Annotated in this window: 54 protein-coding genes (1 of these 54 cut by a window edge); 16 read left to right on the plus strand and 38 right to left on the minus strand. The window is 39.4% G+C overall.

What is annotated here, in order from left to right:
- Positions 1 to 356 carry the end of a patatin-like phospholipase family protein gene (locus HC179_RS20600; RefSeq protein WP_168866062.1) on the plus strand. The gene continues 490 nt to the left of window position 1, outside the view, so the window shows 356 of its 846 coding nt (coding positions 491-846); the start codon falls outside the window, past its left edge; it ends in the stop codon at positions 354 to 356.
- 20 nt (positions 357 to 376) lie between these two features.
- Positions 377 to 1,738, plus strand: a complete 1,362-nt coding sequence (locus HC179_RS20605) for an MFS transporter (RefSeq protein WP_168866063.1) — start codon at positions 377 to 379, stop codon at positions 1,736 to 1,738.
- A 186-nt stretch (positions 1,739 to 1,924) separates the two neighbouring features.
- Here HC179_RS20605 and HC179_RS20610 read toward each other — a convergent pair whose 3' ends face one another.
- From HC179_RS20610 to HC179_RS20625, 4 genes are all read right to left on the minus strand, one after another.
- Positions 1,925 to 2,299: a TraR/DksA family transcriptional regulator gene (locus HC179_RS20610; protein WP_168866064.1), complete on the minus strand. Its 375-nt coding sequence runs from the start codon at positions 2,297 to 2,299 to the stop codon at positions 1,925 to 1,927.
- A gap of 67 nt (positions 2,300 to 2,366) precedes the next feature.
- Positions 2,367 to 3,254, minus strand: coding sequence for a TIGR01777 family oxidoreductase (locus tag HC179_RS20615; RefSeq protein ID WP_168866065.1), 888 nt, complete (start codon positions 3,252 to 3,254; stop codon positions 2,367 to 2,369).
- Positions 3,255 to 3,359: 105 nt separating this feature from the next.
- On the minus strand, positions 3,360 to 4,211 hold the full coding sequence (locus tag HC179_RS20620; protein WP_168866066.1) for an STAS domain-containing protein: 852 nt from the start codon (positions 4,209 to 4,211) through the stop codon (positions 3,360 to 3,362).
- 88 nt (positions 4,212 to 4,299) lie between these two features.
- Positions 4,300 to 5,178, minus strand: a complete 879-nt coding sequence (locus HC179_RS20625; RefSeq protein WP_168866067.1) for an alpha/beta hydrolase — start codon at positions 5,176 to 5,178, stop codon at positions 4,300 to 4,302.
- 164 nt (positions 5,179 to 5,342) lie between these two features.
- Here HC179_RS20625 and HC179_RS20630 point away from each other — a divergent pair, with 164 nt between their 5' ends.
- Positions 5,343 to 5,768 carry a VOC family protein gene (locus HC179_RS20630; protein WP_168866068.1) on the plus strand — a complete coding sequence of 142 codons (426 nt, stop codon included), beginning with the start codon at positions 5,343 to 5,345 and terminating at the stop codon, positions 5,766 to 5,768.
- Positions 5,769 to 5,865: 97 nt separating this feature from the next.
- On the opposite strand, the gene HC179_RS20635 is transcribed toward HC179_RS20630, so the two are convergent.
- The 12 genes from HC179_RS20635 to HC179_RS20690 form a co-directional block, all read right to left on the minus strand.
- Positions 5,866 to 6,171 (minus strand): hypothetical protein, encoded by a 306-nt coding sequence (locus tag HC179_RS20635; RefSeq protein ID WP_168866069.1) that lies wholly within the window; start codon positions 6,169 to 6,171, stop codon positions 5,866 to 5,868.
- A gap of 204 nt (positions 6,172 to 6,375) precedes the next feature.
- Positions 6,376 to 7,044: a DNA alkylation repair protein gene (locus HC179_RS20640; protein WP_168866070.1), complete on the minus strand. Its 669-nt coding sequence runs from the start codon at positions 7,042 to 7,044 to the stop codon at positions 6,376 to 6,378.
- A 278-nt stretch (positions 7,045 to 7,322) separates the two neighbouring features.
- Positions 7,323 to 8,945 carry a long-chain fatty acid--CoA ligase gene (locus HC179_RS20645; RefSeq protein WP_168866071.1) on the minus strand — a complete coding sequence of 541 codons (1,623 nt, stop codon included), beginning with the start codon at positions 8,943 to 8,945 and terminating at the stop codon, positions 7,323 to 7,325.
- 40 nt (positions 8,946 to 8,985) lie between these two features.
- Positions 8,986 to 10,083, minus strand: a complete 1,098-nt coding sequence (locus tag HC179_RS20650; RefSeq protein ID WP_168866072.1) for a CaiB/BaiF CoA transferase family protein — start codon at positions 10,081 to 10,083, stop codon at positions 8,986 to 8,988.
- Positions 10,080 to 11,654 (minus strand): fatty acid--CoA ligase, encoded by a 1,575-nt coding sequence (locus tag HC179_RS20655; protein WP_168866073.1) that lies wholly within the window; start codon positions 11,652 to 11,654, stop codon positions 10,080 to 10,082. The genes HC179_RS20650 and HC179_RS20655 overlap by 4 nt, the downstream gene beginning before the upstream one ends.
- A 161-nt stretch (positions 11,655 to 11,815) precedes the next feature.
- The gene (locus HC179_RS20660) at positions 11,816 to 12,964 is read right to left on the minus strand and encodes a thiolase family protein (RefSeq protein WP_168866074.1); all 1,149 of its coding nucleotides are present in this window, start codon (positions 12,962 to 12,964) and stop codon (positions 11,816 to 11,818) included.
- Positions 12,965 to 12,982: 18 nt separating this feature from the next.
- Positions 12,983 to 14,158 (minus strand): acyl-CoA dehydrogenase family protein, encoded by a 1,176-nt coding sequence (locus tag HC179_RS20665; RefSeq protein ID WP_168866075.1) that lies wholly within the window; start codon positions 14,156 to 14,158, stop codon positions 12,983 to 12,985.
- A gap of 12 nt (positions 14,159 to 14,170) precedes the next feature.
- Positions 14,171 to 15,694, minus strand: coding sequence for a class I adenylate-forming enzyme family protein (locus HC179_RS20670; RefSeq protein WP_168866076.1), 1,524 nt, complete (start codon positions 15,692 to 15,694; stop codon positions 14,171 to 14,173).
- Between the two features lie 244 nt (positions 15,695 to 15,938).
- Positions 15,939 to 17,687 (minus strand): sigma 54-interacting transcriptional regulator, encoded by a 1,749-nt coding sequence (locus tag HC179_RS20675; RefSeq protein ID WP_168866077.1) that lies wholly within the window; start codon positions 17,685 to 17,687, stop codon positions 15,939 to 15,941.
- A 256-nt stretch (positions 17,688 to 17,943) separates the two neighbouring features.
- Positions 17,944 to 18,711: a 3-hydroxyacyl-CoA dehydrogenase gene (locus HC179_RS20680; protein ID WP_168866078.1), complete on the minus strand. Its 768-nt coding sequence runs from the start codon at positions 18,709 to 18,711 to the stop codon at positions 17,944 to 17,946.
- Positions 18,712 to 18,884: 173 nt separating this feature from the next.
- The gene (locus tag HC179_RS20685; protein ID WP_168866079.1) at positions 18,885 to 20,216 is read right to left on the minus strand and encodes a DUF4179 domain-containing protein; all 1,332 of its coding nucleotides are present in this window, start codon (positions 20,214 to 20,216) and stop codon (positions 18,885 to 18,887) included.
- On the minus strand, positions 20,209 to 20,730 hold the full coding sequence (locus HC179_RS20690) for a sigma-70 family RNA polymerase sigma factor (protein ID WP_168866080.1): 522 nt from the start codon (positions 20,728 to 20,730) through the stop codon (positions 20,209 to 20,211). Before HC179_RS20690 ends, HC179_RS20685 begins: the two co-directional genes overlap by 8 nt.
- A gap of 296 nt (positions 20,731 to 21,026) precedes the next feature.
- Here HC179_RS20690 and HC179_RS20695 point away from each other — a divergent pair, with 296 nt between their 5' ends.
- The 3 genes from HC179_RS20695 to HC179_RS20705 all read left to right on the plus strand — a co-directional run bounded on the left by HC179_RS20695 (position 21,027) and on the right by HC179_RS20705 (position 23,312).
- Positions 21,027 to 21,989, plus strand: a complete 963-nt coding sequence (locus tag HC179_RS20695) for a D-2-hydroxyacid dehydrogenase (RefSeq protein WP_168866081.1) — start codon at positions 21,027 to 21,029, stop codon at positions 21,987 to 21,989.
- Positions 21,990 to 22,048: 59 nt separating this feature from the next.
- On the plus strand, positions 22,049 to 22,894 hold the full coding sequence (locus HC179_RS20700) for an STAS domain-containing protein (RefSeq protein WP_168866082.1): 846 nt from the start codon (positions 22,049 to 22,051) through the stop codon (positions 22,892 to 22,894).
- A 157-nt stretch (positions 22,895 to 23,051) separates the two neighbouring features.
- Positions 23,052 to 23,312, plus strand: a complete 261-nt coding sequence (locus HC179_RS20705) for a hypothetical protein (RefSeq protein WP_168866083.1) — start codon at positions 23,052 to 23,054, stop codon at positions 23,310 to 23,312.
- A gap of 49 nt (positions 23,313 to 23,361) precedes the next feature.
- Here the strand turns inward: HC179_RS20705 and HC179_RS20710 are convergent, their stop codons facing one another.
- The 5 genes from HC179_RS20710 to HC179_RS20730 all read right to left on the minus strand — a co-directional run bounded on the left by HC179_RS20710 (position 23,362) and on the right by HC179_RS20730 (position 27,198).
- Complete coding sequence (locus tag HC179_RS20710; protein ID WP_168866084.1) at positions 23,362 to 23,889, minus strand: mismatch-specific DNA-glycosylase; 528 nt, start codon at positions 23,887 to 23,889, stop codon at positions 23,362 to 23,364.
- A gap of 222 nt (positions 23,890 to 24,111) precedes the next feature.
- Positions 24,112 to 24,438: a cyclic-phosphate processing receiver domain-containing protein gene (locus tag HC179_RS20715; protein WP_197284291.1), complete on the minus strand. Its 327-nt coding sequence runs from the start codon at positions 24,436 to 24,438 to the stop codon at positions 24,112 to 24,114.
- Between the two features lie 145 nt (positions 24,439 to 24,583).
- Entirely contained in the window at positions 24,584 to 24,862 is a 279-nt protein-coding gene (locus HC179_RS20720; protein WP_168866085.1) for a hypothetical protein, read from the minus strand.
- Between the two features lie 575 nt (positions 24,863 to 25,437).
- Complete coding sequence (locus HC179_RS20725) at positions 25,438 to 26,175, minus strand: YwaF family protein (protein WP_168866086.1); 738 nt, start codon at positions 26,173 to 26,175, stop codon at positions 25,438 to 25,440.
- Positions 26,176 to 26,220: 45 nt separating this feature from the next.
- Positions 26,221 to 27,198, minus strand: a complete 978-nt coding sequence (locus HC179_RS20730; RefSeq protein WP_168866114.1) for a S66 family peptidase — start codon at positions 27,196 to 27,198, stop codon at positions 26,221 to 26,223.
- A gap of 299 nt (positions 27,199 to 27,497) precedes the next feature.
- Here HC179_RS20730 and HC179_RS20735 point away from each other — a divergent pair, with 299 nt between their 5' ends.
- Positions 27,498 to 28,286 (plus strand): alpha/beta fold hydrolase, encoded by a 789-nt coding sequence (locus HC179_RS20735; RefSeq protein ID WP_168866087.1) that lies wholly within the window; start codon positions 27,498 to 27,500, stop codon positions 28,284 to 28,286.
- Positions 28,287 to 28,368: 82 nt separating this feature from the next.
- On the opposite strand, the gene rsgA is transcribed toward HC179_RS20735, so the two are convergent.
- Positions 28,369 to 29,430, minus strand: coding sequence for a ribosome small subunit-dependent GTPase A (gene rsgA / locus HC179_RS20740; RefSeq protein WP_168866088.1), 1,062 nt, complete (start codon positions 29,428 to 29,430; stop codon positions 28,369 to 28,371).
- 317 nt (positions 29,431 to 29,747) lie between these two features.
- Positions 29,748 to 30,944: an MFS transporter gene (locus tag HC179_RS20745; protein ID WP_168866089.1), complete on the minus strand. Its 1,197-nt coding sequence runs from the start codon at positions 30,942 to 30,944 to the stop codon at positions 29,748 to 29,750.
- 345 nt (positions 30,945 to 31,289) lie between these two features.
- Here HC179_RS20745 and HC179_RS20750 point away from each other — a divergent pair, with 345 nt between their 5' ends.
- From HC179_RS20750 to HC179_RS20760, 3 genes are all read left to right on the plus strand, one after another.
- Positions 31,290 to 32,321: an SDR family oxidoreductase gene (locus HC179_RS20750; protein WP_168866090.1), complete on the plus strand. Its 1,032-nt coding sequence runs from the start codon at positions 31,290 to 31,292 to the stop codon at positions 32,319 to 32,321.
- A gap of 159 nt (positions 32,322 to 32,480) precedes the next feature.
- Positions 32,481 to 33,155: a LysM peptidoglycan-binding domain-containing protein gene (locus HC179_RS20755; RefSeq protein WP_168866091.1), complete on the plus strand. Its 675-nt coding sequence runs from the start codon at positions 32,481 to 32,483 to the stop codon at positions 33,153 to 33,155.
- Positions 33,156 to 33,219: 64 nt separating this feature from the next.
- On the plus strand, positions 33,220 to 33,729 hold the full coding sequence (locus tag HC179_RS20760) for an LURP-one-related family protein (protein WP_168866092.1): 510 nt from the start codon (positions 33,220 to 33,222) through the stop codon (positions 33,727 to 33,729).
- 56 nt (positions 33,730 to 33,785) lie between these two features.
- Here HC179_RS20760 and abc-f read toward each other — a convergent pair whose 3' ends face one another.
- Both abc-f and HC179_RS20770 read right to left on the minus strand, forming a co-directional pair.
- Positions 33,786 to 35,510: a ribosomal protection-like ABC-F family protein gene (abc-f, locus tag HC179_RS20765; RefSeq protein ID WP_168866093.1), complete on the minus strand. Its 1,725-nt coding sequence runs from the start codon at positions 35,508 to 35,510 to the stop codon at positions 33,786 to 33,788.
- 372 nt (positions 35,511 to 35,882) lie between these two features.
- On the minus strand, positions 35,883 to 36,329 hold the full coding sequence (locus tag HC179_RS20770) for an NUDIX domain-containing protein (protein ID WP_168866094.1): 447 nt from the start codon (positions 36,327 to 36,329) through the stop codon (positions 35,883 to 35,885).
- A 96-nt stretch (positions 36,330 to 36,425) separates the two neighbouring features.
- Here HC179_RS20770 and HC179_RS20775 point away from each other — a divergent pair, with 96 nt between their 5' ends.
- Positions 36,426 to 36,707, plus strand: a complete 282-nt coding sequence (locus HC179_RS20775; RefSeq protein ID WP_168866095.1) for a hypothetical protein — start codon at positions 36,426 to 36,428, stop codon at positions 36,705 to 36,707.
- Between the two features lie 148 nt (positions 36,708 to 36,855).
- Complete coding sequence (locus HC179_RS20780; protein ID WP_168866096.1) at positions 36,856 to 37,311, plus strand: VOC family protein; 456 nt, start codon at positions 36,856 to 36,858, stop codon at positions 37,309 to 37,311.
- Between the two features lie 453 nt (positions 37,312 to 37,764).
- Here the strand turns inward: HC179_RS20780 and HC179_RS20785 are convergent, their stop codons facing one another.
- From HC179_RS20785 to HC179_RS20810, 6 genes are all read right to left on the minus strand, one after another.
- Positions 37,765 to 38,754 (minus strand): acyltransferase family protein, encoded by a 990-nt coding sequence (locus tag HC179_RS20785; RefSeq protein ID WP_168866097.1) that lies wholly within the window; start codon positions 38,752 to 38,754, stop codon positions 37,765 to 37,767.
- Positions 38,755 to 38,931: 177 nt separating this feature from the next.
- Positions 38,932 to 39,198, minus strand: a complete 267-nt coding sequence (locus tag HC179_RS20790; RefSeq protein ID WP_168866098.1) for an HPr family phosphocarrier protein — start codon at positions 39,196 to 39,198, stop codon at positions 38,932 to 38,934.
- Between the two features lie 97 nt (positions 39,199 to 39,295).
- Complete coding sequence (locus HC179_RS20795; RefSeq protein ID WP_205825415.1) at positions 39,296 to 40,828, minus strand: AbgT family transporter; 1,533 nt, start codon at positions 40,826 to 40,828, stop codon at positions 39,296 to 39,298.
- Between the two features lie 146 nt (positions 40,829 to 40,974).
- Positions 40,975 to 42,303, minus strand: coding sequence for a helix-turn-helix domain-containing protein (locus HC179_RS20800; protein WP_168866099.1), 1,329 nt, complete (start codon positions 42,301 to 42,303; stop codon positions 40,975 to 40,977).
- 42 nt (positions 42,304 to 42,345) lie between these two features.
- Positions 42,346 to 43,650 carry an amidohydrolase gene (locus HC179_RS20805; RefSeq protein WP_168866100.1) on the minus strand — a complete coding sequence of 435 codons (1,305 nt, stop codon included), beginning with the start codon at positions 43,648 to 43,650 and terminating at the stop codon, positions 42,346 to 42,348.
- A 12-nt stretch (positions 43,651 to 43,662) separates the two neighbouring features.
- Complete coding sequence (locus tag HC179_RS20810) at positions 43,663 to 44,865, minus strand: M20 metallopeptidase family protein (RefSeq protein WP_346775170.1); 1,203 nt, start codon at positions 44,863 to 44,865, stop codon at positions 43,663 to 43,665.
- A 229-nt stretch (positions 44,866 to 45,094) separates the two neighbouring features.
- Between HC179_RS20810 and HC179_RS20815 the strand changes: the two genes are divergently transcribed.
- Positions 45,095 to 45,340, plus strand: coding sequence for a hypothetical protein (locus tag HC179_RS20815; protein WP_168866101.1), 246 nt, complete (start codon positions 45,095 to 45,097; stop codon positions 45,338 to 45,340).
- Positions 45,341 to 45,353: 13 nt separating this feature from the next.
- Complete coding sequence (locus tag HC179_RS20820; protein ID WP_168866102.1) at positions 45,354 to 45,596, plus strand: hypothetical protein; 243 nt, start codon at positions 45,354 to 45,356, stop codon at positions 45,594 to 45,596.
- On the opposite strand, the gene HC179_RS20825 is transcribed toward HC179_RS20820, so the two are convergent.
- The 6 genes from HC179_RS20825 to HC179_RS20850 form a co-directional block, all read right to left on the minus strand.
- Positions 45,593 to 45,892, minus strand: a complete 300-nt coding sequence (locus HC179_RS20825; protein ID WP_168866103.1) for a hypothetical protein — start codon at positions 45,890 to 45,892, stop codon at positions 45,593 to 45,595. The two genes, HC179_RS20820 and HC179_RS20825, sit on opposite strands and share 4 nt — an antisense overlap.
- Positions 45,892 to 46,311, minus strand: a complete 420-nt coding sequence (gerPC, locus tag HC179_RS20830; protein WP_168866104.1) for a spore germination protein GerPC — start codon at positions 46,309 to 46,311, stop codon at positions 45,892 to 45,894. The genes HC179_RS20825 and gerPC overlap by 1 nt, the downstream gene beginning before the upstream one ends.
- Positions 46,312 to 46,327: 16 nt before the next feature.
- Positions 46,328 to 46,534, minus strand: a complete 207-nt coding sequence (locus HC179_RS20835; protein WP_168866105.1) for a hypothetical protein — start codon at positions 46,532 to 46,534, stop codon at positions 46,328 to 46,330.
- A 14-nt stretch (positions 46,535 to 46,548) separates the two neighbouring features.
- Positions 46,549 to 46,977 carry an Hsp20/alpha crystallin family protein gene (locus HC179_RS20840; protein WP_168866106.1) on the minus strand — a complete coding sequence of 143 codons (429 nt, stop codon included), beginning with the start codon at positions 46,975 to 46,977 and terminating at the stop codon, positions 46,549 to 46,551.
- 129 nt (positions 46,978 to 47,106) lie between these two features.
- Positions 47,107 to 47,553, minus strand: coding sequence for a TlpA disulfide reductase family protein (locus HC179_RS20845; RefSeq protein WP_148978504.1), 447 nt, complete (start codon positions 47,551 to 47,553; stop codon positions 47,107 to 47,109).
- A gap of 160 nt (positions 47,554 to 47,713) precedes the next feature.
- Positions 47,714 to 49,045, minus strand: a complete 1,332-nt coding sequence (locus tag HC179_RS20850; protein ID WP_481747982.1) for an MFS transporter — start codon at positions 49,043 to 49,045, stop codon at positions 47,714 to 47,716.
- 218 nt (positions 49,046 to 49,263) lie between these two features.
- Here HC179_RS20850 and HC179_RS20855 point away from each other — a divergent pair, with 218 nt between their 5' ends.
- Positions 49,264 to 49,689: a hypothetical protein gene (locus tag HC179_RS20855; protein ID WP_168866107.1), complete on the plus strand. Its 426-nt coding sequence runs from the start codon at positions 49,264 to 49,266 to the stop codon at positions 49,687 to 49,689.
- A 50-nt stretch (positions 49,690 to 49,739) separates the two neighbouring features.
- Here HC179_RS20855 and HC179_RS20860 read toward each other — a convergent pair whose 3' ends face one another.
- The gene (locus HC179_RS20860; protein ID WP_168866108.1) at positions 49,740 to 50,999 is read right to left on the minus strand and encodes an ATP-binding protein; all 1,260 of its coding nucleotides are present in this window, start codon (positions 50,997 to 50,999) and stop codon (positions 49,740 to 49,742) included.
- A 281-nt stretch (positions 51,000 to 51,280) separates the two neighbouring features.
- Between HC179_RS20860 and HC179_RS20865 the strand changes: the two genes are divergently transcribed.
- The gene (locus HC179_RS20865) at positions 51,281 to 51,829 is read left to right on the plus strand and encodes a PadR family transcriptional regulator (RefSeq protein WP_168866109.1); all 549 of its coding nucleotides are present in this window, start codon (positions 51,281 to 51,283) and stop codon (positions 51,827 to 51,829) included.
- The last annotated feature ends 128 nt before the right edge of the window (positions 51,830 to 51,957 follow it).

A 51,957-nucleotide genomic window follows, 5' to 3' on the forward strand; every position in this document is an offset into this window, starting at 1 on the left:
TTGATCCTATCCCTTTAAAAAAAGCTCAAAAAGATGGATTTGAGAAAAATGTGGTCATTTTGACGAAACCTGTTGGCTACAAAAAGAAAGCAAGCAGATTTTCTTCCCTTTTTAAATACAAGCCGTATCCAATTATCTCAGAACGTCTTCAGACACGTTATAAGCTATATAATGACACATTGGACTATGTGGCATCGGAGAAGAATACTGGCTCTACCTTTGTTTTTCAGCCGAGCAAGCCTTTACCTGTAGGCAGAATGGAACGAAAAAAAGATCGTCTTCAAGCACTATATGAGCTAGGGTACGAAGATGCAGAAAAAAACTACAAGGCACTACAAGAATTTTTACAAAACTAAGATAGAAACTGGTGAGACAAATGGCATTACATGCTGCCGATCTTAAAGATCTAGAACAACCCGTAATACAAGAAAATAAAATCATCCTTATCTGGAGCGCCACCGTTTGGCTTGTTGTCATGAATACGACCATGTTCAACGTTGCCTTGCCAAGTGTATTGAGCGAGCTGAGCCTATCCTCCTCCACTGCTTCTTGGATTGTATCTGGCTATTCCATCGTTTTCGCCATTGCAACTTTGACATATAGCAGATTATCGGATTTTTTACCGATTAGAAAGTTGCTGAGCACAGGACTTGGCTTATTGGCCATTTCATCGATTATCGGTTTCTTTTCCCAAGATTTCATCTGGTTATTGGCCGCAAGACTATTGCAAGCGGCAGGTGCCGGTGCTGTCCCGGGGCTCGCGATGGTGTTGGCGGGAAGATACATCCCTATTTCCAGAAGAGGAAAAGCGATGGCGTTCATCTCTTCTGCCGCCTCCCTTGGATTTGGACTTGGCCCGGTAATCGGGGGACTGATCACTCAATACTTGGGCTGGCATTATCTTTTTGTCGTGACAGGATTCGTTTTACTGTTACTGCCACTGTTTCGAAAGCTATTACCTCATGAAGAAACGGAAAAAATCAAATTTGACTACCTTGGTGGTCTGTTAATTGGTATTTGCGTAACAGGACTTTTACTATACCTTTCCACTTTTAAGATACCAATTTTACTGGTGAGTATTGCAGCACTCTTGTGGCTATGGCGTCATATACACAAGGTTTCTACGCCCTTCATCCAACCTGCATTGTTAAAAAACGGGCAGTTTGTGAAACTGTTAGGTATTGGATTTGGTGCATTTGTCACGCATTTCTCCGCGTTGTTTTTAATGCCCATTATGTTGGCAGTGATATTCAACAAGGAACCGGCAACTATTGGCTTGCTTATCTTTCCCGGTGCAATTCTTTCTGCTATCGCCGCTCAATTTATCGGCAGATTCATCGACCGCTTTGGCAATATCCCACTGATTTTGTTCGGTCAGGTGTTATTAATCATCTCCACATTATCATTTGCGTTGCTCGGGAACTTTTCCCCTTATGTGATTTTGGTTACCTATATGTTCATGAGTACAGGATTTTCAGCACTCACATCAAGTATTTCCAATGAGATATCAAGGATTTTGGATAAGTCGGAGCTTGGTGCAGGCATGGGGATTGCCCAGCTTGTCCAGTTTTTCGGGGGTGCCTTTGGAGTTGCATTGACTGGATTGTTGATTGTGTGGCAAGGGGACTTACCAGTGGAAGAGATATACCGCAATATTTTCCTTGGGGTTACAGGAATATTGTTACTGACTTCAGTTGTGTTTTATCTGTATAAAAGAAGGAAAGGGAGACAGTCTTAATGGATACCTTTTGCTTAATGAAGTAGCGATATTTCTCATCTTCGGTGCCAAAACACTATAGAACTATTCGATTCTGGCATCGCTCAGCTACGAATGCTGAACAAGTAGGATTTATTGAAAAGAAAAGCCTGCGACCTTTCGCTGAAAAGCGTTGGCCGCAGGCTTTATTATTGGTTATAAGAAATATTAATCCCCTTTATCAAACTTCTCCTGCGCTTGTGCAGTTCGTTTCGCATATGGCAGCGCTTCAAGCCGCTCATAAGGGATCTCTTCCCCAGTATCGACACAAATACCATACGTTCCTTCTTCTATTCTAGCTAATGCTTCGTCAATCTCACCTATCAATTTTTCATCTATTTGTTCAAAGGTTTGTTCCTGTTCTCTTTCGACTCTCTCCGCGTTACCTTCTGCTAAGTGGTTACCGATCCCTGTAGTGATTTCTCCAGAAGATTCGCGCATGGACTCGTCCAATAAACTGTTTTCCTGCTTTTCTTCTATGCTCTCTTTCATCTTTTCCAGTTTAGTTTGTAGTGTTTTCTGCTCTTCTTTTGTTAATGTCATATCTATCTACTCCCTTCATCTAGTGAAGGTATACCCTTAGGAGCACCGAATAAAACAAACCGGTATTCTAGGATAAAATGTCTGCTAGGGCTTTTTCGATCTTAGGATACTTGAATTGATAGCCTTCTTTTTCTAACCTTTCCGGAATGACCCATCTGCTTTTTAAAATTAATTCTGGTTCGGTCCTGATGATAACAGCACCAATCTCGAGCATCCATCTTGGGGATGGCAACCCAATCTTTTTATTCATTATCCCTCTCATCTCAGCCATGAATTGCTTGTTAGAGATAGGATTCGGAGCAGAGCAATTGAACACTCCCTGCAAGTCTTTTCTATCTCTAATGAAAAGCATGATTCGATAAACATCCTCTATATGTATCCAGCTGAACTTTTGTGTACCAGGTCCCTGAATTCCACCCAGTCCAAATGTGACAAGGTTTTTAAATGGAGTCATCACACCACCATCTTTTCCTAGGACTATGGCAATCCGCAATGCCGCTTGTCTTGTTTGTGGCAAGTTAAAATCAAAAAAAGACTTCTCCCACGCTTTTGCAACCTCTACGGAAAAACCCTCTCCTATCTCACCGGTTGTTTCCGTCATCGGTCTGTCCTCAGCATGTCGGTAAATAGTCGCAGTACTAGAGTTAATCCATAATCCAGGAGGGTTAGAAACAGACTCAATAGCTTCCCCAAGAATTCTGGTTGTCTCTGTCCTTGAATCAAAAATCTCTTGTTTATTTTTCTCATTATAGCGGCAATCAACCGATTTTCCAGCCAGATTAATAATCAGCTCGGCATTATCGATCGCAGCTTTAATTCCTTTAATATCCGTCCAAGCAACGTGTTGAGGCTTCCTTGAAATAATGATAACTTCATAGTTTTGTTGTATAAACTGCTTTTCTAGATATTGACCGATGAATCCGGTTCCTCCTGCGAGGACAACTTTTTTCTTCAAGGGTGTTCCTCTTTTCTAATCATTTTTAAATGGCCAGCAATTATTCAAGCTCCCTCATCAGCTTTAGGGGTTTCCTTCTTTCACCATAGTCAGAACGTGTTATTATCAAACTCTTTTTTTACGAAACTCCCATTTCTCCAATGCTTTTTGAAGAGTAGAGTAAATAGTGATATGGGAGAAATCAAGTCCAAGATGGATGGCTGTTTGTGCTACTTCTGGGCGAACACCTGTTATAATGCTTTTTACTCCAATCAGCTCTAAAGCGGTGACAACGATAAATAACTGATTGGCTACCATGGTATCTACAATAGGAACACCTGATAAATCGATGACAAGGCAATTTACATTCTTTTCCTGACACTGTTTAAGGCTTGTTTCTGTAATAACTTTCGCTCTTTGTGTATCAATGCTTCCTATCAATGGAAGAACACTGATTTCATTCGTCAATTTTATAATTGGCGAACTTAACTCTGATATCATTTCTTGTTGAGCCAAGAGTGTCGCTCGGTGATAAGCTGTATAGGTTGCAACGAATTCTTCGATAACATTATCAAACGCATAATGGAAAAGGTTAGACCAGGTTAACAGCTTCTCAGGAGTAATCGAGTTGGTAGGTTCTGATGCAAATTCATTAATTTTTTTCCAGTAAATTTGACGGAACACTTTAAACTGAGGAATGATTTCATTTAATTCCGTATTGGTGGAAACTCTATCCTTCGCAACATCAGAAGCCCATTGTTTAATAGCATCATAGTTGGATTCCGTATCAGCATTGATGAAAATTTGAGCAATAGTTGTAATGAACTTCTTGTTTTGGGTACGTAACTTCTCACCAATGATAGGAGCAGTACTTGAATAGATACTACCTTCCTTTGCTTTTTTAGACTGGAACCAAGAGTTAGTCAAGGAATCCGTATTATTTACAATAAAATCATGTAATGCCACGTTCTTTTCCATAAAAAGCCCCTTATTTAATTTATTTTAGTATATTATAACGCTTTCAGACAGGAAGAGCACTACCCTGATACGATCTAGTATATTGTTGTTAAGATACAACAACTTCTTTCATCTTCCTAGCTATCAACGTCCAAGCCTCTTCCGCTTTTTCCTTTGGGCCTAAGTGGGTAAACGCATGGAAACAGTCTTTATATAGCTCATATTGTACGTCTACCCCCGCTGCTTTTAATTTCTCAGCATAACATTCGGCCTCTGGTTTAAATGCGTCATGCTCGGCATTCAGAATAAGTGCAGGAGCTAAGCGCTCACTAACATCAGCTAGGACAGGGGAGGCAAGTGGATGGCCAGCATGTTCTTTTTCAGGTAAATAACACATGTTAATAAAATTTGCTACTTGAGGATATCGAGAACGCCACCGATCTGGTTCTGGTTTATCTGCGTGCGAGGTAACAAAGTCCAGCATTGGACAAGAAAGCACTTGGAGAAGTGGCTGATTGTCCCCTTTCTCTTCAAGGTATAGACATAGCGCAGCTGCGATATTTGCACCTGAACTTTGGCCGCCAACCATGACTTTTTCTACATCAATATTTAACTCATCCGCTCTACTTTTCAACCATTGAATGATGTCATAGCCCTGTTCAATCGGTTTAGGAAAACGATACTCCGGTGCTTTCACATAATCAACATTAACAACAACACATTCTGCTTGATTACAAAGGAAGCGACAATAAGGGTCATCCATTTCACTATTGTTCATAATAAATGCCCCACCATGGAAGTTAAGGTAAACAGGGAGGTTCTTTTGGTTGGCTTTTAGGGGATAATATAACGATATTTTAGTACGGTTGACAGATGTTTCAATTAACACATCTTTTTTCATTTTTATCTTCTGCAGAGGTACCATTGGTGTTTTTAACGCTTTATTAGGTAAGAGGCGTAGTAATTTTGCGATAACAGACGTGAACATCAGCTAATCCTCACTTTCATTATCTTCTACCATATTATTCATTCTTAAGACGATGTCGTGTGGTTGTGAATAGAGTTGAATTAATTATGATCCATTTTTTAAAAAGTGTAACTTTTACATTATAAAAACGTACATAATAAGAGTTTCTATTGAGGAGGAAGATCATGTTTAGAGTAGGCAGTATTTTTATTCCAGTTACAAACATTAAAGAATCAACAGAATGGTATGAAAAGTTTCTTGGTGCAAAGATGATTGATAGTTGGGGAGATGGTGTTGGATTTTATTTATCAACAGGACCAACACAATTAGCCTTGGTAAAGGTGGAATCCCCACAGCCTACTGAGTTCAGAACCCATGGTGATCAGAAAAATGGCTATTTTAATTTTGTTGTTGATGATATTGAGAAAACCCATCAACATTTTAAAACTAATGGTATAGTTACCTCTGAGATAGATGATTTTGGAGGAATGAAGTTTTTTGATTTCTTTGACCTAGATGGTAACCCATTTAGTGTGGTAAATGAAGTCGTCGGCTCCCCCTACCATTCAGATAATGTCAGAAAAATGCAGGAACGCGACATAAAAAATTAATAAATAGTGAAAAAGAATTACCATTCTATTAAGATAGGTAATTCTTTTTAGAATTTAATTTGAAAGACAGAATAATATATCCAAATTGCTTTTGGGTTCAATGATGTGACACTAATTTATTATTTCTTACCTTTTTTTCGAGAAATACAGGTGCTAGATTTATTAATATAGAAACAATTGTCAAAAACCATAATGCCATCTCCATACCAGGTACTACATCCTCAATAGCTGCCCAATCTTTCACTTCTACCCAATCCGATACAAGACTGTATTCTGCACAAAGTGTTAATGCTGTAAATGACAAAGCTAGTGCCATGAAAAGCTTATAATCCTTTCCTAATGCGAACATATAAAGATTAATACAAGTTACTACTATTGCAACGACCCCTAATATTACCCACACAGCTATTCCCCCATATATATATCTGTTTATAGCGTTCATTAATGTTCTACCATAACCTGCTAGATTGCTTAATACCAATTATTTCAAAAATGAGTGATAAACTCAATCTTTTCTGTTCATTAAAATAAAAAATCACGCTCTTTTATAAACGTGATTTCTTAAAATAAATTTCTTACTGAGCTGACTCCTGACAGAACTTGGTGACTATTTATCAAGTCGTTTGTTAACTTCAATCGTAATGAACTCCGGCAAATAATTAGGAGTACACCCTTTTGATACCATTTCATTTTTGTAAAGACCCGTTTTCTCACCAAGATTTATACAACGTGCTCGATACTTTTCATCATAGACGCCTATCCAGCCTGCAGTAAAATTCATAGCCCACTGAACTTCTTGTTCTTCTTCGGTAATAGTAGTTTCAATTGCAGATAATAAGTCTGAGTTGTTTTCAGGCGGTGTTTGTCCTGTCCATCTTAATCGCGCTTGAAAATACCAGAAAGCTCGCCTTTGAAGAGCAGAAGGACTATTTTCCCATGATTCCATCAATGCAATGTTCTTCTTGTTTTTGGTGAGCTGATTAGCCATTAACCAATCCATTAAGTTATTTCTCTCATCAATTGAGTGAGTCTGCATGTCCTTATCAAGCTCATTTAAAACATCTTGTGAAAGAAGTGTTTTATCCATAATTAAGATTGACAATAGTCTGGGCAAAAACTCTCCAGTTGACCAAAGTTCCATAGCTAGTTCGTGATCTTTTTTAATGTCCTTCGCGATTTTTCGTAAGTCGCCTAGCTTAGTTTTACTATTGATCTGAAGTAGAATGTTTTCTGCCTTTGATGAGCGTTTTATTTCTGTGCTTTTATTTTGATTCATTTGAAACAACTCCTTATTAAAGCACTGTTTCATAGTAGGTCTTTAGCGGTTTATATCAATAACTAAATCTCGTTAAAAGTTTTATTTCATACAATTGTACCATAACAATGGAAAAGGAGTGATTCATTTCGCCGTTACTTATGGGACGGTTCTCCACTAATAGTGCCAAACTACATTTTCAGCAATGGTCCGTTTGTTGAAATTCTGTTACCATCCTCTCTAACAATAAAAACAGGCCTTCCAATAAAAGAAAGGCCCATTCTCCCCTTAGGAAACTCTTATTCCACCGTACTCTTCATCTCTTTCTCTACAATGTCCCGTAAAGCACGTTTCAGGAATTTCCCTACCGATGTCTTCGGTATTTCTTCCATGAAGATTACTTCATCCGGCAGCCACCATTTTGCGAACTGAGGGGAAATAAAATCAATGATCTCTTGTTTAGCAACTTTGCCGACGTATGCTTCTTTCAGCACAACGCAAGCGACTGGTCTTTCCTGCCATTCGTCATGTGGAATAGCGACGACGCTTGCTTCGAAAACTGCCTCATGTGCCATGATGGCGTTTTCCAAGTCAACAGAGGAGATCCATTCGCCACCGCTTTTTATTAAGTCTTTTGTACGGTCGACGATTTTAACTACTCCTTCTTCATCTACTGTAACGACATCACCTGTGTGCAGCCAGCCATCAATAAAGGCATCTGCCGAACGTTCGTCTTTATAGTACTCGTCTGCAATCCATGGACCTCGGAGGCATAGTTCTCCCATTTCCACGCCGTTCCATTCAACTTCCCCTTCTGCACCGACAATTTTCATCTCGAGGCCTGGTACCAACAATCCTTGCATGGAGCGGATATCTAGCATTTTTTCTTCATCTAGATCTGTTTGATGACTTTTCAACCTGGAAACTGTGGCAAGTGGCGTCGTTTCAGTCATTCCATATGCATGTAAGAAAGGTATTCCGTATTTCGTCTCAAATACTTTGATCATCCCTCGAGGTGCAGCGGAACCACCACATAATATTGCCCGTAGGCTTGATGTGTCATACGATCCCTTTTCCAATTCATTCAATAAACCAAGCCAGATGGTCGGAACGCCGGCAGTCAAAGTGATATTCTCACTTTCAATCAACTCTGCCAAAAGTTGCGGTGTGAACTGTGGTCCTGGAAGCACTTGTGTCGTTCCAAACCAAGTTGCCGCAAACGGTAATCCCCACGCATTTGCGTGGAACATCGGCACAACCGGCATGCATGTATCATACTCTGATAGCCCTGCCGTATCCGCTAATCCAAGTGCAAAGCTATGAAGGACCAAAGAACGGTGGGAGTACACAACACCTTTTGGATTACCGGTGGTGGCGGAAGTGTAACAAATTCCGGCCGCGTCGTTTTCATCGATATCTTTTATAAAGGAGTAGTTCGGGTCTCCTTCTTCTAATAAATCCTCATAAGAGAAAACAGGATGTAAGGAAGTTGATGGGAGTTCTTCTTTATCTGTCATAATGATGAATGCTTTCACTGTTCCCAATTGGTCCTTTACCCGTTCCACTAACGGAAGCAAATCTTCATCCACAAAAAGCACCACATCTTCTGCATGATTGACAATATAAGACACATGCTCGGGAGCCAGTCTGATATTGATCGTATGAAGTACTGCCCCCATTCCTGGAATTCCAAAATAGGTTTCCAAATGGCGATGATGATTCCAAGCAAAAGTTCCTACTCTATCGCCTTTTTGCACCCCAAGCTTTTCTAGCGCACTGGATAATCGGCGTGTCCGTTCCCCAATTTTCCTGTAGGACAAACGCTGCACGCCAGATAGAGTTCTTGACACAACCTCCTTATTCGGGAAAAATCTTTCTGCTCTTTCCAACATGGAACTGACGGTCATTGGTACATTCATCATCTAACATTACCCCTCTCAATTAAATGAATTTTAGCTTACATTAAAGCTTGTCCAGCCATTTTCCTGTATGTTCCCCCACAGTTGGTGCATGCAAGTATCCGTTTGAGCTTCCACCATGCATTGCAACCTTTACATTTCCTGCTTCATCCTGAAAAATACTTTTATTTTCTGTAAAATACGGATAACTTGAAAGTTCCCCTACTTCCAACACCGGTGTTAAGCAGCAATCGACCTGTTGGCTAAACGTTGTCCACTCTTCAAAAGTGCGACTAGCAAACAACTCTTCCATCCCTTGTGCAACAGGATTGGTGTTTCTTCTGATGGAAAAATGTGCTCCAAGCCATTCCTCCCGGTCCACCGCTTCGCAGAAATTCTGCCAGAATTTATATTCCAGTGCGCCGAGGGCCATAAATCGCCCGTTCTTCGTTTCATAAATTCCATAGCTGATGAGTTCCCCGTTCAGTAGCGTGATGCCTTGCTCCTCTCCTACCTCCTGATGAATGAACAAGTGCGTCCCCATCAAAGAAGTGGAAACATCTGTAAGACTGATAGAGTGGTAGCCTCCTAGACCTGACCGCTCCTTTTTCCATAATAGTGCTAGCACCATCTCACAAGCCGCCATACTGCCAAAATAGTCTGCTATGGTGATGGAAGGGTGTATGGGGCGTCCAGATCTATCCTTTAATTGAGCAAGCAATCCGCTTAGTGCCATATAGTTAATATCATGGCTTCCAAGCTGGCTCCAATCACCATTGTTCCCGTAACCTCTAATGGAACAATAGATAATGTCTAGCTTTCGCATTTTAACAGGTTCATAGTCTAGTCCAAATCGGGACATTACACCCGGCCTGAAACTTTCAATTATCACATCGCAGCCTTCTACCAAACCCAAGATTTTTTCCCTGTCTTCTTCTTTTTTCAAATCGACGGACACACTCATTTTCCCACGATTATTAGCGAGATAAACCACACCAGTTCCTTCACGCTTTATTCCAGTGTGACGGGCGGGATCACCTGCCAACGGTTCCACTTTGATGACCTCTGCTCCAAGATCCGCGAGCCGTTGCGTGGCATATGGACCTGGGAGATAGTTGGTGAAATCTAGTATTCTAACGCCTTCTAGCAATTTTTCTATCATCGGGATGGTGCTTCCCCTGTCATAAGCTCTTCCATCTGCTTTCTCAAGACAAACTTTTGAATTTTCCCGCTCGCATTTCGAGGCAGAGCATCCACAAACATGTATTTACGTGGGCGTTTATAACGAGCAAGCTCGGAACTATTCAAACAGAAATCATCCAGTTCTTCCTCTGTCACTGAATCATTCTTTTTCACCACAAACGCAGTTACCGTTTCTCCCCAACGGTCATCTGGCAGGCCGACAATGGCTACATCCAGAACTGCAGGGTGCTCATACAGTACATCCTCGACTTCTCGTGGATAGATGTTTTCCCCGCCGCTGATGATCATGTCATCCACCCTGTCTTTTACATATAAAAAACCTTCCTCATCTAAATAACCAATGTCACCTGAATGGTACCAACCTTTATACATGGCAGCTGCTGTTGCTTCTTCCCTGTTAAAATATGAGCTCATGATGCATGGGCCTTTCACAAGGATTTCTCCTGCCTCTCCTGCAGGCAACATATCTTCTGGGTCACTTGGTCCATCTTCGTTCTGGCGCACAATTCGAATTTCATGGTTCAAGCATGCCTTTCCAGCAGAACCAGCTTTCCTGAGCTGATCTTTTTCTGAAAGAAAAGTAATCGCGGGTCCCATTTCTGTCATGCCATATGCTTGGACAAGGGAAATTCCAAGTAAGTCGTGACATGCCTTGACAAGTGCCGGCGCCATTGGCGCTGCCCCGTATAATCCAAGATTAAGGCTGCTCAAGTTATACTCATTGAAATTTTCTTGTAGCAGCATATTCCACATAGTTGGGGCTGCAAAAAACTTTGTAACCTTTTCCTCTTGAATCAATTGAAGCACCTTTTTCGGTTCGAAATGATGCAGGATGACATTTTTTCCACCAACATGAATTCGAGGGATGACAGCACAGTGCAGTTCCGCGCAATGGAACATCGGGGCGGTCACCAATCCAACATCCTCCGCTTCAAGCTTAGTGGCGGAAATGACAATTAAGCTTTGTTCCGCCATATCTCTATGTCGATGAACGACTCCTTTTGGTCTTCCCGTTGTTCCGCTAGTGTACATGATGGCATATGTGTCGTTTTCTAGGACGCTGATAAAAACTTCATCAGTGGAAGAAGTCTTTAATTTTTCGTGATAAGCGGAGGAATAGTTGGTTTCTTCCCCATCGATAACCCAGAATCCTGTTTCCTCGAAGCGCGCCGCAATGGAAGCAACTACAGGCTCCAATGCTTTTTCATACATCACTACTTTGGGCTTTGCATCGTTTAGAATGAACGCCACTTCCTCCGGCTGCAAGCGGAAATTGATTGGATTGAAGACTGCTCCGATTTTTGCACAAGCAAGCATCGTGGTCGCCAATTCCTCTGTGTTAAAAAGTAGCGTGGAGACCCTGTCCCCTTTTTTCACTCCTTCTTCCAACAGGGAATTGGCTAATCTGTTTACTTCCACATTCCATTCTTTGTAGGTATAACGTACATTTTTCTTCACATCATAAAGCGCTTCTTTATCTGGAAACTTTTGTACTGTAAGATCAAAGATTTTCCCAATCGTTATTGACATCTTTCATCCTCCTACTTTTCATGAGTTGGTTTATCATTTCGTAGTAATCATCAATGGTGCCTGTGGTTAGTACTTTTATTAGACAGTTTCACTGTTTCAGTACCAGCTATGGATTTATAGAGAACTTCAATTTAGTTTTTTTATTAATGGGATTCGGGCGTTTAGAGCCTTTCTATGATGGTCGCGTTCGCCATTCCATGCCCCTCGCACATTGTTTGGAGGCCGTATCTACCACCAGTACGTTCGAGTTCATGCATCATACTTATCATTAATCTAGCTCCACTTGCCCCTAGAGGATGACCTAACGCAATTGCCCCACCGTTCGGATTAAGTTTTGCTGGATCAGCTCCTGTTTCCTTCAACCATGCCATCGGTACCGGAGCAAATGCTTCATTAACTTCGAACACATCAATGTCATCAATGGACAGGCCTGATTTTTGCAGTATTTTTTCGGTAGCGGGAATCGGCCCTGTCAGCATCAAGGTTGGATCAGACCCGACCACCACTCTTGTATGCACTTTGAATCGCGGCTTTAATCCAAGCTCCAAAGCCTTTTCCTTTGTCATTAACAGGAGGGCAGCTGCTCCGTCACTGATCTGACTTGCATTCCCCGCATGAATAACGCCGTCCTCTTTAAAAACAGTCTTTAATCCACCAAGCGCCTCCACGGATGTTTCCTTGCGAGGACCGGAATCATCCTTCATCATAAATGTTGAACCATCTTCCAATGTCACTTCAATCGGCATGATTTCTTTTGCAAAATAACCCTCTGCTTGCGCCTTTAATGCTTTTTGATGGCTTTCATAAGAGAAGGTATCTAACTCCTCGCGGGTAAATCCGTATTTCTCCGCAATTCTTTCTGCGGATAGCCCTTGATTGATGATTTCATATTTTTCCTGCAGTCTGTCACTAAATGGCGCCTTTTGATAGTTGGATCCCATCGGCACTCTTGTCATATTCTCAACTCCGCCTGCAATCACGACGTCCATGTCACCTGAAAGAATAGCCTGTGCCGCAAAGTGGACAGCCTGTTGACTGGAGCCGCACTGGCGATCAAGAGTAGTACCTGGCACTTCAATCGGAAAACCTGCAATCAAGGCGACAACCCTTGCGATGTCCCCGGCCTGTTCTCCAGACTGAGTCACACACCCCAGAATGACGTCTTCCACAAGTCCAGCGTCTATCCCGGTACGATTTACAAGTTCCTTCAGTACTTCCCCAGCCAGATCATCCGGCCTGAAATCCTTCAATAACCCTTTCCTTCTTCCAACAGGTGTTCTAACCCCTTCTACAATGACGACTTCTCTCATGGTGAATAATCTCCCTCCCTACAATCCTAAGTTTTTGGCAATAATCGTTTTCATAATGTCATTGGTGCCTGCATAAATACTTGCAACTGGAATGTCACGATATCTTCTTGCAATCTTGTATTCTTCCATATAACCGTAACCGCCATGAAGCTGCATACACTGGGTTGCAATGTTTCTTGCAATTTCTGTGAGCTTCCATTTCGCCATCGATACCTTTGTCACCACATCTTCCCCGGCAATATGATCGGCGATGAGCTGGTCAAGAAAAGCTCTTCCCATCTCTACTTCTGTTGCCATTTCCGCTATTTTAAACTGAGTATTCTGAAATTTACTGACAGGTCTACCGAACGCTTCCCTGCTTTTTACATAGTCAATCGTGGATTGCAGCATTTCTTCTGAAGCGATCTGGGCTCCAATGCCCACCAACAGCCTTTCCTGCTGCAGTTTATCCATTAAGTATAAGAACCCGCGACCTTCTTCACCAAGTAGATTCTCCTTAGGAACCTTACAATCCTCAAAAAATAACTCGGCTGTGTCTTGAGAATGTAACCCCACTTTGTCTAGCTTCCGGCCTCTAGAAAAGCCTGGATGTCCCCTTTCAATTACTAGCAGACTGACTCCTTTATGCTGCGGGCGAATTTCTGTGTCCGTCTTCACTGCCACAATCACTAAATCAGCATGAATGCCATTCGTGATGAACGTTTTTGCACCATTAACAATATAATGGTCGCCCTCTAGTCTTGCAGTTGTTTTGATATTTGCTAAATCAGATCCCGTCCCAGGTTCTGTCATTGCAATAGCCGTAATTGTTTGTCCAGTCACACAAGAAGGCAACCATCTCTGCTTCTGCTTATCTGTCCCAAAGCTTGTGATATAAGGGACCGCAATATCGTTGTGAAGTGCGACGCCAATTAGGCCAGTTCCGACACGCTCGAGCTCTTCGTTAATGACGACGGAATAACCCCAATCTGTTTCACTACCACCATACTTTTCATCAATATCAGGACAAAGATAGCCCTGTTCCCCCATCTTCGTCCAAAACGAACGAGGAATAATGCGATCATTTTCCCACTCATCATAAAAAGGAACTGCTTCTTTTTCCAAAAACTTACGCAATGATTTTCTGAAATGTTGATGATCGTCTGTTAAATATGGATGTTTTCTTGGTTCTCTCTTTGTTGAAAGCGATTTCAATATACTTCACCCCTATGCTTTTACTTGATTAAATTGCTGTCTCAGTTGATATTTCAGTATTTTTCCAGAAGCATTTCTAGGCAGCGTCTCTTCCACAAATATTTTACGTGGAACCTTGTAGCCAGCTAGCTTTTGACGGCAGAACTGCTTTAGTTCCTCTTTATTGACCACTTGATCCTTATGAGGAACCACAACTGCACATACCGCTTCTCCCCATACCTCATCCGGCAGTCCGATAATAGCCGCCTCGAGAACTTGAGGGTGTTCGTACAACACTTCCTCTACTTCAATGGAATAGACGTTTTCCCCTCCCGAGATAATCATGTCTTTTTTGCGGTCCACTAAGGTGATATTACCTTCTTCGTCAATGGTGGCCAAATCTCCTGTATATAACCATCCATCTTTTAACGCAGCTTTCGTTTCTTCTGGTTTTTTATAATATTCTTTCATGATGGATTCACCTTTAAGGACAAATTCCCCCACTCCACCAACTTCAATGTCCGCACCAGTTTCATCGACGACTCTTGCTTCCGTTAAAAATGAAGGTTTCCCATTTTTTCCGAGGTGTTTTTTGTGACCATTAGGATCCAATAATATACCGTTTGGACCAGCCTCAGTTAAACCACATAGATTGAAAAATTGATCATTTTTAAATAAATTCATGCTCTTTTTTACAAGCTCTGGAGCCATTGGTGCCGCTCCATAACCGCAACGCTTAATGGAGGATAAATCGTAGTTATCTGCATTAGGTACCTGTAAAAGGAAGTTGAACATAGCTGGCACTCCAAAGAAATGAGTGATCTTATGTTCCTGTATCGCTTGAAGTGTATGAACTGGATGAAAATCACGATGAATGAAGTGTGTCGCCCCAAGCACCGTTCCCGATACAAGGAATAAATTCAGTTGTGCAGAATGGAACAACGGTGCAATATGTAAAAAGCGCTCTTGCTGATTGATGCCCATACTGATCATCATAGAAAGGCCAACATTGAAGATTCTTCTGTGATCAAACAAAGCACCTTTTGGACGTCCGGTCGTTCCAGAAGTGTACAGAATTTCTAAATCATCTGTTTCAAGTACTTCCACTGTTGGGTCCTCTTCGTTTATTGATAGGACTTCCCTATAAGAATTGTTTTCAGAAATAGTTGGCGTCCCCACCACAATTACATTTTCCACAGCACTTCCTGGGATTGCCTTTGCAATAGTTCCTTCAAATTCTTCGTCACAGATTACTACTTTCGCTTCTGACTGCTCTATAATATATTGAATTTCAGAGGAGGTTAAACGGAAGTTCATCGGTACGATAACGGCACCGATTTTTGCACCTGCAAAATAAGAGAAAACAAAAGTATCCGAGTTTTTCATCATGAAGGCCACTTTGTCCCCTTTAGAGATACCCAGCTTTAACAGTCCGTGAGAGAGCTTATTCACTTCCCTGTTGAACTGATCGTAATTATACTGTCTCCCTTCACAATCAATGGCTAGCTTCTCTGGCACCTTTCTGGCGTTTTGCGACAAATACATTCCAATGTTCATACACTTTCCTCCCTTTTATTTGACTCAACTATGTATATGCAAGAATTGTGCCAAGACTCTTAGATATGCCTAGGTAGGAATCTTTACTCTCTGTTTTTTAAAAAGCGTCCAATATTTGGACACTTCAATGTATACACTGTATATAGTGAATAGAAATGTATCACTGGACCAATTTTTTAAAAAGTTTGTTCCAAAAATCAATCAAAAAAGACGATTTCCCTCAAGAATCCGTCTTTTCTAACATTCACTTCTCATTCAATTGGTATTTCTTCAATTTGTCATAAAGACTCGACCGGCTGATCCCCAGCATTTTTGCCGCCTTCGCTTTGTTTCCTTTTGTTTTCGTTAACGCTGTTTCAATTGCTTGACGCTCTGCACTCTCTACCATTGACTCTTCCTGTGTAACGGCAATTTCTTCTACCAGTACTTTAGGACTTGCAAGCATATAATCAGGTAAGTCCTCTATTTTAATTTTCCCATGCTCGGCAAAAGTCATCGCCCTCTCCATCACATTTCGAAGTTCACGGACATTTCCTGGCCAATGATAGGACATCAAGATATGTTTTGCCTGTGGCTCGAAACCTGTAATGCTCGTACCAATAATGCGGTTTAGGTCGCTCATCATTTTTTCGGAAAGAATATGTATATCCCTCATCCTTTCACGTAGAGGCGGAATGAATAAAGAAATGACATTTAAACGGTAGTAAAGATCTTCACGGAACGTCCCTTCCTTCACCATTTCTTCCAAGTTACGATTGGTAGCGGCAATTATTCTTACATCTACATGAATCCTTTTCGTACCGCCTACTCGATAGAATTCTCTCTCTTGGAGCACCCTTAATAGCTTGGCCTGGAGATTCAAGGACATGTCCCCTATTTCATCTAAAAATAAGGTGCCTCCATTTGCTAAGTCAAACTTTCCAATTTTCCCTTTAGATCTGGCCCCTGTAAAAGCACCATCTTCATATCCAAAAAACTCGGATTCTAACAGGTCTTCTGGTATCGCTGCACAGTTCACCACAACAAACTTTCCATCTTTTCTAGCAGAACTGTTATGAGCCGCATGTGCAAATAGCTCCTTACCTGTCCCGCTCTCCCCTCTGATTAATATGGTAGAACGACCTTTTGCTGCTTTTGCCGCACTCTTTTTTATTTTTTCCATTACTGGATTTTCGGTAATGATATGCTCCCAAGTAAATCTTGCACTCTCGGATTTTTTCAGTTCTGTATGATAGAAGCTTGCTTTGTTTTCTGCCTTTTGAAGCCTTTTGAAAAGTTCATTGACTTCATTCAGTTGCCTGTACATAATCTTCACAATTGCACCGACCATACGTCCTTCTTGTAAAACCGGGATGCGGTGAATAATATACTTGATTCCATTGATTTCATGAAAATCGCTAACTTCCGCTTCTTCCGTTTCAAAAATCTTTGATAGTTGAAAATGCGGAAATACCTCATCTGTTTTTTTATGTAAAACTTCCTGATACTCCATGTTGAATAATTCCAATAGTGAAGGGCTGACCATTTGAATTGTTTGTGTATCATCTGCCAACAATATTCCATCATAGGCATGATCCATTGCTGTCTGTAGCGATTGCTTCAAATTTAATGTTCTGGTAACATTCAGAAGTCCCATCACCATATCCGCTTTCGTAAAGAGACCAAGGACTCTATTTTCAGGATCAACAACGACACCAGTTCCAACTGAACTATTTCGAACAATTTCCTGTAATTCTCTAAAAGGAGTATCTTCCTTTAATGAATAGACATCTTTTTTGATGAAATCCTTTATTGGACTGGTGAGGGGCTTCCCCTGTTTCACCATTTGGAAAAGTCTGCTTCTTGTAAAGACACCAATTAATTTTTCATGTGAATCCACAACAGGCAAGATACCATATTTTTCTTGATTCATTATGTTTAATGCGTCTGCGAGTGTTGTGCTTTCTTTTATTTGATATGGTATTGGCGTTATCATTTCTTTTAAGGAGATCACGGACTTTCCACCCTCTTGTCACAATGTATCTCTATTGTAGCTTAGTTTCGTACTTTTTAGAATATTTTATCTTTTTAAGTATAATACCCCCTCCCTTATTGGAGAAAGGGGTTCGTGTTATGCTTTTCCTTATGCAAATCTTGGTAGGAAGATTGCTAGTAATAAAATCAAGGGAGTTTTTCAAAAAGTGCATTTACAGCAAAAAAACGGATCTCTTCAATGAAATCCGTTTAAGCTCTTCTTACTTTTACCTTCCTTATTTCGGCTGCATTCTAATAGCTCCATCCAGCCGAATGGTATCACCATTCAACATTGGATTTTCTATGATACTTTGAACCAGTTGGGCATATTCTTCAGGGTACCCCAGTCGTGATGGAAATGGCACCATTTTCCCTAGTGAGTCCCTTGCTTCTGCTGGTAAGGAATCAAACATTGGGGTGTGAAAGAGCCCAGGGGCAATGGTCATAACTCGGACTCCAAATGACGCGAATTCCCTGGCAATCGGCAAGGTCATTCCTACTATTCCACCTTTGGAAGCTGAATAGGCTGCCTGACCAATCTGACCGTCGAATGCTGCGACGGAAGCGGTATTTACAACAACACCTCTTTCCCCTTCTGCGTTCGGTTCGTTCTCCTTCATTCGTTCAGCCGCTAAGCGAATTACATTGAATGAACCTATCAGATTAATAGAGATAACTTTGGAAAAGTCATCAAGCGAATGGGGCCCTTTTCGGTTCAATACTTTTTGGGCCACTCCAATTCCAGCACAATTCACCACCGTATTTATGTACCCGAAAGTATCAATGCCATTATCTAAGGCGTTGCAAACATCTTCTTCCTTTGTAACATCTGTTTTTACAAATAGGATAGAATCACCTAACTCTGCCTTTAACCTTTCACCTTTTTCTTCTGATAAATCTGCAACAACTGCTTTTCCTCCTTTAGAAACAATATTCCTGACAGTTGCCTCCCCAAGTCCGGAAGCTCCCCCCGTCACGAGTGCTACACAGTTTTGAATATTCATAGAAAACTACCTCCTTTAATGTACTACTAAAGTTTATGCAAAAAGCATGCCAGTAAAGTTAGTAGTGTTTTCAAGATAAGTGTATGGAATCTGTACAACCTGTATGAATAACGGAACCATCTATATAAAAGAAAGGGACACATCGCTTTCCAAGATGTGTCCCCTACCTTCTCTTATTTTATTTTCACTTTGATTTGTTCTGTAATTCTTGCAGGGTATTCTACAATTTTCAACGTAATCGGACTGACCATTTTATCCGTATCCAAGATCATCCCTTGTTCAAACATATTTGTTCCATCGATATATGAATATGTTCTAGTGTTATATTCATGGATGGTCCCACTTGCATCCACGATGTTGTTATCAAAAAGTGAAAAGAAGTAATTATGGTCCTTTGGGTCGACCTCAATCTGAAAATAAATCCCTTTCACATCTTTTTTTCCATCTTCAAGCCAAACCTTTTTTAACCGCTCATCACTTGGTGCCTTGATGAAGCTTTCATTTTCTAAGTCTATAACAACTTCCAGTTCGTCTTTAGGGAGAGCGGTAAACGAGGAGAAGACCAGGTCAAGTTGCTGAGGTTCAGAAAAGTAATTGCTCTCAAAGTACTTTACTATTTTGTTATCTTCCATTGAAGAGCCACCGTCTGAAGTCCATCTATTACCTTTTTCATCTTCAAGCGCTATATCATCAAAACGGAATATCTCGTGTGTGTTAGACTCGTCATATTCTAAGAATAACGCAATCCGGGTTGGATGAATTTCCATCTTTTCAAAGTAGATGGACTGTCCGCCTGCTTCTACGGCCTTGTCAATTAAAATCTCTTTCGTAATTGCTGAAAATTTTCGTGTATCAACTTCAATAGGAAAATTCAGGCCATTTATAACCTCTACTTCATTTATATTAATGCCAGTTTCTAAGTTAAATTTTTCAGGAATTATCATTCCATCCGGATAGGTAACTTTTAATTCACCGGAAACCTTTTCACCTTTCCTTACTTCACTATGACTTCCATAAGTCATCCCATACTCACCGAGTTTTTCACCTGACTGTGATGTCAATTTGATATTACTCAGATTAATTGTGGAATGATTGTTATCACTTTCAATGGTATAAAACACCAGCATCTGCGTTTCATCCACTATGATGGCATCTATTGTCAATGACACGCCATCTTTCTCTTTTCTGATTCCCACTTCTTGAAGGTAGTCGTTTTCTACAGCGGACATAATTCCTTTATTATGACGAATCAGCTCCACTATCCTGTCCATTCCCGGAATCGTGCTGACGTAGTTTGCGAATGCCGGGGATACCCTAATGGTGGTAAGGAAAATAATCAGGAGGATGCTTGCAGCAACCATGCCAATTCTCCAGAAAGGAGGCCGTGCAGTTTTTTTCCCTTTTATAATTCCACTTCTAATGTAATCATCAATATCACAAGGGACTTCTACATTACCGTACTCCTTTTTTAGCGCTTGCAACTTTTTCTCTTCTTTTTCAAACATGCTTGCTTCCTCCCTTCTCATCCCAGTACAGACGTAATTTTTCCAAGCCTTTTCTTAACCACGTTTTCACGGTATTCTCTGAAGAATCCATTACTTTTGCTATGTCTTTTATCATAAAGTCCTCCATATATCGAAGTTGAATGACTGTCTGATATGGATCACCTAACAATGAAATAGCCTCTTGGACTTCCAATTGCAGTTCATTATCTTCTGTATATGGCTCTTGCATCTTCATTTGCATATTAGGCTCCCGTTTTTTCTTTTTCCATTCATCCCTGCAGTAATTAATCATGATCCTTACAAGCCAGGTGGAAATATAGTCTGCCTGTTTTAGTTTTTTCATCCCTTTATATGCTCGATAGGTTACCTCTTGAATGGCCTCAAGCGAATCCGCTTCATTTTTCAAGTAGGAATAGGCAATTCGATAGAGTTGTTCCTTATGTGTTGAAATCAGGATGAAAAATGCCTCTTCATCTCCCTTTTTTGCTTTCTCCACCAACCATTTCTTCTCCAAAACCTCACGCTCCTAAAAGCTCTTTTGCTGTCATCTACTCATTAGACATTTTGATTTGTCAAAAAGTTTTAACAAAATAAAAAATCACCCGTTGACTTTCAAAACAGGTAATTTTTCCTAACATCTACATTATTTTAACACCCTTTCAATTAGTCTTTCTCTACCTTTCAAGCATTCCACTTCAATTTTTCGACATTTCACCCATAAATCCTAGATACATCAGTTTAAATTTCTAATAATTATCTATTATCTGTTAAAATAAATCCTAAGAACACAATTGAAGGAGTCTATACCAAATGACCAAACGATTAATGCTTATTACTCAAAATATTGGAGATGCATATACTCAACAAATTAAAGAAATTGCCCCAGACTTTGACGTTATAATAGGAAAAGATAAAGAAATCTGGGAACCCCATGTAAATGACGCCGAAATAATTGTTGGATGGAAAAAGGAGCTTGAAAATCTTTCACTAGACGCAGGCTCTCATCTTAAGTGGATACAATCCTGGAGTGCAGGTGTCAATAGCATGCCGCTGTCTAAACTATCTGAGAACGGAATTATCCTAACAAGTGCAAATGGGGTTCATGCTTTCCCAATTTCTGAGACGATCTTTGCTTTGATGCTAGGGTTAACTAGAAAAATTCATACATATGTAAAGCAACAACAGCACAAAGTATGGCATCATGCACAGATGAACCTTGAAATTCACGAGAAGACTATAGGTATTATCGGAGTAGGAGAGATAGGAAAAGAAACAGCTAAAATTGCCAAAGCATTTCGAATGAAGGTTTTGGGTGTCAGACATTCCGGTAAACCTACTGACTATGTTGATGAGATGTATGCCTCAGACAGGCTCCATGAAGTATTACCTAAATGCGATTATGTAGTGATTACACTTCCTTTAACTAAAGAAACGGAAGGGATGTTCGGAAGTGAAGAATTTAAACGAATGAAAAATTCTGCTTTCCTCATTAATATAGGGCGCGGTGAAGTAATTGTAGAAAATGAACTTGTACAGGCCTTACAAGAGGACGTAATTGCTGGCGCAGGGCTTGATGTCTTTATCAAAGAACCGTTAGATGAAAACAGTCCTTTATGGGGTATGAATAATGTCATTATTACCCCTCACACCTCAGGGTCAACCGAGCATTATTCCAAACGTGTAATAGAGGATATTTTCATTCCAAATCTCAAACACTATCTAAAAAGTGAAAAGCCGTTAATAAATGTTGTTGATTATAAAAAAGGTTATTAAAAATGGTTTAACCCATTAGGTTTAAGGGTAATTACGGAGAGAGTTAGGGGGAACTATACATGCATCGGAACAGTGAATTACATACATTTTTATTAGAAAAAGCAAAAGTTCTTACAGAAGAATGGTATGAATCCTTGGATAAAGTCAATTCCAAGGGGGTTTATGCTTCCACAAATCCTGATGTAATTGCCACACTAAAAAAACAAAATTATGCTTTTCACCTTCAATTATGTAAAATTTTTATCGAAGAAGAAGAAAAATTCTTCAAAGATTTTGAGGAATGGATTTTGTCTATTGCACAAGATGATCAGCATCTAAAAACGCCAATCCATCATATCTTAAAGGAGTTCTTCCGGGTTCGGGGACAGTACTTGGATTTTATTGACGAGTTTGTTGCCCTTCACCAAGAGGAAAAAGAACAACAGTTGTTATATAACCATATGATTACGAAAGCTTTTGATAATGTGGTGTTTAAGTTCGTCGAAGAGAATCAAAAGTATGCAGAAGAACGTCTGCAAGCACAGCAAGACATGATTAAAGAATTAAGTTCACCTGTCATTGCCCTCGATAATAACCGGGCACTCTTGCCTTTAGTTGGGGACATTGATACAAGCAGAGCAAGATTTATACTTGAAAACACCTTGGAGCAATGCGGTGAAAAAGGAATCAATCACTTATTTATTGACCTCTCAGGCGTTGTAATTATTGATACACTTGTGGCAGACCAAATATTTAATCTCATTAAGGCCCTGAACCTAATTGGTGTCAAGACGACCCTATCAGGCATCAGACCGGAAATAGCCCAAACCACTGTTCAATTAGGTATATCTTTCCAAAACGTATCCATCAAACCTACTTTGGCAGGCGCACTGACTCTGCCTCCTTTATCAACTACCCGACGCTAACATGTCGGGTTTTTTTATTTCTAGGCTGATAAAAAATGGCCTATTGTGTTTAAAGTCTATCTAGAAAGAGAATTTAAACTATATATATATCTGAGTAGATAGGATATATGAAAAATAAGAAGAGAATCCCTTCTTCTTATAAAAGGAGTGAAGAGAGATGGAGAAGTTACTTAGTGAGATACTAGCAGAATTAAAAGAAATAAAAGCTGCGCAATTAACGATAATGAAAGAGCAAGAAGCTCTGAAACAAAATTGCGTTGATTTAAAAAGAGGTGTTACCAATCTAAAAGATGGACAACAAGAAAAAAATACGTTAATCAAACACACCCTCACACTCCAAATTGAAAATATGCTAGAAATAAGAAATGCGTTAAGAACATTGGAACAAAATCAGAAGCCATCTGTCGTCCCAAAATAAGTCGTTCGAAAACAGAAAACACTTCGCTCAATAAGGAGGAAGTGTTTTTCTATTTAACCTTTTGTGCTAATTCACTATTTTTCAATGTATTTAATTCCCGGTAAATGTCTAAGATTTCTTCTTTTTTCATTCTCACCAGACCACTGGACGATGGTGCTACAAAATCGATCGTCCCCTTAACTAGGGTCCTATTTTGTATGCCCCATTCTACTTGACGTACACCGCTATATTCCTGATAAACACCTTTTCCTACAAAGCAGACAATTCTCGGTTGAAAGTGCTCTATCTTTTCTTTCAATTCCAATCTACCTATTTGGTACTCCTCTTTGGTAATGTCCGCCGCTCCAACAGTCGGCTTCGAAACGATATTAGTCAAACCATAATGTAGCTCTACTAACTTGAAATCCTCAGTCGGAGCATACTTTCTAGGCGTAAGTCCTGATTCAAAAAGGATGGTCCAAAACCTGTTGGTTGGATTTGCATAGTGGTGACCCGTTTCACCAGAGCGAATACTTGGATTGTAGCCAACAAAAAGAATATCTAGATTATGGTCGATATGGTCATATATCGCATCCATTTTTTCACCTCTCTCCTATTATTTATTTTATCAAGTTTAATAAAAAAGACCAAACGGATGCTTCCCGCCTAGTCTTTTCATTATCTATTATTAAGCGGTCAATTCTCTGATTGCTTTCATTAGTCCCAATTAATACTCTAGTTGAAAGATCCGATTTATGTGAAGTACGAACCCTTTTGCGGTATCCAGGAATGGAATGTAACGAAGATGTAGGGGCAACGCCTAAAAAAGCGGAAGAGGTCTTAGTAGTATTTTAATGTTTGGCGGCATTTTCATATCTTCTTGCGCTTGCTTGAGATAACGATACATTGCTTTACTGCCAACCGAGTTTGCAGAATGAATAGTAATTCTATCCGCATACAGCTCGTTCTCCACCATCTTATGAACGAGCAGCAGACCATTTCGGTGTTTATTCAACAAGTCATGGTCCAAAGAGAGATGCCCAATCGCATGGTTCTCTAACAAGGTGAGGCACTGGTCAATGTCTTCTGCGAGTATATACCCATCAGGACATGTTCGACTATCATCAAGAAATACATTGATTTTCAAGATGACACCTCCAAATATTCGACTTAGCTATAGTGTAACATACTTTCGTTACTAATTTTTTCCTAGAAGCTTACAAACACACCACTAAACACTTTCATAGCAGGCCTCAATAGAAATACATAGGAATAATGTACCAATTCTATATCTATGGTTGTTTGAATACCGGAAAATCAAATACCCACTTCATCCAAAAGGATTGCAGTCGATTTTGGAGGCGATCATATTCTTGATATTCTTTTGTGTATTGTTGCTTAAATGAATAAGGTACCTCTCCTTCTGATTCTTTTTTAATAAATTGTTCTTCCAATACTTCAAGCTTCTCAATTTTTATTTGTATGCTGTTATAACTTAATACAGAGAACATCCCATATAATAACCCCATGATAGCTACGTACGTTAGGAATAATTTCTTGAAACTTCCCATCTGTATCTCCCCTTCGTTTTTCTACATAGTATGACGAAATACGGGATTGTGACAGGACTATTACAAATAAACTCTACTGTAACATAATGGTTTGCAACTTGGTGGTAAAGAAGATAGAATTGTAGAAAAAGTGATTGTGTTGGAGGGCTATTGTTTAGATGGGAATTTTAATTGATGTCTTAATTGTTGTCGTTTTTTCTCTAATCTTTTTTGGAGTATATAAATATGTAATGAAGACGATTAGAAAATATTAAAAGAACCGCTCCTGGGTTAGATTGGGGGCGGTTTTGTTTTTATTGTGAGGAAACTTGTTTTTTGAAGGTGGCTATATACCGATTTTCTCTCATAAAAAAGAGGGATAGAAAAGAAGCGCTCTATTTTTACAGAGGACCCTTTATTAAAAGCTAATCTGTCTAATAGGAGCGCTCTATTTTACCAAAGAACCTTTATATATAGCTCAACTGTCTAATAGGAGGGCTTTATTTTACCGAAGACCCTTTACTAAAAGCTAAACTATCTAATAGTGGGCACTTTCTTATCAATCTCTCATTCTAATAAGAGCATCAATATACTATTTAAACCTTGGCATTTTCATGCCTCTTTGATTTGATTTTTTCCTGAATAAAAAATGGAGCATATAATAGGAAGAAAATCACCAGCACAACAAGTTCCAAGGTCAGGATATACCAAGGGTAAGGACCTAAAAAGTCAAGTAGGCTTGCATTGGTTGGCTTCTTCGCGAGGAACATGTAATTTCCACCTGTAAGACTGTTCATAAAAAACACGACAACAGCTATAACATTCAATGCAGCAAATGCTTTCCAAACGGAAATTAACTTTATCCTGAAATTTTCAACCCATACCATATAAAATACAGCCATTATAATAGATATGTGGGCAATAAAGAAATGCAAGAAACGGAAATGCGGAAAGTCATAAAACAGTTCCGGAGTTAATAATGCCTGAAGGGCACCGCCGATACCTAGAAAATACACCACTTCAAAAACCAGTTTCTGCTTAGTCAGGAGCATCCATACACAAAGGTACAAACTTATAGAACATAATTGGAGCGGCAATGTGTCACGTATATCCCACATGCTGGTGGAAAAATACCAATAGTTCAGCCATATCTCTGAGCCAGCAAGGCCCAAGACTATCACCCATCCTCCACCCGCCTTCATCCATGACCTTTGCCTGAATAGAAAGAGAAAAAGAAGGAGTCCTAAAGTTACGCATAAACTTATTAAGTGGGAAGTTGTGAAAAGGAGTGATCCTTCCATATAAGCTTCCGGATCAGTATAAGTACTAAACATCTGCACTGGACCTCCTTGTGAGAAAACATATTAGGATAGGAAAAACTATTTATGCAGTGTTATCTTCACCTCATTTTGCTCCACCTGTAAAGTTACTTTCCCTCCTATTGGGAAAGTGAACATCGGACTTGTATGGCCAAAATCCACGTTGGCCACTACTGGTATATGGGAAAGCTCCCTTTTTGTTTGAATGATCGATTGAATCAGCTCATTTGATACATTGGAAACTTTTTCAAAACGACCTATTACAATTCCTTTTACGCCGTTAAAGCCTGGTTGGTGGATAAGAGATTGTAAGTCACGATCAAAAGTTTTTGGGCACGTCAATTTGTCATCTTCTAAAAATAATATAGATTCTTCCAACTTAGGCATAAACTCAGTTCCTTGAAGAAGATTCAAGGTACAAAGGTTCCCCCCAACTGCTATGCCCTCACATTCACCTTCATTGATGATTAAATAGCCTTCATTTGGATAAAACTTCCTATTCTCTTGATCCATATACCACGTATCATTACTCCATTCTCTAGAAGGAGCAATTTGAACGAATGTTGTATCATCAAGTAACATCTTCTTGAAGTACTCTAAGGAATATTCGAATCCCTTTACCATACCAAAGGAAGAAAAATGAACCCCAGAATAAGTGACAAGGCCAGTTTTTGCATAAATGGCGTTACCTAATGCAGTGATATCAGAGTACCCACAAAAGATCTTTGGATTTTCTCTTATAAGCTCATAATCAATATAGGATAGTAGCTGATTTGCCTGGAATCCCCCTATCGATGTCAGTACGGCTTTTACATTTTTATCACTGAATGCCTCATGTAGATCCGCAATTCGAGATTCAATAGAGGACGTTAATAAACTGTTAGCTTCATTGATATGCTTCCCAAAGGTCACTTTTAGTCCCAATTGTTCTAGCCTATAGGTCGACAACTCAATATTTTCCTTAGACAGGATAGAATGAGAAGTAGAAGGTGCAATAACCCTCACTTCATCCCCCTTTTTAAGCCTTTCTGGTACCATCATTACCCCAACCTCCATTAAAAACCATTTACCTACTATTCTACCAAACAACCCTACAAAACTTCTATAACTTTCCAGAAAACCATTACAAATTTATAAACTTTACTAGAATAAGAATATTTATGCAAAAAATGAATAAAAGGGGTCAGACCCCTTTTTTCATTCTTCACAAAATAGTAAGAATTTGCAGGTTGAGAAACGGTGTGTGGTATGTGTATACTTGGTATTACAAGTTTTTTTATTTGGTTTTTTGGGTATTGATTGTTGATTTGAAATATGCAAAATAAGTGAGGACTATTATGTATTATAAAACGCTTACTCATTCTTCGTCGAAAGAGTGGATTGTGCTGTTTCATGGGTTTGGTGGAAATTCTTCGATTTTTTATAAGCAGCTGAAAGCTTTTCGCTCTGAATATAATATTCTATTATTAGATCTGCCTGGTCATGGAAAGTCTCCATATCCGAATGGTGTAGATCTTTTTGAGTATTCCTCTGAACAGACGATTGGCATTATGAATAAACTGAAAATTGAATCCGCTCACTTTGTTGGCATTTCTCTTGGAACCATTATCATGCAAGAAATTGCGCTTCGCAAACCATCTGTCATAAAGTCTATGGTACTTGGCGGCGCAACTCCTAAGCTGAAAAAATGGGGAGAATTTCTTTGCCGACTGTCCGTATTCTATCCTCTGAGAAAAATTCTGCCACATATGGTACCTTATCGTATCTTTGCACGGGTACTTCTACCAAAGAAGAATCACTCAGATTCAAGAAAAGCCTTCATTAAAGAGGCCTATAAACTTTCCAAAGAAACCTATTTAGGATGGGTCCTTTCTGGTCTGAACGGTTACACCACATACAATCGGTTGAAGGCAATAAAGAATACGATTCCAAAGCTATATATTTCCGGTTCTGAAGATCATATGTTTTTGAGCAATACAAGAGAATATGTTATGCAGGAAGAAAACGCCACAATAGAAGTTATTCAAAAATGTGGGCATGTATGTAATATTGAAAAAAGTGACAAATTTAATGACCTTGCCGTTTCTTTTATGAAACGCGTGGATAAAATTAGAATTACTGCTTAAAAGACTGGAGGAAACCCCCCAGTTTTTTTTGTCAAATAAACAAAAAACCACAAGGCATCACACCCCTTGTGGCTTTTCTTACTTATTTCTTTTTCCCACCGCGTACTCCAGATGTGATTTTCTTCCACTTCTCTTTTTCCGCAAGTTGAGCACGTTTATCATTTTTTCTTTCTAAAAATGCAATTTCCCGCTGCAATTTAACATAGCTTTGGTACCTCGCAGCTTCCAGCGTCCCTACCTCTATCGCGCCACGTACTGCACATTTAGGTTCATTGGCATGCTTACAGTCTCTGAAATAACACTGTTCTGCAAGTTCTTCAATATCTTGAAAACTTTGATTGATTGCTCCATCCGCTTCCCATAATTGAAGTTCCCTCATACCAGGGGTATCCAATACAAGACCACCAGTAGGCAACATATACAACTCTCGGTATGTGGTTGTATGTTTTCCCTTGTCATCATCACTACGAACCTCTTGAATAAGTTGCTTCTCTTCCCCAAGAAGATGATTCGTCAACGTGGATTTCCCAGCACCTGATGAACCTAACAATGCGACTGTTTTTCCCTCAACAAAATACGGTTCCAGTTCCTCTAATCCCGTTTCTTCCTTTACACTTACTGCATGAATCGGAACACCAAAGGCAACTGCTTCCATCTCGGCAATTTTCCCAGTAACATCTTCACACAAATCGGCTTTCGTCAAAACCACTACTGGATTAGCCCCACTTTCCCAGGCCATAACTAAATATCTTTCCAATCGTCTTGGATTAAAATCATAGTTTAAGGACTGTACTAAAAAAACGGTATCCACATTTGCTGCGACAATCTGTTCTTCCGTAGTTAAACCTGCAGCTTTTCGTGAAAATTTACTGAACCTCGGTAACAAAGCATGGATTGTTGCTTTGCCTTCCTCCTGACGTTCACTTAATACAACCCAATCGCCAACAGCCGGATAATCCTCCCGAGTTACAGCTTCAAATCGGTATTTCCCTGATACTTCCGCAAGACACTCCCCGAGGTCCGTTTCTACTCGATACAATCTCTTATGTTCAAGCATCACTCTGCCCACTGTAAATCCTTGCTCTTCATATTCAATAAAAGTATTATTTAAAAATTCATTCCAACCTAATTGATTTCTTTTCAATGTGTTTTCCTCCTAATGGAAAGTAGATATTTTTGGCAAAACAAAAAGACCGTTCGCACGGTCTTTTGCAATACATTTATAAACCATGAGACGTTACGTCACAGCCCCATGGAAATCTACAATCTCATCGGTAAAGGAACAAGATAATTTAACGGTTTCCATGCAAGGGCTGTGATTTATTATTTAGTTGAGATGGGTTCACTACAATTAACTTTTTCATAAAACATCCCTCGCTTCCGTTTATTTTTATTACATTATTAATCATATGGTATTATTATCTAAAAGTAAATAGGCTATCTGAATTTTCTTATAAGAATTTAATTTGCTTCTACTTGAGCCAATCTCTTTTTCTGCTTCGATTGCCATGTAACAGAAACAAGGATAGTTATACTAAGAACTAATAAACCTAGTATAAACGGGTAGATGATATTAATATCATAAAGAATCCCTGCAAGTGTTGGCCCCAATACGTTTCCAATACTCATATACGCATTGTTCATTCCCATCGCAAATCCCTGCTCATTGCCTGCCAACTTAGAAATTAATGTATTGATGACAGGTCTTAAGATAGAAGTTGCCAAGAAGATAATTAAAGTGACCCCAAAGAACACACCATAGCTTGATGCAAATAAAGATACCAAGAAACCAATTGCCGCTACACATAAAAAGATGTTTAATACATTGCCTTCCCCAATAGCACGTACAATTCGATCTACGACAAAAAGCTGAACAATTACACTGATTATTCCTGTTGCAGTAATCATTACCGCAATCTCCTGTGGGGTTGCTCCAAATTGATTATCGATGAATAATCCAAGGACAGACTCATAAGCCATTAATCCAAAACTCATCACTAGCGTAATAATAAGTGGTATAAAATACGGTTTGTTAACCGATAATGCCAGCTTTTTGATCATCGGCTCTGGATTTACCTCTTGAGCCAATATCGTTTCTTTTTCTCTGCTTTCTTTTAACACAAGAATTGAGAAAACAGTTGCCACGAGTGAAATCAACGCAGATACCAACAAAGGAGTCTTTAATCCAAAATCAGCTAAAAATCCGCCAATCCCAGGTCCAATTACGATACCCAACGACATGGCAGCGGAAATGTAACTGTTCCCCTTCGCGCGTTGTTCCATCGTGGTAATATCCGCTACATATGCAAATAGGGCAGGAATTAAAAGGGCTGCTCCTATCCCACCTATGACACGTGAAAAGTAAAGCATCCAAACTGAATCAAATCCATAAAAAACGAACATGGATAAGGTCAATCCCGCCAATCCGAGAATAATCATAATTCGTCGTCCATATTGATCGGCCCATTTCCCAGCCAGTGGTGACATGACGAACTGCGCACCAGCAAATATGGCAATCATGAGTCCAGCAGCCAATCCGCCTTGCCCGATGGAATCAAGGTATGCCGGAAGAATCGGTATAATTATCCCGAAACTCCCTACGGCAATAAACATATTTATCATTAAAATAATCATTTTTTTACGTTGCTCAGGTGCCATTTTGTCACTTCTTCCTCTTATTTATTTCGTGCCTCTTAATAAATCAACCTTAGTATTTTATGACTTTTAGAGGCCAGTGTCAATGGAAGAAGTTAATCCTGATTGGATTTACAACAAAATGTGAATCGGGCAGCTTTTGCAAAGTATCGGGCGGTAAATGAAGATTACGGGCGATTTTTTCTACTTTACGGGCGATTATTCAAATAATCCGGCGATTGAGGAATTTCCTGTGCAAAGAAAGGTTGCATAAAAGCCCACAATTTTAGGACCTATTTTGCAGAAAAGAGGATTATCTGTCTGTAATAGAGAATTAGCTTACTATAAACTATTCTTGGAGGCCTACATATGAAAATTTTAGTGATTGGCGGTACGCGTTTTTTAGGAAGATTTATCGTAGAAGAAGCGTTAAAGCAAGGCCATGAAGTGACGATGTTCAATCGTGGAAATCATCTTGATTTGTTTCCACAGGTGGAATGCATTGTAGGAGATCGCAATAAAGACCTTTCCCTTCTTGAAGCTGGAAAATGGGATGTGGCCATTGATACTTGCGGATATACCCCTAAAGCTTTAGCTGAATCTACGAGGATACTTGCGGATAAAGTAGAACACTATACTTTTATCTCAAGCATTTCAGTCTATAAAGATTGGATTCCCCCTAATATTAAGGAGGACTATCCCGTACAATCCTTAACGGAAAAAGAAATAGAAGAAATAGGCTATGGAACACAAGAGCAGATCAATGCCCATTATGGCGCGTTGAAAGCAGAAAGTGAACGCGCCGCAGAAAAAAATATGCCTAATAAAGTATTGCATGTCCGTTCTGGGCTACTGGTTGGTCCACATGATTATTCTGATCGTTTTTCCTACTGGGTTAATCGGGTTGCTCAAGGCGGCGAAGTGTTAGCGCCAGGCCGAAAAGAAAGAGAAATACAGTATATTGACGCAAGAGATATGGCTCTATGGATACTGAAAATGGCAGATGAAAAAATAACCGGTACTTTTAACGTAACAGGACCGACACCCCCTGCAACAATGGAGGGTTACCTGTCCACTTGTAAACAGGTCTCAGCTTCAGACGCGGAATTTATCTGGGCAGACGAAAGTTTCTTATTGGAACAACAAGTTGCACCTTGGACAGAAATGCCACTTTGGATTCCAGAAGAGCATCCACTTGTAGAGGGCAGTGATCCTTGGCGCGGGGCAAGTTCCATAAATATTGAGAAAGCCTTGGAGCACAGATTGGAAGTTCGACCATTAGAAGAAACGGTACGGGACGTACTGGACTTTGAATCATCAAGAAAAGATGAAGAGAGAAAAGCTGGAATTCATAAAGAGAAAGAACAAAATGTGTTGAATGCTTGGAAAACCAGAGCATAAATCATATGTTAGAAAGCCTGCGATGGTAGTACTCGCAGGTTTTTTTCATTCTCTACTTAAATAAAATGGGCTTAACTATTTTCCTTGTACAAGCGACAAATTTCAACCAACAACGTCAAAGTAAGTGTAATCAAATTTTTCTAAATTGGAGTGTTCAACATGAAAAAACATCAAAGAGCCGTGCTAGCTTTAGCTATTACACTTGGACTTTCGGGTGCACTTGGTTTCTCATCCTTTGAACCAGCTTTTGCGACAAATGATAATGAGGTAATTACCATCAAAAAAGGAGATACGCTGTATAGCCTTTCTAAGAAGTACAATGTCACCATTGATGAGCTCAAAAAAATGAATGATTTAAAAAGTTCTAAGATCATTGCTGGAGAGAAGCTCGTCATTAAAGAAGTAACAGACATCGTTGTGAAAAAGGGTGACACACTTTACTCACTTGCAAAAACTCACGGAACTACCGTAAAGAAATTAAAAGAATGGAATCTGTTAACCTATGACAATATTTATACCGGTCAAAAACTACTAGTTAAAGCTCCTGTCATTATGGTAGTGAAAAAAGGGGATACACTGTACTCGTTAGCCAAAAAGTCATATACTTCGGTAGAGCAACTAAAGGACTGGAACAACCTAACTTCCGACATCATAAAAATTGGCCAAAGATTGTACCTCTCCCCTTCTCCTGAGAGGTTCACCATTACAGTTGAAAAAGGAGACACCTTGTATTCCTTATCTAAGAAGTATGGAGTAAGCGTTAATGCATTAAAAAAACTGAATAATCTTAGCTCCTACACTATTTATTCAGGGCAGGAATTAAGACTAAACTAAAATAATTGAAACCATTTTCCTTCTTAATCGTATTAAAAGCTATAGAATAAAGGAGGAACAGCAAATGAAAAAGACTGTCTATTTTTCAGATAACTTCTTCTCTTCTGGAGAAACGGAGATATTTGATGAGGATCAAAAAATCATTGGAAAATTAGATTTAAGGAGCGCTTTTTCTGCTGCTGTAGATGTTAATACTCCATCTGGCGATATTATAGTAAGCGGCAGCTTTGGTTTTTTCTCTAACAAATGGTTTGTAAAAGACCATCAGGAAAACGAGATTGGAGAACTTCGCGAACGCTTTGCTTTCTTTAAGTCCATCTATGAGTACAAAGCACACGGTCGAGGAATTTACAGATTGGAAAGTCCAGCTTTTTCAAGGGATTACACATTGTTTGACGCAAACGATGAATTGGTTGCCGAATTCAAAAGAATAGACAGCTTCTTTGAGTCACCGGCCTTTCAATTGTCTGATTACACTCCGGATCTTGATACCGAGGAACTCGTCGCAGTGGTGATGGGGATGAACGCTATTGAGAAAAGACGACGTTCACAAAACGGTTCTGCGGCAACATAATTCTATATGGAAAAAGGCAGTCAAAAGGTCCGTTTCGACCTCCCGACTGCCTTTTTTTATGCTAATTCCTTTTTTAATTGCATCAATTGCAACAACTCTTCATCCATGGAGGAATATTCATCACTTTCCCTATCCACCATACTAATCTTCCCTAGCAATTCCGTTATTCTTGCCTCTAATACTGCAATCTTCTCTCTAGTTTCTTTTACAGTAGTTAAAGTCTCTTTCTTCATACTCTCCTCATACTCCTTTAGACCGGTTTCCACTCGTTTGATTCTTTTATCTTCAATCACAAGCAGCCTGTCACATAGCTTCTCAATAAAATAGCGGTCATGGGAGATAACAATCAGGGTACCATTGAACGTAGACAAGGTAGCCTCCATCTGTTCCCTGCTTGGTAAGTCCAGATGATTGGTCGGTTCGTCCAGGATTAAGACATCATATTCCTGCATAATCATGTGAACCAATTTGACCCTTGTCTTTTCGCCTAGGCTCAGGGTTTCAAGAGGTTTCGTCAGTTTTTCTTCCTGCATCCCCATATTTGCAAAGATCGTCCGAGCCTTTGAAACACGTTCCCACCCATTCAGGTCTAAATATTCAATTGCAGTTTTATTGTATGGCATATCATTGACTTCCTGGCTCAGATAGGCAATTTTCAAAGAAGTACTTTTCCATAGGGAACCTTTTGAAGTAGATTCCTGCCCCAGTAGCATTTTGATAAATGTCGTTTTCCCTGCCCCATTCTCACCTATTAACCCAATTCTTTCTCCATGTTTCACATAAAAATGACTTTTTTCAAATAGAAGTCTATCACCAAATTGTTTTGTTAGCCCTTTCGCCTCTAGAATTCTTTTACCTCTTTTCCCGTCCGTTTCAAATTCAAATTTGACCTGGACTTCTTCCTTCGGCTTTTCTACTTTATGTTTGGACAGTTCGAGTTCCAACCTTTTTGTCTTTGATTTAATTTGATTATCCTTTTTCTTTGCTTTTACACGTTCAAATTCTTTTAACCCCATCTGCTTGCGTTCCCCAGGGTTATCTCTCTTCCCCGCTTCTCTATGCGCCTTTTCAGACCATTGTTTCAAATTGGCAACTTGATCTTCAATCAATTTTATTTTTCGCTGTTGCTTTCCAAAGTCACGGGTTTGCTGATCGTGACGTCGTTGTTTCTCTTTGCGATAGGCTGTGTAATTCCCTTCATACTCCATTAACGTACACTCTTCTATTTCATAAATCTTAGAAACCGTTTTATCCAAGAAATATCTATCATGAGAGATGATAATTGCTGCACCAGAAAACTTACTTAGTTCTGATACTAGCCATTTCACACCTTTCATGTCCATGTGGTTAGTCGGTTCATCCAGGCAGAGCAGCTGCGGAAATTGCGTCCAGATTTTTGCCAAAGCCAGCTTCAGTCTCTCGCCACCGCTTAGAGTGTCGTTGGAGACTTCATCCCGTGTGATAGATTTTGCAAGTCCCAACTCACTTGCCGTACGTAAGAGGTCTTTGGCTTCCTCCATCATTTCTTCATTTGGATTAAGGGTATAATCGGTGGTTTGAGGAAGATACCCGACCTTTAATGAAGCTGGAAATCTAGTAATACTTCCCGAATCCGGTTTGATTGCTCCCATCATTAACTTCATCAACGTTGTCTTCCCCGCACCATTCCAACCGACCAACCCAATTTTTTCACCATTTCTTATATCAAAAGAGATATTCTTCAAAATATCCCGTTCCCCAAAGCTTTTATTCATTTGTTTCACTTGTAGTATCACTGTCATACATATGCACCTCATTATTAGTTTTTTGTTTATAAATGAGCAGCCATCGTATCAATCATCACAAAAAACCTCCCCAGAATCCTGGAGAGGTTTTAAAGAAAAGTCGAATGCATATGCAAACAACGCCTATTCTACAAGTAAGTATCACAAAATAACACTAATCCATAATGGCTAGCGAAACAACTATACACCGATACTTATGGCAGGTAAAAATGGGCAGACTAATCCAATTCTCCAGGTTCCTCATTTTATCAATCACATGAGTTCACTCCTAAGAAATAGATTAATTCCACATCGCGCCTTGTACCTTCCTTTTCTCGTATAGTATTGCATTATTAGTATATTTTCCCTTTTCAAAATTGTCAATCGTAATTATAAGCAATGTTTTATAAAATATTCCCTTGTTTCCTCGTGGGCAAGCTTTCTAAGCACATCTTCTTTTTTGAAAATACCAATCTCACTGATCTCGTCATCTTGTGGCAACCAATCTTTGTTATCCCCTTTATACTCAACAAGAAACATGGTTGTCACTTGGGAATGATATCCTATCCTTTCTGCTATACCTTGAGGAAATTTAAAGCTTATTTTTTCTTCAAATTCTTTTATAACATAAAAGGTGTCCTTTCCTGTTTCTTCCTTCAGTTCTCTTAGGACAGCCTTACAAAGAGAGGAATCTGTTTTCTCTACCCCACCCTTGATAAAATCCCATTCACCCTGGATTTCTTTTTTGCCTTCGGTCGTATTTATTTTTGATTTTAGTATTAGTATGTATTCCTTGCCTATTATTACAATTGCACCAACCGCTTGTCTAACCTTCATAAAAGGACTCCTCTCCGTTATCTGAATCTTTTCTCATTTTTATGATATACTATACATAAAGAAACAGAAACCAACATAACGGAGGTTATGTAAGACATGGAATATTTCTTTCCAATGATTGCACTATTCTTGTTAGGTATGCTTGTTTTTTCAGGGGGCGGATTAATGGCTTACCTGAACAAAAAAGTTCATTTTGTCAGTGTCATTCTAACAATGGTCAGTTTTGGAATCTTTTATAGTCTGATTGCAAGAATTACCGACTTATTACCCGCTATCATCACGATGTCCACCGTTCTCTCACTGTTAGGGATCTGGGTTGTGAACAACTATCGCACAGTCAAAATGACGGCAAAAGAATTAGATAAACAAACTCCATAAATTAGTGTAACCCAAGCACATAACCACATAAGGTTGTGTGTTTTTTCCGTCTAAAGTTGTATGAGGGCTTCGCACTTATTCCGGAGGTCTGGTTGAAAGACTCCTAATACAATAAAAGTAGTTCTTAATTATCAGGAGGTTACTTTCAATGAAAAACATGGAATTATATGAAACGCATGTGAAAACGGTTGATTTGGAAACGGCTGTAAGATTCTACAAAAGCCTAGGATTGGAGCTTGCTTACTATTTAGAAGATCGGAGAGTAGCATTTTTCTTTTTAGGTAATGCAGAAAAGAAGCAGCAGATGCTTGGAGTTTGGGAGGTTAATAAGCATGAGTTTGTTCGCTCCCATTTTGCCTTCAAGGTGACGCTTGAACAATTGCGGAGTATCCCAGAATTTTTACATGCAAAAGGGATTGAAATCTCCCCGAGCTTTGGATTGGATGCAAGTGAACCCGTTGTGCACGCATGGATGCCCGCTGCCTGCTATTATTTCTCGGATCCGGACGGCAATAGCTTGGAGTATCTCGCTCTACTTGACCAGGAACCCAAAACTGAATTAGGTGTCTTACATTTGAGCGAGTGGGAAAAGACTTTTCAGTAATAAGGATTTATTGTTACTTGGCAGCGCAGATGCTGAGGGAGGTTAATTGGTTGTTAATTTTGGGGCTGTCCATAGCAAATGTCCGAAGATTTTTGAAAGTTGACCGAAGTTTTTGAAAAGCTGACCGAAGTTTTCCGATAATTGGCCGAACTAAAAATCGAAATGACCGAACCCCCGTTAAAAGTTGACCGAACATCATATCGATTTGACCGAACCTTCCAGTTTTTCAAGGTTTAAATGTCCGAAGCAAGGAGAATTTTGACCAAACCATTTTTTCACATCCATAAAGTAGCTATTTTCCTTCTAAAATACACCATTTCTTACAAAATGCAACCTGCACGCCTTAATGAGTCCATTACTGTTTAAAAAAGCACCAACAGCAGCCCCGCAAAACCACTCCAATATAAAAAGCCGCTCCAGCAACCATAAAGGTTACCGGAGCGGCTCCAATCATTAACCATTCTTCAACGACAAACTTTCCCTTAGATACCCAAAAGGCGTCTGTATAGCTTTTACCACATATTTATTTCCTGTTACCACTGTCACCAGGATACTCAACAACAGAAGCAAGATATACCCTGCAGGTGAGTTGACCGCTTGGCCAAAGCTCGTTTCAAAGAACCACTTGATGATAAAGCCGTGTAGGATATACACATAAAACGATCTACGTCCAATACCGGTAAAGATATATTTATCTTTAGGCACCAATGCGAAAAATGCAATGGTAACAAGCATACTGCCTGCATAAATGCCGATACGGATTAGCATATCGGTCACAGAGGAGAAGGTATAAGTTCCATACAGAATACTCGCTCCATCAATTCCACCTAACCAAACATAAATACCTGCAAACAACACGACAAGAAATACCGAAGCATGAACACGGTATGCACCATGTTTCAACTTCTCAAATAAGTCTGTTCTCGTTAAATAATAACCTATCAAAAAGAATGGAAAGAAATAAAACGTTCGATCCAAACTTAAAAACCTTTCAGGGATATCAACGAAACCGATAACGATACCCAGGAGTATAGCCAAAGGAATACTGAAGCGTGGCTGTAATTTCCCAAACAGTGGCAACATCAGCTTCCAAGCAATCATACTTAATAAGAACCACATTGCCCATCTCGGAGTGAAGTATTCCAAGGTCATAGATGGATCTGCATAAAGCTGACTGTAAAACAGCGTATAGATGGTCTGAAGAATTAAATATGGTACTAATAATCTCGTAATAATTTTTACGTAATAGCCCTTTTTATGAAAGTTGGTACTGAAATGACCGGCTAATAGGATAAAGGCCGGCATATGAAAAATAAAGATAAAATGGTAAATGGACACAAGCCACTCATCATTTGCTCTATACGGCGAAATGATATGTCCAAATACAACAAGAAAAATCAATATAAACTTCGCATTATCAAAGAAGGAATCGCGAGTTTTCATGGTGTTCTCCTCCATTTCAAGTTATACGAAGGTATTTACCCATATTTATGCACCATATAAACATGGATATATATTCATTCGAAGAGTATAACATGAACATGTCCGTTGGAGGAATGTAAAAATTTCCTTTCACCATCCACAAAAAAACAGATGGACACCTTGATCCACCCGTTTTTGTTAATACAACACTTCTTCCCCTTTTAAAAACCTAGTGAGCCACTCTACTGCTTCCTTTTCATCCGATCCTTCCGCTTTAACTGTCACAACACTCCCATTGGATATTCCTAGCGACAATAGCCCGAGGAAACTCTTAGCATCAATGATCTTATTGTGCCTAACAACACATATCTCAGAAACGAAACTACTTGCTTTCTCGACAAAGTAGTGAGCTGGCTTTGAATGAAGTCCGTTTTCAAGTGCAACTGTTATTTGCTTGGATACCATAAAAAAATCCCCCACATTACCAAATTTATATATGGTATGTGAGGGTGAATGACTTCATGAATAATTTTCGTAAAATAGTACTTTTGCCTAAAGTGGATTATTTAATCATCATCTCAACACCAGGTCCAATAGGGATGCCACCTAGTGCAAAAATAACAAGTAAGATAATCCAGACACCCAAGAATATAAGGCTGTATGGCAACATCAAAGCGATTAATGTTCCAAGCCCTGCTTTTTTATCATAATCTTTCATAAACGCTAAAACGACAATAATATATGGATTCAATGGAGTAATGATATTAGTGGACGAATCGGCAATACGGAAAGCCGCCTGAATGAATGCTGGATGATAATCTAGCATCCAAAACATTGGAATAAAGATAGGTGCCATTAATGCCCATTGTGCAGATCCACTGAAAATGATCAAGTTCAATACTGCTGCAAGAATGACAAATCCAATGATTCCAGGAATCCCCGTCAAATTCATGCTTTCTAGGAATCCCGCTCCATTAACAGCAATCCAAATTCCAAGGTTGGACCAGTTAAAGTATGCGATGAATTGCGCCGCAGCGAATATTAGTACGATATATCCTGCCATATCTTTCATGGATTCTGTCATCAATTTTGGCACATCAGCAGTATTTTTTATTTTCCCAACGGTTATTCCATAAGCAACGCCAACTACGATAAAAAAGAATAGGGTAATTGGTACGATAGCTGTCAGGAACAGAGAAGGAACCAATCCACCGTCTTCATTCCTTAAAATGGAGTCAGGCCAAAATACACCAATTGCCAAGAGTACTAAATACGCGACACCTGCAATAACCGCATTTCTTAGCCCTTTGCTTTCAAGAGGATTAGGTTCTTCTAGTTCCTTGTCGACTTTTCCTTTATATGTCCCAAGACGCGGTTCAATAATTTTTTCTGTAATTAATGCACCTACTATAGCAAGGATAAACACAGAAATCACCATGAAATAATAATTGTCCACAGGTGTGACGATTAGCGACTCGTCAAAAGGTTTAATGGCTTCTGTCGCAATCCCTGACAATAATGCATCGGTTCCAGCAACAATAACATTGGCTGTAAAACCGGCTCCAACACCCGCGAAACCTGCCGCAAGCCCTGCAAGCGGATGCCTGCCTACTGTATAAAAAATCATCGCAGCAAGTGGCGGTACAATAACAAATGCGGCATCAGACGCAAGATTCCCTAGAATACCAGTACCAACTACAGCATAGGTGATGAAAGCTCTTGGTGAATTTAAGATGGTTTTTTTAATACCAGCTTCAATTAACCCGACCTTATCGGCAAGTCCTATTCCAAGCATCATTGCCAACACTAAGCCTAAAGGTGCAAATCCAGTGAAGTTTGTTAGCATGGAAGTTAGGATGAATTCAATTCCTTCTCCCGACAATAAACTTTTAATGGCTAGTTCTTCCCCAGTTCCGGGATGTTCAACTGTTACTCCAAATTGGTTGACTGCAAAGGAGACTCCAATGATAAAAAGAGATAAATAGACAAATAGCATAAAAGGATCTGGTAGTTTATTCCCTAGCCGCTCGACACCCCCTAAAAATCTATCGAGCATCGAGGTAGATTTCTCTTGCTGTGTTTGTAATTGACTCATTTTCCTCACTCCTTTTAGGTATAGTTCCTTTTTTGTTCCGAAAATCATTATAATTTTTGGATATTATTCAATCACAACATTCGTTACATTTATAATAAAATAAATTTTCAGTCATTTTACCTGTTTGTGAGCACTGGGAAATCTAACTAAGATTTCCCATCTATTCGCAGAAACGATAGCTTGTATATTTTTCTTGGTCTTCCACGGTGTCCTGATTGTTCTTCCCCAGAAACTTTTATCAGCCCTGACCTTTCCATTTCAGTAAGTATTCGCCGTGCATTTCTTTCTGTACTTTTCAGCCAAGTCGCCAAATCTTGTGATGTTACGACATCCTTTTGATAGTAGTGTGCCAATGACTTTATTCTTGACACGATGGTTGGGCTAATAGCAAGATCCTTCAGCTTCTCTTCCCACTCAACCCCTAGTGAGCGAGATTGAAAGGAAAGCTTTTCTGTAGATCCAAAGAATTCTGTCACTTCCCTATCCTCATTAACACAGACAAGTGTGGAGGACCCTTCTTCTCGCGCATGGTGAAAGGCCTGGCGTACATTTTCTTCTGCAGCAAGCACCGTCTCTCCAAACCCGAGTCCTAGCCTTACTCTCAAACCACTTTGTATATTGATGTCTTCGACCAATTGTAGCAATGAATCTCCTTCAATATGCCACTCAAGCTCCCCTCTTGTAGTGAAGAGAAAAAAGAGCCCGTCTCCAAATTGAACAAATGAACCATTCACCTCTTCTGCAAATCGGAGCATCAATCTTTTTAATTCCAGCTCCTTGATTTTCATTTTATGAGAGTAGTGCATTTCTTCAAGGGAGGCTTTAGTATGAATGACTTCGATACCGAGAATGGCAATTTGGGATTTTCTGTAACGCAATGAATGCGCGCGTTCTATTAGTATTTCTAATGTAGACAATATCGCAAGATCAGAAGGAATGACACGATAGCATGGGATATTTAGTTTCTTCAGTTTTCTATAAACTGCTTGGATACAAGTAAATGCTACCTCTATTTTATTATTTTCATAAAGCTCTTGATGAAAAGAAACCAAGTCCTCTACAGGGACAATTCCCTCATAAGAATACGAATGAAAGTTGATTGCTTGAAGCGAGAAAAAGTTTCTATTCATTTCAATTCTGTCTTGTCTGATTGTATCAAGGCTAACAGTCTCAAGAATCTTCTTTTCTTTTATCTGCACTTCCAATAAGGTCCCTAGAAAGCTAGAACCGTAAAGTTCTGCGAATCCACCCTCATTTTTTTCAAGGAGGTTCTCTGACATTGCATACGTGAATGGCACTTGACCAGAAAACATCCATTGGTCGACTGACCCTTTGTTGTTATGGATGATTAGATTAATTTCGTCTAAAGCTGTATAAGGAAAAGAAAACATTTCTACATTCTTAAATTCTTTTCCTACTAACATAATTCTCTCAATCGAATCGCTCGGACCGATAATACCTATTTTAACTTTCACTTTTTCACCTCATATAAAGCGGAAATACCACACTTTTCTATTCTAGGATAAAGATAGAATAGAGGATATATATACGTCAAGTGCTACTTCAAGAACCTTCTCTTCATAATCGAATTGTGGATGATGATGGCCGGCTGCAAGTGGGGTACCGAAGATAAAATAAGTGGCTTTTCCTCCTCGGTCTCTAACATGGTTGAGCATATACGCTACATCCTCTGATGCCTTAAGTGGCAACGTCTCCATTACCTTGTTCACCAGCTTGCTGTTCTTGGTTGCGTCATCTAAGAACTCTTTCCATCCTTGTTCTGAGGATGCTTCCACTCCTTTACCCACTAGACGGATGTCACATTCCACACCATAGATAGCTGCGGTATGTTGAATGATTTTAGCGGCTTCGTCCTCCATATATTGATTGAGGATACTTGTTTCCCCACGTGTTTCCAATGACATGGCCGCATGATCCGGGATGACATTTCTACCGCTACCTGCTTCAAGCGTACCAACGTTAATTCTCGTTTCACCCCCTGAGTGCCTTGGGATACCGTGTAGGTGTAAGGATGAGGAGGCAGCAGCAAGCAAGGCGTTCCTTCCTTCTTGGGGTTCTACACCTGCATGTGCTGACTTCCCGATGAATGAAACATCGAGTTTGGATGTTGCTAGAAATCCATGTGCAGATGCCACCACTTCTCCAATCGGCATCGGAGTAATTCCAATATGACCACTTAAAAATACATCTACATCATCCAACCAACCCTTTGCCACCATTGATTTTGCCCCTCTGCTTCCTTCTTCTGCCGGTTGAAAAAGCAGGGTATAGTTTCCTGACAACTTTTCTTGATAGGTTGCAAGAAGAGTCGCTACACCAAGTCCAATTGCTGCATGTCCATCATGGCCACATGCGTGCATTACATTTGGATATACTGAGGCGAATTTCTGTGAAGTTGGAAAATGGTCCTTTAATGAAGATTTATTTTCCGAAATAGGAAGGGCATCAATATCAAAACGAAGCGCGATATGCTTGCCTGGTTTTCCTGTATCAAGCGTTGCAACTAGGCCTGTATGGCCACCTTCCATTTTAGATATCCATTCTGTAGGTACCCCGTTTTTAAGGGCTCTATTTTCAGCAAAACGTAGGGCATCATCAGTTGGAACGCCCATTCTTTCTTCAGATACTAGGGCATCTTTTCCCGTGTATAGTGTATATCCAAGCTTGTCTAGTTCCTTTGCAATAAGGTAGGTGGTCTCGTATTCAGTCCAACCTAGTTCGGGAAACATGTGAAAATGTCTGCGCCAGGAAATCAAGGAATCCGCCATTTTTGCAATAATATCAGAAAGCTCTACAGCCATCTTCTCCGCCTCCTAGCTTGTATGTTGCAGTTTTTCCAAAGCGTTCAATGTGACCCTAACGAGCATGTTCACACCTATTGGTAGAGCTTTTTCATTGAATTCGAACTTTGGGTCATGGAGAGGTTTTTGGACTTCTACTCCTTCTATGGCGGAGCCAAGCCAAAAGAAAGCCCCTGGATACTGATTTAAGAACCTTGAAAAGTCCTCCCCTCCAAGTGAAGGGTCCACAGTTGGTGTTGCCTCCTCAGAACCCAGTACATCCATCGCTGTTTCTTTGACGATCTCAGCCCACTCAGGTGTATTAATGGTTGCTTCATACCCATCAATATATTCAATTTCAGCAGTTGCACCCATAGCTTTTGCTGCATGGTTCACAACTTCATGGAATCTCTGTTTCACTCTTGCTTTTGTTTCTTCTTTATAGGTGCGTATAGAACCTTCTAACGTTACAGTATCGGCTATCACGTTATATCTATATCCGCCTTCTATTCTTCCCACTGTTACCACGGCTGCATCGACTGGATTCACATTCCTGCTAACAATGGTTTGTAGCATGGTCACCACGTGATTAGCAGCTACGATGGCATCATTTGTTTGATGTGGCATGCTAGCATGACCACCTGAACCGTTAATCACAACTGTGAAGCGGTCGGTTGCCCCCATCATTTCTTTAGACCGAATCCCTATCTGGCCCACAGGCAGGTCCGGCCATACATGTTGTCCAAAAATTACGTCAGGCACATATTCATCAAACACTCCATCATCCATCATTGGTTTAGCCCCACCATTTGGTGAGGCTTCTTCAGCCGGTTGAAACACTAATAGTACCGTTCCAGATAACTCATTTTTATTATCATTCAATAAAATTCCAGCTCCTAAAAGCATGGTTGTATGGGCATCATGTCCACAAGCGTGCATACTTCCTGCCTTTTGAGAGGAAAATGGTAAATCGGTTTTTTCCGTAATCGGTAGCGCGTCAATATCCGCCCTTAAAGCAACAGTTGGACCCGGCTTTGCACCTTTTATTATTCCAAGGACACCTGTCTTGGCAAAACCTGTTTTAAACAAGATGCCATGTTTACTCAACTCCCCTTGAATTTTCTGAGAGGTTTCGTACTCTTCACCGCTGACTTCTGGAAACTGGTGAAGGTCTCTCCTAAATTCAATTAACTGCTTACGTAACATTTCATCTATTGCCGGTATTGTATGAGACACCTATGTAGCACTTCCTTTCAAGTTGTGTCTTCTATGTTTGAAATTCTAAATTTTTTATTAAAGGAAATATTCCTTAATTATGCCGCAATTATATGTTATCATACTCCTCGTTAATTTCAACAAACATTTTTTATTTTCTGTTAATTCAACACTTTCTTCACGTTCGGCACTTTACAAGAATACGCTACATAAAAGAAGTCCAAAGAGGCCATGGATCGGAGGGTTCATTTTGCCAGTTTCCATTATTTTTAATCAGATTAATGTTAATAGCATCAGTCAAAGTTCTGCTGTTGTCACAGGTCAGAACAACCAGCCTGACTGGAGCACACAAGGAAAAATAAACATAGGGAATGGAATTGAAATAGGGGCGGTAGCAGTTACAAATATTTGTAGTATCGTGTTTGATGCAGACGGTGTCGATACTTCCATTTCAAGTCCGGAAATTAATAATCCACAACCAACCGCACAATTCTAAAGGAGGGCTTTTTTTGAAAAGAAAGCATTCGTCGCAAATTCATATTCTACTTGATAAAATAGAAGTCATGTCCATTATGAGTTGTTCCGGTATCTTCACAGGGGAAAACATGCAGGCTAACTGGAGATCCTACCAAAAAGCGAATATGGGGTTTGGTTTAATAGCGGGGGTAGATAACCATTCTGAGTCCAACATAAACATCGTCCACGATCCTGATGTAGTGGATATGCCAATACAAAATAGCTCTAACAATTAATTGGCTTCTTCTCCATCTTGTATTTCCTCCTTTTCTTTTATCACATCCTGGAGCCATTTAGGAAGCTCTTGCGAATCTGATTGCTCAAACAAATCAATAAAGGAAGAGTCACTAACCTGGCTTTTTGTTCCATGAATATCATTTTCATCGCCACTTATGTTTCCTACCCCTTGGTTATGCTTTTTATGACTTTGAAACTGTGTAGGGTAATTGTTGCCCATATTGATGCATGAGGCACTTTCCACCACACCAATCCGGATGCTTCCTATAAAGAAATTAGGGGAATAATCAGACATTAACTCTCCTCCTTCCCATTTATTTTAACAGAAAATCCACTTTTCCTACTTATAACACTTATGCGCTGGTCTTCCTCTTTTTTTTCATGCTTTTTTCTTAAAGGACGATAAACCGGGACTACTTTCTTTTGTTCTTCCTTTTTTTCTTTAAAAGTTGGCTTCTGAAGGGAAGTCACATCTTTTGCTTTTGCGTCAAAATTATTTCCGATATTTAGCGTACCGCTGAGCTGTTCTATTGCGATACTATCGAGATGATAGTCAAGCTTTTCTATCTGAGCGCTCCCGATCTCCAGCGTGTTAATATGATAATGGACATCCTGTTGCCTAGAATTGCCTATCTTATTAAAAAGTGTTGTAAGCAGTTCTATTCTCTTCTCTAAGTCTTGAACTCTTTTTTCCAACTCATCTTTGTTAGACATGAATCATCACAACCATTTAGGAAGATGTTTGTTCGTTTCCGCCACTTTGGCTTTTTACAGTATTACTTGATTGCCGGATTGAATTTCTTTCGCCTGAAATAATTCCAAAGCCTTGGTTTTCGTTCTGGGTTGACTTTGTATTCCAGCTAACGTTTTTTCCTTTATTTAAAGAAGATGAATTCATCATAATATCCACTTTGAAATCCTTCACCTCAAATTTCAACCTGCCCCCACCTTTCATTCTATAAAATCTATTTCAACTGAAACATCTTGTGCATTCTTCTGAAATATGAGTGTCAGTAATCCTTGCTTATATTGTGCAGTCAGTTTTTCTGGCATGAACGAAAAGGGAATTTGAACTACCCGCTGAAAGTCACCAAAAAACCTTTCTCCTTGAAGTAAGTTTTCTCTTGGTACGGGGTAGGGATATGGAATGCTTCCTTTAATAAAAAGCTGGTTGTTTTTAACGGAGATTTGGATGTCTTCCGTAGATTTCAACCCCGGAAGTTCCATTATTATTAGTCCTTTATCTTCTGTTTCTATTATGTCTATAAGAGGGACTCGCTTTGGTATAACGGGTAGCATGTCTTTCCAAAATTTATCTCCTAATACTTCATCAATTTTATCGTTCATTGTTTCCCATGGGTTTGTATGCTTCTTTTTCATCAGCCTCCTCCCCAACAGAATTCTCGTTAGTATTCTTTAACTATGTATATGTGGGACGTTCCTGCTTTTATTCGGACAAAAAAGAGAAACCATGTTTACGGTTCCTCTTTACCTGTTGGTTGCCCAATATTATTTTTCTTCAATGCCTAAAACACGGTTAATGCGTTTTTTTAGCATTTTCATTCCGCTTCCGCCAGCTTGGAAATGACGAAGTTTCCCTTCTTCGTCAAATACGTAGTAGGCTGGTACATATTTGTTTTCGAAGGCTTCTGTAAGTTTGTGTTCACTATCTACAAAAATCGGTTGTGTAATGTCGTGGCCCATTGCCATGGAACGTATCACGCCGATATCAAGGTCATCTTCTGAACGAGGCATATGTACTGCAATTACGTTCAAATCGTCGTCATATTCGTCACGCAGTTCATTTATTTCCGGCATTGCTTCTTTACATAGATGGCAGCTGACTGACCAGAAGTGGATAAGCGTAGCTTTTCCTTTTAGCTCGTCCATCGTAACTTCTTCGTTGATCCATTCTGTTGCTCCTGTTAGTTCAGGCATTTGTTCTCTTAATTTCATTCTTCTCTCTCCTTTTATTATACGAGTTATCTTTTTATAATTATTATTATTTAATACGTTTTATATTATATTCATATCATTATTTTCTGTCAACCAGATTATACTTATTATCAATAGATAATTAAATTAAAGTGCTTAGGGACAAAAAAAAGAAGCTGACTTACGCTTCTTCTTTTTTGTATGGTACTTTTAGGGTGATGATTAGGCCAATGAAGGCTAGGATGATTAGGGAGCCAAGGGCTGTTCGGCTTGCTAGGTTTCCGTAACCTGCAAGTATCAGTGTGATCGTACCATACAGTAGAGGTCCAACAATCGAAGATACTTTTCCCGAAAAGGCGAAAAGGCCGAAGAACTGTCCTCTTTTTCCTTCTGGTGTCAACTCAATGATAAACGTTCTGGATGTGACCCATGTTGCACCAAGCGCTACTCCAAACAAACTTCCTGCAAGCCAAAGCATCCAAGGAGCAATGGCGAATACAGCAAAACATAATGCCACTATTAAGAGTCCCGCTACAGATGCAACTGCGAGTTTGGAGCCAATATTTCTGGAAATATATCCGTATATAAACGACCCAATTATACTCGAAACAGTCGAGACCAGATAAAGCAGGATAAACTCAGTTGCCGAGAAGCCTCCGATAGCCCTAGCATAAATAGCCATCATCGCAATCGCTGTTGCAATTGCGTCATTGATGAAAAAATAAGCAATCATAAAGAGAAATACAGGACGATACAGGCGCATTTCTTTAAACGTCTGAAATATTTCTTTATAGCCGCTGAAAAATGATTTTTTCTCTTGAACTTCTTTCGGCTTTTCTTTAAAAATAAAAAACAAAGGCAAGGAGAATAAAAGAAATAATACTCCGGTCGGGATGAAAGCACGATGAAAATCACTATCCCCTACGTATAGGTATACAGTAAGCCCAAGTAATGTCCCCAAATACCCAACGGCAATTCCGAACCCTGATATTAATGGCAGCTCCTTTTTAGTTCCCAGGTCTGGAAGCATCGTGTCATAAAAAATGAGAGAGGAATGGAAGAAAAATTTAGCAACCACAAACAATAAAAGCACCAAAACAAAACTGATGGGCAATCCGAATATAGTTTGGGAAGTTTGAAGGGATGCAAAGACGCCCATGAAGATGGTAGAAAAAACAGCGATTAAAGTAAAAGGGATGATAAACTTTTTCCTTTTACCTGTTCGGTCAATCATTACACCGAATAATGGGGAAAACAAAACCAGAAAAAAGCTGGCAGTTGCATTTGCGTAAGAAAGAAAGGTACTTGCAATTTGATCCATTCTTTCATTTGTCCCAATCACTTCCTGTAGATAAAAAGGGAAAAATATCGTGATGATATTGGATGAAAAAATAGTATTGGCAAAGTCGTAAAAAGCCCAAGAAATTATAGGTAATGAGAAATATAGGGCCCAGGGAGATCTTGGTTTTTCTTGTATGCTTCTTTGTTCCATTTTTGGTTCCATATTTGCCATTGATCTTTCCTCCATCTTTAATGTTATAGGAAGACTATTCTCTAATAAACCCTCCACTCCTGCTTTCTTCTTTATTTTTTACGTAATATTTACATCATGCCTCTTATATCGATTATATGCTGCTCACCTTCACCGTAAGAGCTAACTTGCATGAAATCTTTCTTCCTACTTCATACTATCAGTAATCGACATGGAGAATATTAAGGAAGGTGACAATCATGAAACCAAAAACACTGTTTATTTTTTCATTGGTAATCGTACTCTTATGTGCTTGTACTAATCAAAACGAAAAAGAAAACGTAAAAGGTCCATCTATAACAGAAGAAAGAAAACAACCTGGTTTGATGTCCAATGATGAGTTAATTAGAGATTCACGTAATGAGGTGTTAATAAACGTAGACAATGCCAGAGATAAAAGCAGCCAGGAAAACATCTCTAAGCAAGAAGCAAAATCAAGTGTTATCGAGTATTTGGAGCTCACTAGGCATGATAATACAAATATAACTTATGAAGGTACTAACGGGGATTATTATGTATTCCATGCATCAGACCTTGTATATTTTAATAACCATCCAGAAAAATTATCACGAGGATGGTACAAGGTCAATCGAACAACTGGTGAAGTATCTCTTTGGAAAAAATAAAAAAGAGGCTGAGGTTGATCCTCCGTTCAACCTCAGCCTCTCTTATTCACTTATTTTTTTCTTACAGTTGGCAATAACACAGTAACGGTTGTTCCGCTATGAACCTTGCTTTCGTAATGAATTTTACCTTTCATTTCGTGAATCAACCTGTTCGTTATCATGCTGCCTAATCCTGTTCCCTTCGTTTTAGTCGTGTAATAGGGTAATCCGAGTTTCCCTAACTGCTCCTCGTCCATCCCTATACCATTATCAACGAATGTAATTTCAACCTGCCCTTTTTCATCTGCAGGTTTCTTCAGTATTCTAACATAGCCTCCTTGCTCCTCTTCCACTGCCTCAATTCCGTTTTTAATGATGTTCATTAACGCCTGTTTTAAATGTTGTTCATCACTATAGATATAATGTTCTTCTTCTAATTTAAGGTCAATGGAAACATTCCGGTACGATCCGAACGGTCTAAGCAATTCAACTGAGTCTTGAAGAGCTTTATTAACATCGATATAAGTCAATGTGAAGTTTGTTGGACGTGCTACTGTCAAATAATTTGTAATGATCTTATTGGTCCGGTCCAATTCATCAAGTATCAGTGGAGCAAATTGCTTTAAATTTTCATCTTTAGTGTCGGAGTTGATAAACTGAATAAATCCTCTAACAGTTGTGATGGGGTTTCTAATTTCATGGGCAAATGCTGCTGCCATTTGACTGACAGTTGAAAGCTTGTCAAGATACAATGTCTCATCAAACTGCTGATTAGCAATGATTAATTTTTCTATTGTATATATCAAAGCCGTAAAAGAAAGACCGAATGCAAGAAAATAAACAATGTAAAAATTAATATCTAAAAAAGATACGGTACTGAACAGGATGAAAATATATACCAAATAATAAAATAAAATAACGATTACCCCATACAACACCTTATTTTTACTTCCAAGGAAGCCAGAACGGAACAATATTCCCACTCCAAATGCCAAAATGGAAACCGCGATACCAATGTAAACATATTCTCCACCAATCAAGTATCTAAGCATTACCACGATAGCCGTACAAAGCAGCCCTGGATACCAGCCTCCATACAAAGTAACAATAAGGATAGGTATCATCCTAAAGTCAAAATTGGTGTCTTCTAGTGTTTCAATGGGATATAGCATACAAAGCGTTGCGGAAAATGCACTGAACAGACCTAGTATGGTTTGCTTATTAAAATTAAGGGGTTTTCTTTTACTGAAGGGAAAAAATAGATTTGCATTGAACATCAGAGAAAAAATGATGGTTATATTAACAATTAACGGTTTAATTAGATAAATCATTCACAACAAATCCTCCAATTAATAACAACATTACTTACATTACCCAAACGACTCAATTTAACGGGTAAAGTGTTAAATTTTATATTTCTACACCCCATACATTATAGGCTTCTTAATAGAGTTCGTCTATAAGCATACGATTTTTTTATTAATACTCACATGAATAGTCGGATTTTAGAAATATGGAATACTTTTCAAAACCCATTATTAGTACCCGCTTTCCCTTCTTTGCTTTATAATAAAAACAAACCACTCTTTCATGACAAAGGTGTGAACGAATCTTGGCAATAAAACTTGTAATACTGGGTCTTCTTATGGAAGGAGACAAGCATCCCTATGAGATCCAACAAGTGATGCATGAACGGAATATGGAACAATATATCAAAATGGCAAAGGGCTCCCTTTATTATGCTGTGGAGCAGTTGCTCAACAAAAAACTAATTAAAGTAAAACAAGTGGTAACAGATCAGACACGTCCTGATAAAACCATATATAGCATAACCCCTGCTGGAAAAGAAGCTTTTCAACAGTTACTAAAAAAGCAGCTACAAGCAGAAAGCACGCATTACCATCCGATGTACACCGCACTTGCGTTTATTCACCTTGGAGATGCAAGCCTGATAAGCGAAGCTCTTACAGAGAGGATTTCTCATACCAAAATGCAGCTTGAAATGCTTGAAAGAGTGTATAAACAATATGGTATCCACGCCCCTAAAGGCTCACAAGCCATCATGGAAAATGCCCATGATCTATGTCAAGTTGAATTAAAGTGGCTACAAGGATTGAAGAAAGATGCAGAAGAAGGGGTATTTACTCAAGAAGATAAATAAGAAGAGGCTGGGACAAAACTAAAAAAGCCTAATAAAAGACGAACAATTTAGGTGTCATAGGTATTGGCTCTAAATACCGCTGTTGATCTCCACAAATGGCTTCGCTTTCCTAGGGGCGGTGCTTGAGC

Origin of the sequence: Bacillus sp. RO1, assembly GCF_012524115.1 — a bacterium.
In the GTDB taxonomy this organism is placed as follows: Bacteria; Bacillota; Bacilli; order Bacillales; family Bacillaceae_I; genus Sutcliffiella_A.

Excerpts from the sequence above, each read along its gene's own strand:
- HC179_RS20630 (WP_168866068.1), top strand. The coding sequence starts at position 5,343 with ATGTTTAGAGTAGGCAGTATTTTTATTCCAGTTACAAACATTAAAGAA.
- HC179_RS20790 (WP_168866098.1), bottom strand. The coding sequence starts at position 39,198 with ATGGTATCCAAGCAAATAACAGTTGCACTTGAAAACGGACTTCATTCA.
- HC179_RS20735 (WP_168866087.1), top strand. The coding sequence starts at position 27,498 with ATGTATTATAAAACGCTTACTCATTCTTCGTCGAAAGAGTGGATTGTG.
- HC179_RS20685 (WP_168866079.1), bottom strand. The coding sequence starts at position 20,216 with ATGTTTGAAAAAGAAGAGAAAAAGTTGCAAGCGCTAAAAAAGGAGTAC.
- HC179_RS20620 (WP_168866066.1), bottom strand. The coding sequence starts at position 4,211 with ATGGAAAAGAACGTGGCATTACATGATTTTATTGTAAATAATACGGAT.
- HC179_RS20730 (WP_168866114.1), bottom strand. The coding sequence starts at position 27,198 with ATGGTACCAGAAAGGCTTAAAAAGGGGGATGAAGTGAGGGTTATTGCA.
- HC179_RS20655 (WP_168866073.1), bottom strand. The coding sequence starts at position 11,654 with ATGTCAATAACGATTGGGAAAATCTTTGATCTTACAGTACAAAAGTTT.
- HC179_RS20645 (WP_168866071.1), bottom strand. The coding sequence starts at position 8,945 with ATGATGAATGTACCAATGACCGTCAGTTCCATGTTGGAAAGAGCAGAA.
- abc-f (WP_168866093.1), bottom strand. The coding sequence starts at position 35,510 with ATGACAGTGATACTACAAGTGAAACAAATGAATAAAAGCTTTGGGGAA.
- HC179_RS20845 (WP_148978504.1), bottom strand. The coding sequence starts at position 47,553 with ATGAAATTAAGAGAACAAATGCCTGAACTAACAGGAGCAACAGAATGG.
- HC179_RS20700 (WP_168866082.1), top strand. The coding sequence starts at position 22,049 with ATGCATCGGAACAGTGAATTACATACATTTTTATTAGAAAAAGCAAAA.
- HC179_RS20855 (WP_168866107.1), top strand. The coding sequence starts at position 49,264 with ATGAAACCAAAAACACTGTTTATTTTTTCATTGGTAATCGTACTCTTA.
- HC179_RS20745 (WP_168866089.1), bottom strand. The coding sequence starts at position 30,944 with ATGGCACCTGAGCAACGTAAAAAAATGATTATTTTAATGATAAATATG.
- HC179_RS20770 (WP_168866094.1), bottom strand. The coding sequence starts at position 36,329 with ATGAAGGTTAGACAAGCGGTTGGTGCAATTGTAATAATAGGCAAGGAA.
- HC179_RS20825 (WP_168866103.1), bottom strand. The coding sequence starts at position 45,892 with ATGTCTGATTATTCCCCTAATTTCTTTATAGGAAGCATCCGGATTGGT.
- HC179_RS20785 (WP_168866097.1), bottom strand. The coding sequence starts at position 38,754 with ATGAAAACTCGCGATTCCTTCTTTGATAATGCGAAGTTTATATTGATT.
- HC179_RS20850 (WP_481747982.1), bottom strand. The coding sequence starts at position 49,045 with ATGGCAAATATGGAACCAAAAATGGAACAAAGAAGCATACAAGAAAAA.
- gerPC (WP_168866104.1), bottom strand. The coding sequence starts at position 46,311 with ATGTCTAACAAAGATGAGTTGGAAAAAAGAGTTCAAGACTTAGAGAAG.
- HC179_RS20605 (WP_168866063.1), top strand. The coding sequence starts at position 377 with ATGGCATTACATGCTGCCGATCTTAAAGATCTAGAACAACCCGTAATA.
- HC179_RS20780 (WP_168866096.1), top strand. The coding sequence starts at position 36,856 with ATGAAAAACATGGAATTATATGAAACGCATGTGAAAACGGTTGATTTG.
- HC179_RS20775 (WP_168866095.1), top strand. The coding sequence starts at position 36,426 with ATGGAATATTTCTTTCCAATGATTGCACTATTCTTGTTAGGTATGCTT.
- HC179_RS20610 (WP_168866064.1), bottom strand. The coding sequence starts at position 2,299 with ATGACATTAACAAAAGAAGAGCAGAAAACACTACAAACTAAACTGGAA.
- HC179_RS20670 (WP_168866076.1), bottom strand. The coding sequence starts at position 15,694 with ATGAACATTGGAATGTATTTGTCGCAAAACGCCAGAAAGGTGCCAGAG.
- HC179_RS20840 (WP_168866106.1), bottom strand. The coding sequence starts at position 46,977 with ATGAAAAAGAAGCATACAAACCCATGGGAAACAATGAACGATAAAATT.
- HC179_RS20625 (WP_168866067.1), bottom strand. The coding sequence starts at position 5,178 with ATGTTCACGTCTGTTATCGCAAAATTACTACGCCTCTTACCTAATAAA.
- HC179_RS20705 (WP_168866083.1), top strand. The coding sequence starts at position 23,052 with ATGGAGAAGTTACTTAGTGAGATACTAGCAGAATTAAAAGAAATAAAA.
- HC179_RS20660 (WP_168866074.1), bottom strand. The coding sequence starts at position 12,964 with ATGAGAGAAGTCGTCATTGTAGAAGGGGTTAGAACACCTGTTGGAAGA.
- HC179_RS20710 (WP_168866084.1), bottom strand. The coding sequence starts at position 23,889 with ATGGATGCGATATATGACCATATCGACCATAATCTAGATATTCTTTTT.
- HC179_RS20640 (WP_168866070.1), bottom strand. The coding sequence starts at position 7,044 with ATGAATCAAAATAAAAGCACAGAAATAAAACGCTCATCAAAGGCAGAA.
- HC179_RS20650 (WP_168866072.1), bottom strand. The coding sequence starts at position 10,083 with ATGATAGAAAAATTGCTAGAAGGCGTTAGAATACTAGATTTCACCAAC.
- HC179_RS20805 (WP_168866100.1), bottom strand. The coding sequence starts at position 43,650 with ATGGCTGTAGAGCTTTCTGATATTATTGCAAAAATGGCGGATTCCTTG.
- HC179_RS20695 (WP_168866081.1), top strand. The coding sequence starts at position 21,027 with ATGACCAAACGATTAATGCTTATTACTCAAAATATTGGAGATGCATAT.
- HC179_RS20725 (WP_168866086.1), bottom strand. The coding sequence starts at position 26,175 with ATGTTTAGTACTTATACTGATCCGGAAGCTTATATGGAAGGATCACTC.
- HC179_RS20680 (WP_168866078.1), bottom strand. The coding sequence starts at position 18,711 with ATGAATATTCAAAACTGTGTAGCACTCGTGACGGGGGGAGCTTCCGGA.
- HC179_RS20755 (WP_168866091.1), top strand. The coding sequence starts at position 32,481 with ATGAAAAAACATCAAAGAGCCGTGCTAGCTTTAGCTATTACACTTGGA.
- HC179_RS20720 (WP_168866085.1), bottom strand. The coding sequence starts at position 24,862 with ATGGGAAGTTTCAAGAAATTATTCCTAACGTACGTAGCTATCATGGGG.
- HC179_RS20860 (WP_168866108.1), bottom strand. The coding sequence starts at position 50,999 with ATGATTTATCTAATTAAACCGTTAATTGTTAATATAACCATCATTTTT.
- HC179_RS20760 (WP_168866092.1), top strand. The coding sequence starts at position 33,220 with ATGAAAAAGACTGTCTATTTTTCAGATAACTTCTTCTCTTCTGGAGAA.
- HC179_RS20795 (WP_205825415.1), bottom strand. The coding sequence starts at position 40,828 with ATGAGTCAATTACAAACACAGCAAGAGAAATCTACCTCGATGCTCGAT.
- HC179_RS20750 (WP_168866090.1), top strand. The coding sequence starts at position 31,290 with ATGAAAATTTTAGTGATTGGCGGTACGCGTTTTTTAGGAAGATTTATC.